Raw genomic sequence first — 56,448 nt, forward strand, 5'->3', positions numbered from 1 at the left:
GCTCACCGACGGGAGCGCGGAACACTGGCTGCGCGCCCCCCGGCACGACAACCGCCACACCCACGGCACCGGCTGCACCCTGGCCTCGGCCATCGCCTCCGGGCTCGCGCTCGGGAAGGACGTGCCGACGGCGGTACGGGAGGCGAAGACGTACGTCACCGGCGCGATCGAGGCCGGCTTCCCGCTCGGCGGCGGCATCGGCCCCGTCGACCACGGCTGGCGGACCCGCCCGGCTGCCGATCCGGCTTCCTGATCAGCCCCTGAGCACAGCAAAAAGCCGGTCCACCGAGGTGGACCGGCTTTTTGGGCAACCGGCAGGCTGCGCTACGACGGGGACGTCAGCGCGCGACCTTGCCGGCCTTGATGCACGAGGTGCAGACGTTGAGCCGCTTCGGCGTCCGACCGACCACGGCACGCACGCGCTGGATGTTGGGATTCCAGCGACGGGACGTACGGCGGTGCGAGTGCGAAATGCTGTTGCCGAAGCTCGGCCCCTTGCCGCAAACGTCGCAGTTGGCAGCCACGGGTCACTCCAAAGACTTCAGATGCACTTACAGTGAAATCCGGCGCGCCGGAATCATTTGACTGAAGTGGCGGTACCGGAGGAATGGCCCGACTCTCATCGGGCAACCGGAGCAGCATACAACGCCTGCTTCGGAGATACGAAACTACCACGGGTCGGCCCCCCGCCCCGCCCCTGTCCGGGCCGGAACCCCGACAGGCGGGCTAACCTGCGGTGCAGTCCGCCGCCACGGCCGATCGAGGAGGACCATCGGTGCCGCAGCCCCCCGACGACCTGAACGCCGTCGCGGTGCGCACGTGGTGCTCACTGGCCCTGGAGGCCCTGGGCCGGGAGCGCGCGGAGATCGACGCGATCAACGTCTATCCCATCGCCGACGGGGACACCGGCACCAACCTCTATCTGACCGTCGAGTCCGCCCACGCGGCCGTCGAAGCGGTGTTCGCCGCGCACGAGACCGGAGCCACCGCGCCCGCCACCGCCGACGCCGTACGCGCCATGGCGCACGGAGCCCTGATCGGCGCCCGCGGGAACTCCGGCACCATCCTGGCCCAGCTGCTGCGCGGCATGGCCGGGGTGCTGGCCGACGGCGGCGACGCGGCTCACCTGCGCCTCGCCCTCACCCGGGCCGCCGACGCCGCCCGCCGGGCCGTCGCCCACCCCGTCGAGGGCACCGTGCTCACCGTCGCCGCCGCTGCCGCCGAGGCGGCTGCGGGGGGCGAGTCCGCCATGGGCGCTGCCGCCGAGGGCGAGGAACGGGACCTGCGCACCGTCGTGCGGGCCGCGTACGACGGCGCACGCGCGGCTCTCGCGAGGACGCCCGAGCAGCTCGCCGTCCTCGGTCGGGCGGGCGTGGTCGACGCCGGGGGCCGGGGGCTGGTCGCGGTTCTGGGCGCGCTGGTGGAGACCGTGACCGGGCAGGCTCCGGCACGGGGGCCCCGCACCGGGCCCGGGAGGACGCCCGCGCCCGTGGACGGCGGCTCCGTGGTGGGCCTGCCGGTGGGGGGCACCCCGGTGGAGGGAGGCGCTCCGTCGGGGGAGGGGCCGCTGGACTGCCCCGAGGACGGGGGCGCCGGGCCCGCGTTCGAGGTGATCTACCTCCTGGAGGCCCGTGACGAGCGGGTGGCCCGGCTGCGCACCCGGCTCGACGCGCTGGGCGACTCCCTGGTCGTGGTGGGCGGCGACGGGCTCTGGCACGTCCACGTCCACGTCGACGACGCCGGGGCGGCCGTGGAGGCGGGCGTCGAGGCGGGGCGGCCGTACCGCATCCGGATCACCCACTTCGCGACCGAGAGCGGCCACGACCTCCGCGTCCAGGCCGAACCCACCCAGCGCGCCGTCGTCGTCGTGGTCCCCGGCGACGGTCTGGCCGGGCTCTGCACCGAGGCCGGTGCCACCACCGTGATCGCCCGCCCCGGCGAACCGCCCGCCAGCGGCGAACTGGTCGACGCCATCCGCCGCGCCCACGCCCGCGAGGTGGTGCTGCTGCCCAACGACGCGACCCTGCGCCACACGGCCGCCGCGGCCGCCGAACAGGCCAGGACCGAGGGGGTCCGGGTCGCGCTCGTCCCCACCCGCGCCGCGGTCCAGGGCATCGCCGCCCTCGCCGTCCACGAGCCCGACCGGGGCTTCGACGAGGACGTCGTCGCCATGACCGCCGCCGCCGGCGCCACCCGCTACGCCGAACTGGCCGTCGCGGAGCGCCAGTCGTGGACCATGGCCGGGATCTGCCAGGCCGGGGACGTCCTCGGCCTGATCGACGGCGACGTGGCCGTGATCGGCGCCGACGTCCCGGCCACGGCCCGCACCGTCCTCGACCGGATGCTGGCGGCGGGCGGCGAGCTGGTCACCCTCGTCCTCGGCGAGGACGTCCCCGACTCGCTGGCCGAAGCGCTGGAGGAGCACGTGCGCGACGGCTACCTCGCCGTGGACACCGTGGTCTACCGCGGCGGGCACCAGCGCGCCCCCCTGCTGATCGGCGTCGAGTAGCCGGGAATCCGCGGCACGGTCGCGCCCGGCGGACAGCTGTCAGTGCCGTGGTGTGCAATGGATCGCGTGCCCTCGTTCGATGAACCTCTCAAGAAGCTGCTCGGCGGAGCCACCGCGAAGGTGATGGCCGAACACCTCGACCTGCACACGGTCGGTGATCTGCTGCACCACTACCCGCGGCGGTACGAGGAGCGCGGCAAGCTGACCGCGCTGGCCGACCTCCCGCTGGACGAGCACGTCACGGTGGTCGCCCAGGTCGCCGACGCCAGGATCCTGACGTTCAACAACGGCCGGGGCAAACGCCTGGAGGTCACCCTGACCGACGGCAGCGGCCGCCTCCAGCTGGTCTTCTTCGGCCACGGAGTCCACAAGCCGCACAAGGAGCTGCTCCCGGGCCGCCAGGCGATGTTCGCGGGCAAGGTCTCCGTCTTCAACCGCAAGATGCAGCTCGCCCACCCCACGTACCAACTGCTCGACGCCTCGGACGCCGACGAGGCGACCGAGGCCGTGGACGCCTTCGCCGGGCGGCTGCTGCCGATCTACCCCGCCTGCAAGCAGCTCGACTCCTGGCGGATCGCCAAGGCCGTCGACGCCGTACTGCCCAGCGCGCGGGACGCGGTGGACCCGCTGCCCGCCTCCCTGCGCGAGGGCCGGGGCTTCACCTCCCTGCCCGAGGCGCTGCTGAAGGCGCACCGCCCGCAGACGAAGGCGGACGTCGAGGACGCCAGGGCCCGGCTCAAGTGGGACGAGGCGTTCGTCCTCCAGGTCGCCCTGGCCCGCCGCCGCTACGCCGACACCCAACTGCCCGCCGTCGCCCGCCGCCCCGTCGCGGACGGCCTGCTGGACGCCTTCGACGCCAAGCTGCCCTTCACGCTCACCGAGGGCCAGGAGAAGGTCAGCAAGGAGATCTTCGACGACCTGGCCACCGAGCACCCGATGCACCGCCTCCTCCAGGGCGAGGTCGGTTCGGGGAAGACGATGGTGGCGCTGCGCGCCATGCTCACCGTGGTCGACGCCGGCGGCCAGGCCGCGATGCTCGCCCCCACAGAAGTTCTCGCCCAGCAGCACCACCGCTCGATCACCGAGATGATGGGCGAGCTGGCCGAGGGCGGCATGCTGGGCGGCTCCGACCGCGGGACGAAAGTCGTCCTGCTCACCGGGTCCATGGGCATGGCGGCCCGCCGTCAGGCCCTGCTCGACCTGGTCACCGGCGAGGCGGGCGTCGTCATCGGCACCCACGCCCTCATCGAGGACAAGGTCCAGTTCCACGACCTCGGCCTGGTCGTGGTCGACGAGCAGCACCGCTTCGGCGTGGAACAGCGCGACGCCCTCCGCTCGAAGGGCAAGCAGCCGCCCCACCTCCTCGTCATGACCGCCACCCCCATCCCCCGTACGGTCGCGATGACCGTCTTCGGCGACCTGGAGACCTCCGTCCTGGACCAGCTCCCGGCCGGCCGCTCCCCGATCGCCAGCCATGTCGTCCCCGCCAAGGACAAGCCGCACTTCCTCAGCCGCGCTTGGGAACGCGTCCGCGAGGAGGTCGAGAACGGCCACCAGGCGTACGTGGTCTGCCCTCGCATCGGGGACGACGCGGAAGAGGCGGAGGGCAAGGGCGGGAAGAAGGCGAAGGCCAGGAAGCAGGCCGCCGACGAGGACCCCGAGAAGCGGCCGCCGCTCGCCGTGCTGGAGATCGCCGACGAGCTGCGCACGGGCGCGCTGGCCGGATTGGGCGTCGAGGTGCTGCACGGGAGGATGCACCCCGACGAGAAGGACGACGTCATGCGCCGCTTCGCCGCCGGGGACGTCGATGTCCTGGTCGCCACCACCGTCATCGAGGTCGGGGTCAACGTCCCCAACGCCACCGCCATGGTGATCATGGACGCCGACCGCTTCGGCGTCTCCCAGCTCCACCAGCTCCGCGGCCGCGTCGGCCGTGGCTCCGCCCCCGGGCTCTGCCTGCTGGTCAGCGAGGCCCACGAGGCGAGCCCCGCCCGGGCCCGGCTCTCCGCCGTCGCCGCCACCCTCGACGGCTTCGAGCTCTCCCGCATCGACCTGGAGCAGCGCCGCGAGGGCGACGTGCTGGGCCAGGCCCAGTCCGGAGTGCGCTCATCGCTGCGGATGCTCACCGTCATCGACGACGAGGAGGTGATCGTCGCCGCCCGCGAGGAGGCCGTCGCGATCGTCGCCGCCGACCCCGAGCTGGAACGCCTGCCGGAGCTGCGCACGGTGCTGGCCGCCCTCCTGGACAAGGACCGTGAGGAGTATCTCGACAAGGGGTGAGGGCCTGGGGACCTGCCGGTCGGGCCGGTGCGGGCCGCACGCCATATCGTGGACGCACGGCCCGCGCACAGCGCGCGATGCCGACCGCCGACGGCCCGTGCGCCGTACGCCCCGACCCCGAGGACCCGACTCCCATGACCCGCGTGATCGCCGGCTCGGCCGGCGGACGCCGCCTGGCCGTCCCGCCCGGCACCGGCACCCGCCCCACCTCCGACCGTGCGCGCGAGGGCCTCTTCTCCACCTGGGGAGCGCTGCTCGGCACCCTGGAGGGGGCCAGGGTCGCCGATCTGTACGCCGGATCCGGCGCCGTCGGCCTCGAAGCCCTCTCCCGCGGCGCGGTCCACGCCCTGCTCGTCGAGGCCGACCCGAAGGCCGTCCGCACCGTCCGCGACAACGTCCGCACCCTCGGTCTCCCCGGCGCCGAAGTCCGCGCCGGCAAAGCCGAGCAGATCGTGACAGGACCGGCGCCCGCCGACCCGTACGACATCGTCTTCCTGGACCCGCCGTACGGCGTCACCGACGACGATCTTCGCGAGATCCTGCTCACACTCCGTGCTCAGGGGTGGCTCAGCGACGATGTGCTCGTCACCGTGGAACGCAGCACCCGGGGCGGAGAATTCGGCTGGCCCGCCGGATTCGAGCCACTGCGGTCCCGTCGCTACGGCGAGGGAACGCTTTGGTACGGTCGCGCCGCCGCTACGTGCGAAGACGCACGATGACCGGACCGGAGAGCGAGGGAATCACAGTGCGCCGCGCCGTCTGCCCGGGGTCGTTCGACCCCATCACCAACGGACATCTCGACATCATCGGCCGAGCCTCGAAGCTGTACGACGTGGTGCACGTGGCGGTGATGATCAACCAGTCCAAGAAGGGGCTGTTCACCGTGGACGAGCGGATCGAGCTGATCCGCGAGGTCACCGCCGACTTCGGGAACGTCGAGGTCGAGTCCTTCCACGGCCTGCTGGTCGACTTCTGCAAGCAGCGGGAGATCCCGGCGATCGTGAAGGGCCTGCGGGCCGTCAGCGACTTCGACTACGAGCTGCAGATGGCCCAGATGAACAACGGCCTCTCCGGCGTCGAGACGCTCTTCGTGCCCACCAATCCGACGTACAGCTTCCTGTCGTCCTCGCTGGTCAAGGAGGTGGCGACCTGGGGCGGCGATGTCTCCCACCTGCTGCCGCCGACCGTGCACGAGGCGCTCGTGAAACGGCTGGGCGAGCGCTGAGCCGCTGACGGCCCGTCACCAGGTGTCGGGCTCCGGCCGACTGGCCTTACAGTCGTCCCGTCCGTCTCCAACGGAGCAGCAGCTTCAACAGAGCAGCAGAGAGTGGCGAGCACACGGTGGACGTGCAGAAGAAGCTCGACGAGATCGTCGAAGCGGTCGGGAGCGCCCGATCCATGCCCATGTCGGCCTCGTGCGTGGTCAACCGCGCCGAGCTGCTCGCCATGCTCGAAGAGGTGCGCCAGGCCCTGCCCGGCTCCCTCGCCCAGGCACAGGAGCTGATCGGCGGCCAGGAGCAGCTCGCCGTGCAGGCCCGGCAGGAGGCCGAGCGGATCATCGAGTCCGCCCACGCCCAGCGCGCCTCGCTCATCTCCGAGACCGAGATCGCCCGCCAGTCGCAGAGCGAGGCCGACCGGATCCTGTCCGAGGCCCGCCGCGAGGCCGAGGAGGTCCGGGCCGAGGCCGACGACTACGTCGACAGCAAACTCGCCAACTTCGAGGTCGTGCTCACCAAGACCATCGGTTCCGTGGACCGGGGCCGCGAGAAGCTCCTCGGTCGCGGCCAGGGCCTGGACGAGCAGGGCTACCAGGACCCCGACTTCGCCGAGGCACCCGAGCGCAGCGCCGACCCGGAGACCCTGCGGCAGCGGGCCGACGCCTATGTCGACGCCAAGTTCGGCGCGTTCGAGGCCGTTCTCGCGAAGACTTTGGAGGCGGTAGGCCGGGGCCGCCAGAAGCTGCACGGCCGGGTCGCCAGCGACGACCTCGGCGCGCACATGGCCGCCCAGGACGCCGCCGGCGGCCAGGGGCACACCAGTGACGCCGACTACCTGGCCGGCCTCGCCGAGCTCGCCCCGGAACCGCGGCAGGCGCCCCAGCCGCCCCACCAGCCCCAGTACCCCGCGCCGCCGCAGAGTGAGCCGAGCTACGCGCAGGCGGCGTACGGCTATCAGGAGCAGCCGCGGCAGCCGCACCAGCAGGGCGTCCAGGACGCGTACGGCTACCAGCAGCCCGATCCGTACGCGGCGTACCAGCAGCAGGGAGGCTACGACCCGAACGGGTACCCGCCCCCGCCGGCGACCCAGCCGGACTACGGCTGGCAGCAGGCCCAGCCGCAGCCCCAGCAGTCCCAGCCCCAGGCGGCCGACCAGCAGGCCGGCGGCGCGTTGGACGAGACCAGCCTCTTCGACACCAGCATGATCGACCTGGAACAGCTGCGCCGGTACGAGCAGGGCCGCTGATCCCGGGCGGGCCGACCCGATTGGGTGCTGAGCGGTCCGTCCAGTATCCTGAATCCTCGGTCGCACATAGGTCCGCGATCTCGGCTGCCCGTTTCGTCCACGGAACGGAGACGGTTCGTCCCCGGACCGTAGACGGCCCTCCCTTCGCAGGACGACACCCATGATTTCGAAAGCAGGAAAAGCCCTGAACGGCCACCTCGACCACCGCAATCCTCTCGTGTTCGATACGCACGAGCTGGGTCGGCGTCCCGGTGCCCTGAAGCGGCTGACCCGCACGGTGGACGCACCCGGTTCACCGGTCCTGGGCATCGACGGCGTCATCGGCGTGCCGGAAGGCGCACCCGTGGAGCTGGACCTCCGCCTCGAATCGGTCATGGAAGGGGTGCTTGTCACAGGCACCGCCCGTGCAACCGCCGAGGGGGAGTGCGTAAGGTGTCTGGAGCCGCTGACCGTAGAGGTCGACGCGGATTTCCAGGAGATGTTCTCGTACCCTGACGCCGATGACCGGGGCCGCAGCAGTGCGGCGGAACCGGCCGACGACGCCGAGGACGACGAGGACAGGTTCTTCCTCGAGGACGGCTTGTTCGACCTCGAGTCAATGCTGCGTGACGCGGTAGTGCTCGCACTGCCCATGCAGCCGGTGTGCAAGGAGACCTGCGCCGGTCTGTGTTCCGAATGCGGAATCAGGCTGGACGAGAATCCGGACCACCACCACGACGCCCTCGACATTCGTTGGGCGGCACTGCAAGGACTCGCCGAGACCGTTCAGGACGGCGAGAAGGACAACATGGGCGGCGCCGAACCGGGCGTCGACGAGAAGCAGGAGAAGTAGCCGTGGCTGTTCCGAAGCGGAAGATGTCGCGCAGCAACACGCGCCACCGCCGGTCGCAGTGGAAGGCTGCGGTCCCCACCCTGGTTTCGTGCGAGCGTTGCCAGGAGCCCAAGCTCCAGCACATTGCGTGCCCGAGCTGCGGCACTTACAACAAGCGCCAGGTCCTCGAGGTCTGAGCGGCTGGTGAGAGGCCCGATGTCTGAGTTGTCCAGCGCCAAGAAGCAGGCAGACAACGTCAACACAGCCTCGTCCCACACGCTTCTGGAAGGGCGGCTCGGGTATCACCTCGAGTCCGCCCTTCTGGTGCGTGCGCTCACCCACCGTTCGTACGCATACGAGAACGGCGGTCTGCCCACCAACGAGCGGCTCGAATTCCTCGGGGATTCGGTGCTCGGCCTGGTGGTCACGGACACGCTGTACCGCACCCACCCCGACCTGCCCGAAGGCCAGCTGGCCAAGTTGCGGGCCGCGGTGGTCAACTCGCGTGCACTTGCGGAAGTGGGCCGCGGCCTCGAACTCGGCTCCTTCATCCGGCTCGGCCGCGGTGAAGAGGGCACGGGGGGCCGGGACAAGGCGTCCATCCTCGCCGACACACTGGAAGCAGTGATCGGCGCGGTCTATCTCGACCAGGGCCTCAGCGCGGCCTCGGAGCTGGTCCACCGGCTCTTCGACCCGCTGATCGACAGGTCCTCGAACCTCGGTGCCGGCCTGGACTGGAAGACCAGCCTCCAGGAGCTCACCGCGAGCGAGAGCCTCGGAGTCCCCGAGTACCTCGTCACGGAGACCGGTCCGGATCACGAGAAGACCTTCACTGCTGCCGCTCGCGTCGGTGGTGTCTCGTACGGCACCGGCACCGGCCGTAGCAAGAAGGAAGCGGAGCAGCAGGCGGCCGAGTCCGCCTGGCGTGAGATCAGCGCCGCCGCAGAGGCACGGCTGGCCGCGGAGAAGTCCGCGGCCGACGGAGGGGTCGCCGACACCCCTGCCGATCCGTTGCCGAACACGGACGCCGCTCCGGCCTGAAGCGAAAAGGGAACCCCTCGGTGCCATGCGCACCGGGGGGTTCTCGCTGTCCCGGGGAGCGGGTTCTCCGGAAGAACCGCTCCCGTACCACCGTCGTCGTGTCTGGAGTACTGCATCGTGCCTGAGCTGCCCGAGGTCGAAGTCGTCCGCCGGGGCCTGGAACGCTGGGTCAGCGGCCGCACCGTCAGCGAGGTCGAGGTCCTGCACCCGCGCGCGGTCCGCCGGCACCTCGCGGGCGGCGTCGATTTCGCCGCCCGGCTGCGCGGCGTCCGCTTCGGGGCGGCGATGCGCCGCGGCAAGTACCTCTGGGTGCCGATCGACGAGGCCTCCGCCTCGCTGCTGGGGCACCTCGGCATGAGCGGACAATTGCTGGTGCGGCCGGCGGACGCGCCCGACGAGAAGCACCTGCGGATCCGGATGCGGTTCGACGACGCGCTCGGCACCGAGCTGCGCTTCGTCGACCAGCGCACCTTCGGCGGGCTCTCGCTGCACGACAACACCCCCGACGGCCTGCCGGACACCATCGCGCACATCGCCCGGGACCCCCTCGACCCGCTCTTCGACGACGCCGCGTTCCACGCCGCGCTGCGGCTGCGCCGTACGACGGTCAAGCGCGCCCTGCTCGACCAGTCGCTGATCAGCGGGGTCGGCAACATCTACGCGGACGAGGCGCTCTGGCGCGCCAGGCTGCACTACGACCGGCCGACCGCCACCCTGACCCGCCCCAGGTCCGCCGAACTGCTCGGTCACGCCCGCGACGTCATGAACGCGGCACTCGCCCAGGGCGGCACCAGCTTCGACAGCCTGTACGTCAACGTGAACGGCGAGTCCGGCTACTTCGACCGGTCGCTCGACGCGTACGGCCGGGAGGGAGAGCCCTGCCACCGGTGCTCCACTCCGATGCGCCGCCGCGCCTGGATGAACCGCTCCAGCTACTACTGCCCGCGCTGTCAGCGTCCGCCGCGCGCCTCGTCGTAACGCGTACGGGAGGCCAGCACGTCGTCCATCCGCCCCTCGACGAACCGGATCAGCCCGAGGAGCTTCTCCGTGACCTCGCGGCCGAACGGGGTGAGCTCGTAGTCCACCCGGGGCGGGTTGACCGGCTGGGCCTCCCGGCGGACGAGCCCGTCCCGCTCCAGCGCGTGGAGGGTCTGGGCGAGCATCTTCTCGCTGACCCCGTCGACCCGGCGGCGCAGCTCGTTGAACCGGAGGCTCCCCTCGTACAGGGCGCCGAGTGTCAGGCTGCCCCAGCGCCCGGTGGCGTGCTCCAGCGTGGAGCGCGAGGGGCACGCCCGGGAGAAGACGTCGAACGCGAGGCGGTCCTTATCGCTGGCCATGACAGCAGCTTACTCCCGCGCAGTGCTCACCCCGAGGGAGCGCTGCGCGGGAGCCAGTGCACCGGAAGTGGGGTCAGAAGCCGAAGTTCTGGACCCACCAGGGGCCGCCGGAGCCCTCGTGGACGCCGATGCCGATGGTCTTGTAGTCGCAGTTGAGCATGTTCGCCCGGTGGCCTTCGCTGTTCATCCAGCCCTCCATCACGGCCTGGGCGTCGGCCTGGCCGCGGGCGATGTTCTCCGCGCCGAGCCCCTGCACGCCGGCCTGGGCGGCCCGGTCCCAGGGAGTGTCGCCGTCCGGGTCCGTGTGGTCGAAGAAGCCGCGGGCGGCCATGTCCTCGCTGAAGCTCTGGGCGAGCGAGGTCAGCGGGGCGCTGGTGGACAGCGGGGAGCAGCCGACCCTGGCGCGCTCCTCGTTCACCAGCGCCAGCACCTCGCTGCGTGCGGAGGCGTCGGTGGGGGAGGAGCTCGGCTTCTTGCTGGGCGGCGGGGCGGAGGAGGTCTTCGGCGGGGCCGGGGCCTTGCTCGCCGGAGCGTGGCTCTTCTCCGGGGCCTTCGGGGCGGCGGGCGCCTCCGCCTTCTCGGACGGGGTGGCCGCAGGCTCCTTCGACGTGGCGGGGGCGGCCGACTTCGACGGCGTCTTCGGGGGCGAGGCCGAGGGCGTCCCGGACGGTGTCTTCGACGGAGCCTTGCCCGGCGCCTCCGGGCGCTCGGAGCCCCGGCTGGTCGGGGAGGCGGACCGGTCGGTCGGCGCGGTGGAGCTGCCGCCCTGTGTCAGCAGGTCCGGAGCGCCGCCGGTGCGCACCTGGTCGGCGGCGGTGGTGTCGCCGGAGGTGTAGGTGTCGCCGCCGGGAATCAGCCCCGAGGCGACGGCGACCGCGCCGACGGCCACGGCCGCCGAGACGCCGAGGAGCCCGGTGCGGATCGGCACGGCGGACTTCTTGCGGCGCGTGCCCCGGCGTCGCGAAGCGCCCCCGGCCGCGGGTTCTTCAGCGGCGGGGCCCGCGGCGGATCGTCGATGGCGTCCCATGCGCTGTGCCCTTCTGGTGCTCCGGACGCCCTGGCGACGTCGCTCGACTCCCCTGTTGATCGAATTCGATGGCACCCGGGGTGAATGTCGCCGCTTGATCGACTTTTCGGTCGACGACCGACACCCATCCGATGCTCACCCGATCGAGTGAGGCTGTTCCGACGGGACTGTAGCCCATGACGGAAAGGGGGCGACGTGCTTCACGATCAATGGGCCGGTTAGCGTTCGGACATGAACGAAGAAGCGCGCCTCGTCGTCTGGGTACGCGGCCGAGTACAGCAAGTAGGCTTCCGCTGGTTCACCAGGGCAAATGCTTTGGAGATCGGCGGTCTCGTCGGGTTCGCCCTCAATCTCGACGATGGCCGGGTGCAGATCGTGGCCGAAGGGCCGCGTGAGAATTGCCACCGCCTGCTGGACTGGCTGCGGTCCGACGACACACCCGGGCGCGTGGACGGAGTCACTGAGATCTGGGACACCCCGCGCGGTGGATACGGCGGATTCGCCATCCGCTGATCCCGTCCCGCGAGGACCGGTCGGACCCGCTCGGTGAATGCCCCGCGCCGAACGGTCCCCGGAACGCCCGCTCGGGCCCCGCACCTGAAATGACCTGCGGCGGGACGGGTGGCGGCCGATGGTTGCCAGATGCGCGATGTCGTGCGAGGCTGCGGAATCGACGAAGATCCGCGCACCCCTCGGGGTCCCGCGGGAGAGCCGCGCCGGATGATCGTCCGGCAGCGCGCCCCCGGGACGCCCGCGTACACAGGGTGTGATCGTGTTGACCGTCAAACTTTTTGGTGAGACGCTGAAAACCCCGCGCACCTTAGCTGTTCGGTAGAGCTGATTAGCAGCAGAACCGCAGTGGTGACAGAGCCCTGCCGAGCACCGCGGGTGCGATCCCCTGACGACCCACACCGCATCGGTCGGTCACTCATTGTGGAGGACCATCCATCATGGCAAAGGCGCTTCTCGGTTACGTCGGCGGTTCCGACCCGCGACTTCTCGCCGAGATGCGACGGCTCCAGCAGCGCGTCCAGGACCTGGAATCCGAGCTCAACCGGATCCAGGACGAGAACGACGCGCTCAACGCCGCCGCCCAGCACCAGGAGTCGCTGCTCGACAGCATCGACATCGACGTACCCCAGGGCGAGCCTGCGCTGACCTGACCACCCTGGCCCCCTCGGGCCGGTCGGGCCGGGCACGCTCAGTAGCCTCGGAACATCTCTGATTCGTTCTGCGTCACGGATCGCCGTCCCCGAACACCGGGGTCCCCGTAGCACCGGGGACGTCGTTGTCCGGTCGTTCTGCGATGCACCGCGTAGGACCGCCAGCTGGTTCGACGCAGACACCAGCAAGATTCACAGGGACGCCTCGGCGTCCCTTTTTCTTTGCTCGACCCCCACCCACGGACGCACCCGCCTTCGCTTACCGTCTGATGTGCCCTGCACCTTCATCAGCGAAACCGAGAGCGAAAGGTAGAGTCCGGCGGCGTGCACCTCAAGGCCCTGACCCTGCGTGGTTTCAAATCGTTCGCGTCCGCCACCACCCTGCGGTTCGAACCGGGGATCACCTGCGTCGTCGGCCCCAATGGATCAGGTAAATCCAATGTGGTGGACGCGCTCTCCTGGGTCATGGGGGAACAGGGCGCCAAATCCCTGCGCGGCGGCAAGATGGAAGACGTGATCTTCGCCGGGACGACCGGGCGGCCCCCGCTCGGCCGCGCCGAAGTGTCGCTGACCATCGACAATTCCGACGGGGCATTGCCCATCGAGTACGCCGAAGTGACGATCACTCGGATCATGTTCCGCAATGGCGGCAGCGAATACCAGATCAATGGCGACACCTGCCGACTGCTCGACATCCAGGAACTCCTCTCGGACTCCGGCATCGGCCGCGAGATGCACGTCATCGTCGGGCAGGGCCAGTTGGACTCCGTGCTGCACGCCGACCCAATGGGCCGCCGGGCCTTCATCGAGGAGGCCGCGGGCGTCCTCAAGCACCGCAAGCGGAAAGAGAAGGCCCTGCGGAAGCTGGACGCGATGGGCGCCAACCTGGCCCGGGTCCAGGACCTCACCGACGAACTGCGCCGCCAGCTCAAGCCGCTCGGCAGGCAGGCCGCCGTCGCCCGTCGGGCCGCCGTCATCCAGGCCGACCTGCGCGACGCCAGGCTCAGGCTCCTCGCGGACGACCTGGTGACCCTTCGGGACGCGCTGCGCGACGAGATCGCCGACGAGGCGGAGCTGAAGAAGCGCAAGGACGCGGCCGAGGCGGAGCTGTCGGCGGCGCTCGCCCGCGAGGCCGAGCTGGAGGGCGAGGTGCGCCGGCTCGCGCCCCGGCTCCAGCGCGCCCAGCAGACCTGGTACGAGCTGTCACAGCTGGCCGAGCGGGTCCGCGGCACGATCTCGCTGGCCGACGCCCGGGTCCGCAGCGCCTCCGAGGCGCCCGCCGAGGAGCGCCGGGGCCGCGACCCCGAGGACCTGGAGCGCGAGGCCGCCCGGATCCGTGAGCAGGAGGCGGAGCTGACGGCGGCCCTGGAGGCGGCCGAACACGCGCTGGAGGACACCGTCGCCCACCGCGCCGACCTGGAACGCGAACTGGCCGCCGAGGAGCGTCGGCTCAAGGACGCGGCCCGTGCCATCGCGGACCGGCGCGAAGGGCTCGCCCGGCTCAACGGCCAGGTCAACGCGGCCCGCGGCCGAGCCGGTTCGGCACAGGCCGAGATCGACAGGCTGGCCGCCTCGCGCGACGAGGCGCGGGACCGCGCGGCGCGTGCCCAGGAGGAGTACGAGCAGCTCAAGGCCGAGGTCGAGGGGCTGGACGGTGCCGACGAGGAGCTGGCCGCCCGCCACGAGGAGGCCCAGCAGGCCCTCGCCGAGGCCAGGGCCGCCCACAGCACGGCGCGCGACGAGGCGACCGCCGCCGAGCGCAGGCGAGCGGCGGTCGCCGCCCGGCACGAGGCGCTGGCCCTGGGGCTGCGCCGCAAGGACGGTACGGGCGCGCTGCTCGGGGCCCGGGACCAGCTGGCCGGACTTCTCGGCCCGGCCGCCGAACTGCTGACCGTCGAGCCCGGTCACGAGATCGCGGTGGCCGCCGCCCTCGGCACGGCGGCGGACGCCGTGGCCGTCTCGGACCCGGCCACGGCCGCCGACGCGATCCGGCTGTTGCGCGAACGGGACGCGGGGCGTGCGGCGATGCTGGTGGGCGCGGACAGCCCGGCGGCCGCGGACAGTGCGGGCCCTGCGGACCGCGTTGCCGCCGCGCCCCGTCCCGTACCGGAGCAGGCACCCGTACGGCAGGCGGTGGAGGAGCCCGCACCCGCCGTGCTGCCCGCGCGGGGGGGCACGGAATCCGGGGCGGCGGCGCGCGGCGGCACGGACGCCGCTGCGCACCCGGCGGGCCGTGCCGGGACGGCCACCGTCCTCGCCGCGCCCGCCGTCGCCGACCTGGTGCGCGGGCCCGCCGCGCTGCTCGGGGCCGTACGCGGCCTCGTACGGGACATGGTGGTCGTCGGGACGCTGGAGGAGGCCGAGGAGCTGGTGGCCGCCCACCCCGGGATCACGGCGGTGACCGCCGAGGGCGACGTGCTCTCCGCCCACTTCGCCCACGGCGGGTCGGCCGGGGCGCCCAGCCTCCTGGAGGTGCGGGCCTCCGTCGACGATGCCGCCGCCGAGCTGGCCGACCTCGCCGTGCGGTGCGAGGAGCTCGCCGAGGCCCAGCGCCTGGCGGGGGAGCGGCGCACGGAGCGGACCGCGCTCGTCGAGGAGCTGGCGGAGCGCCGCCGGGCGGCCGAGCGGGAGAAGTCCGGCTTCGCCCAGCAGCTCGGGCGGCTCGCGGGGCAGGCCCGGGGCGCGGCCGGCGAGGCGGAGCGCATGACCGCGTCCGCCGCCCGCGCCCAGGAGGCCCTGGAGCGGGCGACGGAGGAGGCCGAGGAGCTGGCCGAACGGCTGCTGGTCGCCGAGGAGGCCCCGGCGGATGAGGAGCCCGACACGTCGCGGCGGGACCGGCTCGCCGCCGACGGGGCCAATGCCCGTCAGACCGAGATGGAGGCCCGGCTCCAGGCCCGTACCCACGAGGAGCGGGTCAGGGCGCTGGCCGGCCGCGCCGATTCGTTGGACCGGGCCGCCCGCGTCGAACGGGAGGCGCGCACCCGTGCCGAACAGCGCCGGGCCCGGCTGCGGTACGAGGCCGAGGTCGCCTCCGCCGTGGCCTCGGGCGCCCGGCAGCTGCTGGCGCATGTCGAGGTGTCCCTCGTACGCGCCGACCAGGAGCGGACGGCGGCCGAGGCGGCGAAGGGCGAGCGGGAGCGTGAGCTGGCCGGCGAGCGCGACCGGGGCCGGGGGCTGAAGGGCGAGCTGGACAAGCTCACCGACTCGGTCCACCGGGGCGAGGTGCTGGGCGCGGAGAAGCGGCTGCGGATCGAACAGCTGGAGTCGAAGGCGCTGGAGGAGCTGGGCGTGGAGCCCGCCGGGCTGGTCTCCGAGTACGGGCCGGACCAGCTCGTGCCCCCGTCGCCCGCCGCCGAGGGCGAGGAGCTGCCGGAGGACCCGGAGCATCCCCGTAACCGGCCGAAGGCGTATCTGCGGGCCGAGCAGGAGAAGCGGCTGCGGTCGGCCGAACGGGCGTACCAGCAACTCGGGAAGGTGAATCCGCTTGCTCTTGAGGAGTTCTCGGCGCTGGAGGAACGGCACAAGTTCCTGTCCGAGCAGCTTGAAGACCTGAAGAAGACCCGGGCCGATCTGCTCCAGGTGATCAAGGAGGTCGACGAGCGGGTCGAGCAGGTCTTCACGGAGGCCTACCGGGACACCGCCCGTGAGTTCGAGGGGGTCTTCTCGCGGCTCTTCCCCGGCGGCGAGGGGCGGCTCGTCCTGACCGACCCGGACAACATGCTCGCCACCGGGGTGGACGTGGAGGCGCGTCCGCCCGGCAAGAAGGTGAAGCGGCTCTCGCTGCTGTCGGGCGGCGAGCGGTCGCTGACGGCGGTGGCGCTGCTGGTCGCGATCTTCAAGGCCCGGCCCAGCCCGTTCTATGTGATGGACGAGGTCGAGGCCGCGCTCGACGACACCAACCTGCAACGGCTGATCCGGATCATGGCGGAGCTCCAGGAGAGCTCCCAGCTGATCGTGATCACCCACCAGAAGCGGACGATGGAGGTCGCCGACGCACTGTACGGCGTGTCCATGCAGGGCGACGGGGTCTCGAAGGTCATCAGCCAGCGGCTGCGCTGACTTTTTACCGAATCATCAGAAGTTCAACGCACGTTCTGCGCCCTCCTGGGTACACGCGGATCGAGATCGGATCGACCCATTGTTTGACTTCGCTTCTTGAACACATAACCTCTCCCAAGTTGATTTCCCCTTCAAGTGGTGGTGGACCGGATGTTGTGCCCCACTGGGAAGGCTCACCCCCCACGTCTGACTTGCGGCCAGGCATCAGGAGTTCACGTGACCAGCACTGCGAACGGACCCGCGTCCGGGGCCCGGGCGGCCCATCCGGACCACCTCGGCCATGTCATCTTCATCACCGCGGCCGCGGCGATGGGCGGCTTCCTCTTCGGCTACGACAGTTCCGTCATCAACGGGGCCGTCGAGGCGATCCGCGACCGGTACGACATCGGCTCCGGCACACTCGCCCAGGTCATCGCCATCGCGCTGATCGGCTGTGCGATCGGCGCCGCCACCGCCGGCCGGATCGCGGACCGGATCGGCCGCATCCGCTGCATGCAGATCGCCTCGGTGCTCTTCACGGCCAGCGCGATCGGCTCCGCCCTGCCGTTCGCCCTCTGGGACCTGGCGATGTGGCGCATCATCGGCGGCTTCGCCATCGGCATGGCCTCGGTGATCGGCCCGGCCTACATCGCCGAGGTCTCCCCGCCCGCCTACCGCGGCCGGCTCGGCGCCTTCCAGCAGGCCGCGATCGTCATCGGCATCGCCATCTCCCAGCTGGTGAACTACGCCGTCCTCCAGATCGCCGACGGGGACCAGCGCGGCGAGATCCTCGGCCTGGAGGCCTGGCAGTGGATGCTCGGCGTGATGGTCGTCCCGGCCATCCTGTACGGGCTGCTCTCCTTCGCCATCCCCGAGTCCCCGCGCTTCCTCATCTCGGTCGGCAAGAAGGCCGAAGCCCGCAGGATCCTCGAAGAGGTCGAGGGGAAGAACATCGACCTCGACGCCCGGGTGGCCGAGATCGAGACCGCCATGCACCGCGAGCACAAGTCCTCCTTCAAGGACCTGCTGGGCAACCGCTTCTTCTTCCTGCCCATCGTCTGGGTCGGCATCGGGCTGTCGATGTTCCAGCAGCTCGTCGGCATCAACGTCGCGTTCTACTACTCGGCGACGCTGTGGCAGTCCGTCGGCATCGATCCGACCGACTCGTTCTTCTACTCGTTCACCACGTCGATCATCAACATCATCGGCACGGTGATCGCGATGGTGCTGGTGGACCGGGTGGGCCGCAGGCCGCTCGCCCTCGTCGGCTCGGTCGGCATGGCCCTCGCGCTCGCGGTCGAGGCGTGGGCGTTCTCCGCGGACCTGGTCGACGGCAAACTCCCCGAGACGCAGGGCGTCGTGGCCCTGATCGCCGCCCACGTCTTCGTGCTCTTCTTCGCCCTGTCGTGGGGTGTCGTCGTCTGGGTCTTCCTGGGCGAGATGTTCCCGAACCGTCTGCGCGCGGCCGCCCTCGGTGTCGCCGTCTTCGCGCAGTGGATCGCCAACTGGGCGATCACCGCCAGCTTCCCGAGCCTCTCGGACTGGAACCTCTCGGGGACGTACATCATCTACGCCTGCTTCGCCGTGCTCTCGATCCCCTTCGTGCTGAAATTCGTGAAGGAGACCAAGGGCAAGGCGTTGGAGGAGATGGGCTGAATCCCCCGCTGCCCCTCTCCTCGAACCGCGCGGCCCCGGCTCACCGAGCCGGGGCCGTCGGCTCTCCCGCCGTCCCGCCCGGTGCTGTATCAGGCACTCGCCGCGCAGAACAGCCGCAGGCTGCGCCAGCCCTCCTCCACCGGCATCCCGCCGCACAGCGGGTGCAGCACCAGGCTCTCCGCCTCCAGGGCCCTCAGGCCGTCCGGCGTGATGATCCGGTACACCCCCTCCGCACGCAGCTCCGCCACCGTCGTCGCCGCCGAGCGGACGGCCGAGCGGATGTCCTGGGACTGCCAGGAGGCGTACGTCCGCGCCTCGTGCAGCAGGTGCTCGCCGTACTCCGCCCACGTACGGTCCGGGTCCTCGGACACATGCAGCAGCGGTGTGCGCTTCGCGGGCATCATGCAGAAGCCCTCCGTGCCGTGCTCCGCGCGCCGCTCGTGGTAGTACGCCTCCAGCTCCGGCAGATGCGCGCTCGGGAACAGCGGCAGCCCCAGCCGGGCGGCCCGCCGCGCCGCCGCCCGTGAGCTGCCGCCGACCAGCAGCATCGGGTGCGGGCGGGTGTACGGGCGTGGGGTGACGCGTACCGTACGGCCCCGGTACGCGAACGGCTCTCCGGTCCACGCCGCCAGCAGCGTCTCCAGCAGCTCGTCCTGGAGCCTGCCGCGCCGCCCCCACTCGACCCCGGCCCGCTCGTACTCCTCGGGGCGGTAGCCGATCCCCGCGACCGTCACCAGCCGGCCCGCGCTCAGCAGGTCCAGCACCGCGATGTCCTCCGCGAGACGCAGCGGGTCGTGCAGCGGGCCGATGATCGCCGAGACCGTCACCGCGATCCGGCGGGTGGCGCCGAAGACCGCCCCCGCGAAGGTGAACGGAGAGGGCAGCCAGGAGTTCGCCACCCCGTGGTGCTCCTCGGTCTGCACCGTGTCGACGCCGTGCTCGTCCGCGTACGCCGCCATCTCCAGGGCGGCGCGATAGCGGGCCGAGAGCGATACGGATGCGGCTCCCGGATCGACGAGATTGAACCGGACCACTGTGAAGGCCATCGGAGGCGTCCCTTCGCCGAGGCGGGCGGGCGGTCAGACAGGCATGGGGCGGGCGGCGGCACCGTAGCTGACGTGGCGTCAGAAGTGTAGAGGTCGGTGTTGGCGTTGCCGCCAAAAGGTGCATATGGCCCTGATTGGCCGCCGAGGGGCAGCAGGGGCCGCGCCCGCGCCGCGGTCGTGGCCGATACTGGACGGGTTATGGAACTCGTCGAAATCGTCATCCTCGCTGTAGTCATCGCCCTGGTCGCTGTCGGCCTGGTCGGCGGGCTCGTGGTCGGCAGCCGCAAGAAGAAGCTGCCGCCCCCGCCGCCGAGCGCGCCGACCATCACTCCTCCCGCCGAACCGCAGGTCGGCGAGGAGGCCGAGACGCCGCGCGACGAAGCGCGGCGCACCATCGACGAAGTCGGCCTCCCGGACGCCACCGCGCCCGCGGAGGAGGCCCCGGTCGCCGAGGCCCCCGCGCCGCCCGCGCTGGAGGTCCCCGAGCCCACGGCCGGCCGGCTCGTCCGCCTGCGGGCCCGCCTCGCCCGCTCGCAGAACTCGCTGGGCAAGGGGCTCCTCACCCTGCTCTCCCGCGACAACCTCGACGAGGACACCTGGGAGGAGATCGAGGACACCCTCCTTACCGCCGACGTCGGCGTCGCCCCCACCCAGGAACTGGTCGAGCGGCTCCGCGAGCGCGTGAGGGTGCTCGGCACCCGCACCCCCGAGGACCTGCGCACCCTGCTCCGCGAAGAGCTGATCACGCTGCTCGGCCCGGACTTCGACCGCGAGGTCAGGACCGAGGGCGGTGCCGAGACCCCCGGCGTCGTCATGGTCGTCGGCGTCAACGGCACCGGCAAGACCACCACCACCGGCAAACTGGCCCGGGTGCTCGTCGCCGACGGCCGCAGCGTGGTGCTCGGCGCGGCCGACACCTTCCGCGCCGCCGCCGCCGACCAGCTCCAGACCTGGGGCGAGCGGGTCGGCGCGCGCACGGTCCGCGGGCCCGAGGGCGGCGACCCGGCGTCGATCGCCTACGACGCGGTCAAGGAAGGCATCGCCGAGGGCGCGGACGTCGTCCTCATCGACACCGCGGGCCGCCTGCACACCAAGACCGGCCTCATGGACGAGCTGGGCAAGGTCAAGCGCGTCGTGGAGAAGCACGGTCCGCTGGACGAGATCCTGCTCGTCCTGGACGCCACCACCGGACAGAACGGCCTCGTCCAGGCCCGGGTGTTCGCGGAAGTCGTGGACATCACCGGCATCGTCCTCACCAAGCTCGACGGCACCGCCAAGGGCGGCATCGTCATCGCGGTCCAGCGCGAGCTGGGCGTACCGGTGAAGCTGATCGGCCTCGGTGAAGGGGCGGACGACCTCGCCCCGTTCGAGCCGGGCGCCTTCGTCGACGCCCTGATCGGCGACTGACCCACCTCGCGTCCGGTACGGCGGACGGGCGGCGGCTCCTGTGAGGAGCCTGCCGCCCGTCCGCCGCTCGTAGTGCCCGCCGAGAGCGCTACGAGCGGTGACAGACGTACGCCAGTGTCCCCAGCAGCAGCCGCGCCTGCGGGGGAGCGGCCGCCGTGTCCAGCAGCGGGGGTCGCAGCCAGCGGACCGGGCCGAGGCCGCCGAGGTCGGAGGGCGGGGCGGTGATGTGGGCCCCGGGGCCGAGGGCGCGCAGATCGAGGCCGGCGTCGTCCCAGCCCATCCGGTAGAGCAGCTCGGGCAGCTCGGCGGCGGCTCCGGGGGCGACGAGGAACTGCGCCCGCCCGGTCGGCGTCACCGTGACCGGTCCCGACGGCAGCCCCATCCGCTCCATCCGCACCAGGGCGCGCCGCCCGGCCCCCTCCGCGACCTCCAGGACGTCGAAGGCGCGGCCCACCGGGAGCAGCATCGCCGCTCCCGGCGTCTCGGCCCAGGCGTCCGACGCGCGGTCCAGGCCCGTGCCCGCGGGGACCTCCCGGGCGAAGCCCAGCGGGTGGGCTCCGGGGGCCGGGCAGGCCGGCTCGCCGCATGAGCAGGCGCCGGCCTCGGCCCGTGCTCCGGGCGTCACCGCCCAGCCCCAGAGCCCCGTGTACTCGGCCACCGCCGTGCCCGCGGCGCCGCGGTGGCGTCGCCGCGCACCGGAACGCATCTCCCGGATGCCGCCGATCGTGAAGCCCATGCCCCCTCCAACGGGTCCGGCTCGCCGGTGGTTACGACCCGCGTTGCCCGGGTAACCCTCCGTCGCTGAAACTCGATCGAGTGGCGTGCGCGGTAGTGCGCAAGGGAGTGCGTCACGGAGTGCGCGCCCCCGAGTGTGTCCGTCCGTCCGCCCTCGGTCCTGGTTGCTCAAGTCAAGCGCGCCCAGCGGCAGTCGGGTTCATTCGAAGGGGTGGCGAATGGTGGCGTTTCCTCAATCCCCCTCGCGGGAGGGGTGATCGTAGGATTACCGTCGGTACGCGAACCCTGGGAGTATGTGCGCTCACGGGTATGCCGCGGGCAACCCGATTTCCTGTTCGATGACGTCGGTGATATCGATGGGGCTGCAACTCCCGTACGGACAGCGCCGATGCACGGCATTCTGATAATGGTTCGCGCGATGAGGTTTCGGCGGGATGGGGGCGTTCCAGTGAGTGGCAGCGGCGCAGGCGACACGGATACCGGGAAGCGCCCCAACGGGCAGTTGGGGTCGTGGTTCGTGCGCAGTGGCTGGTCCAAGGGCGAGCTGGCACGCCAGGTGAACCGGCGGGCGCGGCAGATGGGCGCTCTCCACATCAGCACCGACACCTCGCGCGTGCGGCGCTGGCTCGACGGGGAACAGCCGCGCGAGCCGATCCCGCGCATCCTCTCCGAGCTGTTCTCGGAGCGTTTCGGCACCGTGGTCGCCATCGAACAGCTCGGGCTGCGCACCGCCCACCAGTCACCCTCGGTGGCCGGAGTCGACCTGCCCTGGGCCGGCCCCCAGACCGTCGCCCTGCTCAGCGAGTTCTCCCGCAGCGACCTGATGCTGGCCCGGCGCGGCTTCCTCGGCAGCTCGCTGGCGCTGGCCGCGGGGCCCGCCCTCATCGAGCCGATGCAGCGCTGGCTGGTGCCCGTCCCCGCCCGGAGCCCCGGCGAACCGGAGACCCCCGCCGCCGCCCACCGCCCCTCCCGGCTCTCCCGGCCCGAGCTGGACCTGCTGGAGTCGACCACCGCGATGTTCCGGCAGTGGGACGCCCAGTGCGGCGGCGGACTGCGCCGCAAGGCCGTCGTCGGACAGCTGCACGAGGTCACCGACCTGCTCCAGGAGCCCCAGCCGGGCCCCACCGCCCAGCGCCTCTTCCGCTGCGCCGCCGAACTGGCCGAGCTGGCGGGCTGGATGAGCTACGACGTCGGCCTCCAGCCCACCGCCCAGAAGTACTTCGTGCTCGCCCTGCACGCCGCCAAGGAAGCCGGGGACAAGCCGCTCGGCAGCTACATCCTGTCCAGCATGAGCCGCCAGATGATCCACCTGGGCCGCCCCGACGACGCCCTGGAACTGATCCACCTCGCGCAGTACGGCAGCCGCGACTGCGCCACCTCCCGCACGCAGGCGATGCTGTACGCGATGGAGGCCCGCGCCTACGCCAACATGGGCCAGCCCAGCAAGTGCAAGCGCGCCGTCCGGATGGCCGAGGACACCTTCCTGGACGCGGGTCTCGACGGCGAGCCGGAGCCCGACTGGATCCGCTTCTTCTCCGAGGCGGAGCTGAACGGGGAGAACGCCCACTCCTACCGGGACCTGGCCTACGTCGCCGGCCGCAGCCCCACGTACGCCTCGCTCGCCCAGCCCGTCATGGACAAGGCCGTCGAGCTGTTCGGCGAGGACGACGAGCACCAGCGCTCCTACGCGCTCAACCTCATCGGCATGGCCACCGTCCATCTCCTCCAGCGGGAGCCCGAGCAGTCCACCGTGCTCGCCGCCCGAGCCCTGAAGATCGCCAAGAAGGTCCGCTCCGAGCGGGTGAACACCCGCCTGCGCAAGACCGTCGACACCGCTGCCAGGGACTTCGGCGACGTCGCCGAAGTCGCCCGGCTCACCGAGCTGCTCCACGAACAGCTGCCGGAGACCGTCGAAGCGGTCTGACCGGCGCTCCTCGGCCCCGGCCGCGGCGCCCCTTCCGTACAGCCCGACCCGGCTCCCCCGCTGCCTGGTCACCCGGAGGGCCGCCGTGGCCGGTTTCGTGTTTTCCACCCCTTGGGCGTTTCAACCGCTCCGTATGCGGCGTGCGCGGCAGGGTAGGCAGCGCACCGGACGCGCCACCCCGGATTCATGGGGCCGTAACACGCGATCCCTCTTCGTCACGCTCGCGAAACATCGTGCGGCATCCCCGGAAACGGCCCTCCGTCAACCTCGTGGCTCATAACCGGCCCGCACCCGACCCATCAGCCGGCCCGCACCTTCCCAGTGGTCCCGCAGCATTCCCCCGCACGCCGCGGCCGCACCGACGACGAGGAGACGCCGATGCCCCCAGGCATCACGACGCTTGCCGCAGACGCCCCCGAGCTGTCTGCCGCCAACACCGGGTTCATGCTCATCTGCTCGGCCCTGGTGATGCTCATGACCCCCGGCCTCGCCTTCTTCTACGGAGGCATGGTCCGCGTCAAGAGCACCCTCAACATGCTGATGATGAGCTTCATCAGCCTCGGGATCGTCACGATCCTGTGGGTGCTCTACGGATTCAGCCTCGCCTTCGGCACCGACGTCGGCTCGGTCATCGGCTGGAGCTCCGACTACGTCGGCCTCAGCGACATCGGCGTCACCGAACTCTGGGACGGCTACACCATCCCGGTCTACGTCTTCGCCGTCTTCCAGCTGATGTTCGCCGTCCTCACCCCCGCCCTGATCAGCGGCGCCCTCGCCGACCGGGTGAAGTTCACGGCCTGGGCGGTGTTCATCGTCCTGTGGGTCACCGTCGTCTACTTCCCCGTCGCCCACTGGGTCTGGGGCGCCGGCGGCTGGCTCTTCGAGATGGGCGTCATCGACTTCGCCGGCGGGACGGCCGTCCACATCAACGCCGGCGCCGCCGCCCTCGGCGTCATCCTCGTCATCGGCAAGCGCGTCGGCTTCAAGAAGGACCCGATGCGGCCGCACAGCCTGCCGCTCGTCATGCTCGGCGCGGCTCTCCTGTGGTTCGGCTGGTTCGGCTTCAACGCCGGATCCTGGCTCGGCAACGACGACGGCGTCGGCGCGGTCATGTTCCTGAACACCCAGGTCGCCACCGCCGCGGCCGTCCTCGGCTGGCTCGTCTACGAGAAACTGCGCCACGGTTCCTTCACCACCCTGGGCGCCGCCTCCGGCGCGGTCGCCGGACTGGTCGCCATCACCCCGGCGGGCGGCTCCGTCAGCCCGCTCGGCGCCATCGCCATCGGCGTCATCGCCGGTGTCCTGTGCGCCATGGCGGTCGGCCTGAAGTACCGGTTCGGCTACGACGACTCCCTCGACGTCATCGGTGTCCACCTCGTCGGCGGCATCATCGGCTCCCTCCTGGTCGGCTTCTTCGCCACCGGCGGCGTCCAGTCCGACGCCAAGGGCCTCTTCTACGGCGGCGGCCTCGAACAGCTCGGCAAGCAGGCCATCGGCGTCGTCGCCGTCCTCGCGTACTCTCTGGTCGTCTCCGCCCTCATCGCCCTCCTGCTCGACAGGACGATCGGGATGCGGATCTCCGAGGACGACGAGATCTCCGGCATCGACCAGGTCGAGCACGCCGAGACGGCGTACGACTTCAGCGGCGCCGGCGGCGGCACAATCTCCCGCACCACCGCCCCCGCGACCGACCCGACGGCAGCACCGAAGGCACAGAAGGTGGACGTATGAAGCTCATCACCGCGGTCGTGAAGCCCCACCGGCTGGACGAGATCAAGGAGGCCCTCCAGGCCTTCGGCGTCCACGGGCTCACCGTCACCGAAGCGAGCGGCTACGGGCGGCAGCGCGGCCACACCGAGGTCTACCGGGGCGCCGAGTACACCGTCGACCTGGTCCCCAAGGTCCGCATCGAGGTCCTCGTCGAGGACGAGGACTCCGAACAGCTCATCGAGGTCGTCGTCAAGGCCGCCCGTACCGGCAAGATCGGTGACGGGAAGGTCTGGAGCGTCCCGGTCGAGACCGCCGTCCGCGTACGGACCGGCGAGCGCGGCCCGGACGCCCTCTGACCACGGCCCGCACACGAAAGGCAGCTGGGTGACGCGCACCGAAGTGACCACCGCGACCGAAGGCCCGGGACCCAGCGGCTACGCGGCGGCCCGGCTGCGCCTCCTCCAGCAGGAGGCGCGGTCCGGGCCGCCGCGCCGTGCGGCCCTCGCCCGCCTCACCGACGACTGGCTCACCGCCCTCTTCACCACCGCCGCTCCACGCGCCGGGGTACGGGGCGTCGCCCTCGTCGCCGTCGGCGGCTACGGCCGCGGCGAGCTCTCCCCGCGCAGCGACCTCGACCTGCTCCTCCTGCACGACGGCAGCGCCGACGCGGCGGCCCTCGCCGCCCTCGCCGACTCCGTCTGGTACCCGGTCTGGGACCTGGGCCTGGCCCTCGACCACTCCGTACGCACCCCCGGCGAGGCCAGGAGGACCGCGGGCGAGGACCTCAAGGTCCAGCTCGGCCTGCTGGACGCCCGCCCCGTCGCCGGCGACCTCGGCCTCGTCGCCTCCCTGCGCACCGCGATCCTCGCCGACTGGCGCAACCAGGCCCCCAAGCGCCTCCCCGCCCTCCACGAGCTCTGCCAGGAGCGCGCCGAGCGGATGGGCGAGCTCCAGTTCCTCCTGGAACCCGACCTCAAGGAGGCCCGCGGCGGCCTCCGCGACGCCACCGCCCTGCGCGCCGTGGCCGCCTCCTGGGTCGCCGACGCCCCCCGCGAAGGCCTCACCGAGGCCCGCCGCACCCTTCTGGACGCCCGCGACGCCCTCCACCTCACCACCGGGCGCGCCACCGACCGCCTCGCCCTCCAGGAACAGGACCAGGTCGCCCAGGCACTCGGCCTCCTCGACGCCGACGCCCTGCTCCGCAAGGTCTACGAGGCCGCCCGCACCGTCTCGTACGCCACCGACGTCACCTGGCGCGAGGTCAACCGGGTCCTGCGCGCCCGCTCCGCCCGCCCGAGGCTCCGCGCCCTCCTCAGCGGCGGGCTCGGCTCCAAGGCCGCCCCCGAGCGCACCCCGCTCGCCGACGGCGTGGTGGACGCGGACGGCGAAGTGGTCCTCGCCCGCGCCGCCCGCCCCGAACGCGACCCGGTCCTGACCCTGCGCGCCGCCGCGGCCGCCGCCGAGGCCGGGCTCCCGCTCTCCCGGCACCTCGTACGCCACCTGGCGGCCACCGCCCAGCCGCTGCCGGTCCCCTGGCCCTCCGAGGCCCGCGAGGAACTCGTCACCCTGCTCGGCGCGGGGGAGGCCACCGTCGGCGTCTGGGAGGCGCTCGAAGCGGAAGGGATCATCACCCGGCTGCTGCCCGACTGGGAACGCGTCCACTGCCGCCCCCAGCGCAACGCCGTCCACACCTGGACCGTCGACCGGCACCTCGTGGAGACCGCCGTCCGCGCCTCCTTCCTCACCCGCCGCGTCCACCGCCCCGACCTCCTCCTGGTCGCGGCCCTCCTGCACGACATCGGCAAGGGCCGGCCCGGCGACCACTCCGTGGCCGGCGAGGTCATCGCCCGGGACATGGCCACCCGCGTCGGCTTCGACCCCCACGACGTGGGCGTCATCGCCACCCTCGTACGCCACCATCTGCTGCTCGTCGAGACCGCCACCCGGCGCGACCTCGACGACCCCGCCACCGTGCGGTCGGTCGCCGAAGCCGTCTCCAGCGCCTCCACGCTGGAACTGCTGCACGCCCTCACCGAGGCCGACGCGCTCGCCACCGGGCCCGCCGCCTGGAGCTCCTGGCGCGCCTCCCTCGTCACCGACCTCGTCACACGCGTCGCCGCCGTCCTCGCCGGGGAGTCCCCCGACGAGTCGCCGGAGGCCGCGCCCGGCGCCGAGCACGAACGCCTCGCCATCGAGGCCCTGCGCACCGGCGAACCCGTCCTCACCCTGCACACCCGGCCCGAGGAGCCGGCCGGGGACGGCGAAGTGGAACCCGTCGGCGTCGAGCTCCTCATCGCCCTGCCCGACCGCCCCGGCGTGCTGCCCGCCGCCGCCGGAGTCCTCGCCCTGAACCGCCTCACCGTGCGCGCCGCCGACCTGCGTGCGGTGGAGCTCCCCGACGAGCTGGGGAAACGGGCGGACCTGCTCCTGCTCAGCTGGCGGGTCGCCGCCGAGTACGGGGCCCTCCCGCAGGCCGCCCGCCTCCGCGCCGACCTCGTACGCGCCCTCGACGGCTCCCTGGACATCCGCGCCCGCCTCGCCGAGCGCGAGGCCGCCTACCCGCGCCGGCGCGGCGTGAAGGCCCCGCCGCCCCGGGTGACCGTGGCCGCCGCAGGCTCCCGGCGCGCCACCGTCATCGAGGTCCGCGCCCAGGACGCCCCGGGTCTGCTCCACCGGATCGGCACCGCCCTGGAAGGCAGCGCGGTACGCGTGCGCAGCGCCCATGTCTCCACCCTCGGCGCCAACGCCGTGGACGCCTTCTACGTCACCGGGACCGACGACGAACCCCTGCCCCCGGCCCGGGCCGCCGAGGTCGCCAGGGAGGTCGAGAAGGCCCTCGGCCGACCGGCGCGACCCTGACATCGAACCCTCGCCGGGCCTCCGATCCGGCCGAGGGCTTGGCGTTCCCCGGGGGACGGATACCCTGGAGGGCGACTGACCTGCCCCGCCCCCGACCCTGAGGACCGACGAGCGCCGTGTTCGATACTCTCTCCGACCGCCTTAGCGCGACTTTCAAGAACCTCAGGGGCAAGGGCCGCTTGTCCGAGGCGGACATCGACGCCACGGCACGCGAGATCCGTATCGCCCTGCTGGAAGCCGACGTCGCCCTGCCCGTGGTCCGGGCCTTCATCGCCAACGTGAAGGAGCGGGCGCGCGGCGTCGAGGTCTCCCAGGCGCTGAACCCCGCCCAGCAGGTCGTCAAGATCGTCAACGAGGAGCTCGTCTCCATCCTCGGCGGCGAGACCCGGCGGCTGCGGTTCGCCAAGACCGCGCCCACCGTGATCATGCTCGCCGGTCTCCAGGGCGCCGGTAAGACGACGCTGGCCGGAAAGCTCGGCCTCTGGCTCAAGGGCCAGGGCCACTCCCCGCTGCTCGTCGCCTGCGACCTCCAGCGCCCCAACGCCGTCAACCAGCTGAGCGTCGTCGCCGAGCGCGCCGGCGTCGCGGTGTACGCCCCCGAGCCGGGCAACGGCGTCGGCGACCCGGTCCAGGTCGCCAAGGACTCCATCGAGTTCGCCAAGGCCAAGGTCCACGACATCGTCATCGTCGACACCGCCGGCCGCCTCGGCATCGACCAGGAGCTGATGCGGCAGGCCGCGGACATCCGCGACGCCGTCAGCCCCGACGAGATCCTCTTCGTCGTCGACGCGATGATCGGTCAGGACGCGGTCAACACCGCCGAGGCCTTCCGCGACGGCGTCGGCTTCGACGGCGTGGTGCTCTCCAAGCTCGACGGCGACGCCCGCGGTGGCGCGGCCCTGTCGATCGCCCACGTCACGGGCAAGCAGGTCATGTTCGCGTCGAACGGCGAGAAGCTGGAGGACTTCGACGCGTTCCACCCGGACCGGATGGCCTCCCGCATCCTCGACATGGGCGACCTGCTCACCCTGATCGAGCAGGCGGAGAAGACGTTCAGCCAGGAAGAGGCCGCCAAAATGGCCTCGAAGCTCCAGTCGAGCAAGGGTGGCAAGGACTTCACCCTCGACGACTTCCTGGCCCAGATGGAGCAGGTCCGCAAGATGGGCTCCATCTCCAAGCTGCTCGGGATGCTGCCCGGCATGGGGCAGATCAAGGACCAGATCAACAACATCGACGAGCGCGACATCGACCGCACCGCCGCGATCATCAAGTCGATGACCCCGAAGGAGCGCGCCGAGCCGACGCTCATCAACGGTTCGCGCCGTGCCCGTATCGCCAAGGGTTCGGGCGTCGAGGTCTCCGCGGTCAAGAGCCTGGTGGAGCGCTTCTTCGAGGCCCGCAAGATGATGTCGAAGATGGCCCAGGGCGGCGGCATGCCCGGGATGCCGGGCATGCCCGGCATGGGCGGCGGCCCCGGCCGTCAGAAGAAGCAGGTCAAGCAGGCCAAGGGCAAGCGCAAGAGCGGCAACCCCATGAAGCGCAAGGCCGAGGAGGCCGCCGCCGCCGAGCGCCGCGAGCAGGCGGCCCAGGGCGGCGCGTTCGGTCTGCCCGCCCAGGAGGACAAGAACTTCGAGCTGCCGGACGAGTTCAAGAAGTTCATGTAACGCGAACAGAGCACCACGCGTAAGGGGCGCCCTTTCTCAAGGGCGCCCCTTACGCGTGTCGTGCTCCCGTTGGCTCAGGTCGCGCAGACCAGATAGCGGAAGACGTTCGGCATCCACACCGTGCCGTCCTGCCGCCGGTGCGGATGGAGGGCCTCCGCGACCTCCTTCTCCACCTGGGAGCGGTCCGTGGCCCGTACGGCGGCGTCGAAGAGCCCGGTGGACAGCAGCCCGCGCACCGCGCTGTTCACGTCCGCGTAGCCGAACGGGCAGGACACCCGCCCCGAACCGTCCGGCTTCAGCCCGGCCCGCGCCGCCACGTCCTCCAGATCGTCCCGGAGTGTGGGCCGCCACCTGCCGGGGTCGGTACGCGGCGTACGCGCGGACTCCGCCAGCCGTGCGGCCACCCGCAGCACCGCGGCCGTCGCGCAGCGCTCCGGCGGCCCCCACCCGGTCAGCACCACCGAGGCGCCCCGGACCGCCAGCGGCACGGCCGACCGCAGCGCCGGCACCAGCCCCTCGGAGTCCCCGGCCGCACAGCCGATCGGCTCGAAGACCGTGATCAGGTTGTACGGAGCGCCGTCCGCGCCGACGGGCGCGGGCTGCCCGTCCTCCAGCAGCCGGGCCCGACGGCGGGCCGGATGCGGGGAGTGCGCGGGCGCGGCGTCCCAGTCGGCGTCGGGCAGCAGCCTGGCCCGGGCCAGCGCCAGGCGCTCCCGGTCGGAGTCCACACCCGTGACGTGCGCCCCCCGGGTCGCCGCGACGAGCATCGCCAGGCCCGAGCCGCAGCCGAGAGACAGCATCCGGGTGGCGGCCCCGACCTCCATCCGGTCGTACACCGCCTCGTACAGCGGCGCGAGCATGCGTTCCTGGATCTCGGCCCAGTCGCGTGCGCGGGTACCGGCGTCCGCCGGCGCGGAGGCGTCCGCGGCCGGCTGGTTCCGGACGAGCGTTGGTGTCATGGAAAGTGCCCCAATCCGCCAAGAGGTCGGTCGTGCCCGAGTGGACGTCCCCCGTGTGCGTGTGTTCCGCACCCCGTAGCCAGAGAACTGCGCATCCGCCGTTCCGTCCAGGGGTGTGGAGCAGTGCTTGCGTGCCCCGTTCGTGCGCCCCGTGCCACGTCTGCTCTCCGACCAGTCTGACCCGACACCCCGCGCCGGGCACGTCGAGCGCGGCGACGGGTAGGCTCTCGGGCGGATTCGTCAGGAGCGCGGGCGGCCCACGCTCCTCACCTCCGGGGCCCGGGCGTACCGCGCGCTGTGCACCACCTTGGTGTGAGCTGTGCGTCTTCTCCGCAGTTCTGCGCACCCGCCCTCGTCCGGACGCATCAAGGGCAACTGACTGGTACGTGCAAATTATTTGGGATGCCCCGGAATAGGAACACCGGGGCCCTCGGGCTCGTTGTCACGACGTGAGCACGACACCACCTGTACTTGCCGCAGAGCTGGCACAGGCGTGGGCCGACATTCAGCGGTACCACCCCGAGCTGCCCGATCTTGCCGCGCCCGAGTCCCTGATCGGAGAGTCCTCGTCCGCCTGTGGCGCCGAGCTCTCCTTCGAGCGACTGCTCCATGAGGCAGTCCACGGCATCGCCGCCTCGAGAGGAGTCCGAGACACCTCCCGCGCCGGCCGCTACCACAACCGACGTTTCCTCGCGATCGCCGAGGAGCTGGGCCTCGATCATGCCGAGGAACCCCACCCCAGCAGCGGATTCTCGCTGGTCACGCTGAATCCGGAAGCCAAGCGCCGGTACCGCCCGACCACCGAACGGCTGCAGCGCGCCCTCAAGGCGCACACCGTCGCCACCGCCGCCGACACCAAGCGCTCCTTCCGCGGACCTGCCGCCCGGCACGGTTCCTCCGGGGGCGGTGTGCGGGTCAAGGCCGTCTGCGACTGCGGACGCAACGTCCGCGTCGTCCCGTCGGTCCTGGCGCAGGCGCCGATCGTCTGCGGCGGCTGCGGCAAGCCGTTCCGGATCCCGGAAGCGGCGGTCGCGGTGGGGTGAGCCGATGTGGTGTGGCACAATGGCTAGCTGTACTCGACAGTCGCACAGGACCCCTCTCTCCTCCGGCTGACGCGTCCATCGGGCACTCCGAGTACCGCAACCCCACGTGGCATCTAGTTGTGCCCAACCACGTCATAGACCAGGAGACACCACTTCCGTGGCAGTCAAGATCAAGCTGAAGCGTCTGGGCAAGATCCGTTCGCCTCACTACCGCATCGTCGTCGCCGACTCCCGTACCCGCCGTGACGGCCGGGCCATCGAGGAGATCGGCCTGTACCACCCGGTGCAGAACCCCTCGCGCATCGAGGTCAACGCAGAGCGCGCGCAGTACTGGCTGTCCGTCGGCGCCCAGCCGACCGAGCCGGTCCTCGCGATCCTGAAGCTCACCGGTGACTGGCAGGCCCACAAGGGCCTCCCGGCCCCCGCGCCGCTGCTGCAGCCGGAGCCCAAGGCTGACAAGCGCGCGCTGTTCGAGGCGCTGACCTCGGACGGCGACGAGGCCAAGGGTGAGGCCATCACCCCCAAGGCCAAGAAGTCCGACAAGAAGGCGGACGAGGCGGCTGAGGCCCCCGCGTCCACCGAGTCGACCGAGGCCTGAGCATGCTCGAGGAGGCTCTCGAGCACCTCGTGAAGGGCATCGTCGACAACCCCGACGACGTACAGGTTGCCGAGCGCACCCTGCGTCGCGGGCGCGTGCTGGAGGTCCGGGTCCACCCCGACGACCTCGGCAAGGTGATCGGCCGTAATGGCCGCACCGCTCGCGCCCTGCGCACGGTCGTGGGTGCCATCGGCGGCCGTGGGATCCGCGTCGACCTCGTCGATGTGGACCAGGTTCGCTGATAAGCGAGTTGAACACCGGCCAGGGCCGGGGAGGGCCTTCGGGCCGTCCCCGGCCTTTGTCGTCGGCCACCCGGACGTTTCCGACAGGTCGTCGACGTCCCCACCCCACCAATCGGAGAACAGCGTGCAGTTGGTAGTCGCGCGGATCGGCCGCGCCCACGGCATCAAGGGCGAGGTCACCGTCGAGGTACGAACGGACGAGCCGGAGCTGCGGCTCGGACCCGGCGCCGTCCTGGCCACCGAACCGGCGGCGACCGGTCCGCTGACCATCGAGACGGGTCGGGTCCACAGTGGCAGGCTCCTGCTGCGCTTCGAAGGCGTGCGCGACCGCACCGGCGCCGAGGCGCTGCGCAACACCCTGTTGATCGCCGAGGTGGACCCGGAGGAGCTCCCCGAGGACGAGGACGAGTTCTACGACCACCAGCTGATCGACCTCGACGTGGTGCTCGCCGACGGCACCGGGATCGGCCGGATCACCGAGATCTCCCACCTGCCCTCGCAGGATCTGTTCATCGTGGAGCGCCCCGACGGCAGCGAGGTGATGATTCCCTTCGTGGAGGAGATCGTCTCCGAGATCGACCTGGAGGAGCAGCGCGCGGTGATCACCCCGCCGCCCGGCCTGATCGACGAGAGCGAGGCCGTGGTCGCCTCCTCGCGCGAAGAAGAGGAAGAGGCCGCCGGGGACGCGGACGAGGCGCCGAAGGGCGACGCCTGATGCGGCTCGACGTCGTCACGATCTTCCCGGAGTACCTGGAACCGCTGAACGTCTCCCTCGTCGGCAAGGCCCGCGCCCGCGGCGTGCTGGACGTCCACGTCCACGACCTGCGGGAGTGGACGTACGACCGGCACAACACGGTCGACGACACCCCCTACGGCGGCGGCCCCGGCATGGTCATGAAGACCGAGCCCTGGGGCGAGGCGCTCGACGAGGCCCTGGCCGACGGCTACGAGGCCGGGGCACACTCCCCGGTGCTCGTCGTGCCCACGCCCAGCGGCCGGCCCTTCACCCAGGAACTGGCCGTCGAACTCTCCGCCGAGCCCTGGCTCGTCTTCACTCCGGCCCGGTACGAGGGCATCGACCGCCGGGTGATCGACGAGTACGCCACCCGGCTGCGCGTCGTCGAGGTCTCCATCGGGGACTATGTCCTGGCCGGCGGGGAAGCGGCCGTCCTGGTGATCACGGAGGCCGTGGCCCGACTGCTGCCGGGCGTCCTCGGCAACGCCGAGTCCCACCGGGACGACTCCTTCGCCCCGGGCGCGATGGCCAACCTCCTGGAGGGACCGGTCTTCACCAAGCCGCCCGAGTGGCGCGGCCGCTCCATCCCGGACGTCCTGCTCAGCGGCCACCACGGCAAGATCGCCCGCTGGCGGCGGGACCAGGCCTTCGCCCGCACGGCACTCAACCGGCCCGACCTGATCGAGCGGTGCGAGGCAAGCGCCTTCGACAAGAAGGACCGCGAGATCCTCTCCATCCTCGGCTTCGCACCGGAGCCCGGCGGCCGATTTTGGCGCAGGCCCACCGCCGTGGAAGAATAGGCCGCTGCTGTACGTCCGGTGTGCGCCCCTGCCACAGGGGGAAAGACGCCCGCCCGACGCGATCAGCACTCCGAACTCCTCAACGACATTCCGTCGATGACCTGTGGCATCGGCGAAGAAAGCAGCAACCAATGACTTCCCTGCTCGATGGCGTCAACGCCGCCACCCTCCGTTCGGACCTCCCGGCGTTCCGCCCCGGCGACACCGTCAACGTCCACGTGCGCGTGATCGAGGGCAACCGCTCCCGTATCCAGCAGTTCAAGGGCATCGTCATCCGCCGCCAGGGCTCGGGCGTCAGCGAGACCTTCACGGTCCGCAAGGTCTCCTTCAGCGTCGGCGTCGAGCGCACCTTCCCGGTGCACAGCCCGATCTTCGAGAAGATCGAGCTCGTCACCCGCGGTGACGTCCGCCGTGCCAAGCTGTACTTCCTCCGTGAGCTGCGCGGCAAGGCCGCGAAGATCAAGGAGAAGCGCGACCGCTGAGCCGCCGGGTCATCCCCCTGGGGGTGACCCGTCCACAGCATGGCCGGATAAGCTTCGGCCGCGATGGACACGCAAGCACAGCACTCGGAGCGCGACCGCTCCCCGGAACCCGACGCGGGGTCCGGGGAGAGGTCGCGCTTCTCGCGCGTACGGGGCCGTGTCGTCTCCGTCCTGTCCTGGCGCCGGGTGCTCACCGGAGTGGTCCTGGCCGCTGTCGTCCTGCTGCTGTTCAGCTCCTACGTGATCCAGCCGTTCCTGATTCCCAGCCGCTCGATGGAGCCCACGCTGCGGGTCGGTGACCGGGTTCTCGTCAACAAGCTGGCCTACCGATTCGGCACCGAGCCCGAACGCGGCGACGTGGTGGTCTTCGACGGCACCGGCTCGTTCGTACGGGAGGATCCCGACGCGAACCCGCTGACCGGGCTGGTGCGCGGGGCGGCCTCCTCCCTGGGGCTCACGGAGCCCGCCGACACCGACTTCGTGAAGCGCGTGGTGGGCGTGGGCGGTGACCGTGTCGTCTGCTGCGACGCGCGGGGAAGGCTCGCGGTCAACGACGTGACGGTGGACGAGCCGTATGTGTACCCCGGTGACACCGCCTCCCGGGTCCCCTTCGACATCGTGGTCCCCGCCGGCACCCTGTGGATGATGGGCGACCATCGCAGCCGCTCCAGCGACTCCCGGGATCATCTCGGATCGCCCGGGGGCGGGATGGTCCCCGTCGAGCGGGTGACCGGGCGGGTGGACTGGCTGGGCTGGCCGCCCGCACGGACGGGTTCGCTGGTGGGGACCGGCGCCTTCGACGGTGTACGGGCGCCCGGCGCGGCGCATGGGTAACCGCGGGCGTCCGCGCGGCGCACCCGGCCCCGACGCGGCCCTGCCGACCGGGGCCGGGCCCACCGGGCCCCGCTCCCTGCCCACCCGGGCGGAGCGCCGTCGGCTGGCAAAGAAGGTCCGGCGCAAGCGGCGTGGGTCCGCGGTGCGGGAGATACCCGTCCTCGTCGTCGTGGCGCTCCTGATCGCGCTCGTCCTGAAGACGTTCCTGGTGCAGGCGTTCGTCATTCCGTCCGGGTCGATGGAGCAGACCATCCGGATCGGCGACCGGGTGCTCGTGGACAAGCTGACCCCGTGGTTCGGATCGAAGCCGCAGCGCGGCGACGTCGTGGTGTTCAAGGACCCCGGCGGCTGGCTCCGGCAGGAGAACCCCGCGGAGAAGAAGGACCCGCCGATCGGCGTCAAGCAGGTCACCGAGGTGCTGACCTTCATCGGGCTGCTGCCGTCCGACGACGAACAGGACCTGATCAAGCGGGTCGTCGCGGTCGGCGGCGACACCGTGAAGTGCTGTGGCGAGGACGGCCGGGTCACCGTCAACGGCGTACCGCTGGCCGAGACGTACCTCCACCCCGACGACCGGCCCTCGACCATCTCGTTCGAGGTGAAGGTTCCCCGGGGTCGACTGTTCATGATGGGGGACCACCGGTCCGACTCGGCCGACTCACGCTTCCACCTCGACGAACCCGACCGGGGCACGGTCTCCGAGGAGGAGGTCGTGGGGCGGGCCGTCGTGATCGCCTGGCCGTTGGGCCACTGGAGCACCCTGGAACAGCGCGACGCGTTCAGCGCGGTCCCGGACGCGCGCGCACCGGAGGCGGCGGCTTTGGCCCCGTCGAATAGTGTGGCACCTCCGGATCCCCATGGAATGGTCCGGCTCCCGACCCCTGCGGAACTCCCGCTCGTTATGGGAGTGGTGGGCCTGCACCGGATCGGGCGCGGGCAGTGGCACGTATTGAGGAGTGGATGTGGGGGATTTGGCGGTCGGCGCACGATCCGGACACGACGAACCCGAGGACCGGCCGGAGCGCGACGAGTCTCCCGCGGGCGGGGCGGCGGTCCCGCCGGAGGGTGAGGGCGACCCCCCGGGCGGCGACGGCGGCAGGCCGGCCAGGAGGCAACGTTCTTTCTGGCTGGAGCTTCCGCTACTCGTCGGTATCGCGCTGGTTCTGGCGCTGCTGATCAAGACGTTCCTGGTCCAGGCGTTCTCGATCCCCTCGGACTCCATGCAGAACACTCTGCAGCGGGGTGACCGGGTGCTGGTCGACAAGCTGACCCCGTGGTTCGGCTCGGAGCCGGAGCGCGGCGAGGTCGTGGTCTTCCACGACCCGGGCGGCTGGCTCGAGGACACCGTGACCCCGGAGCCCAACGCGGTGCAGAAGTTCCTGAGCTTCATCGGCCTGATGCCGTCCTCCGAGGAGAAAGACCTGATCAAGCGGGTCGTCGCGGTCGGCGGTGACACCGTGGAGTGCAAGGAGAACGGCCCGGTCACGGTCAACGGGAAGAGCCTGGACGAGAAGTCGTTCATCTTCCCGGGGAACACCCCGTGCAACGACAAGCCCTTCGGCCCGATCAAGGTGCCGGACGGCCGGATCTTCGTCATGGGGGACCACCGGCAGAACTCCCTGGACTCGCGCTACCACCAGGAGCTTCCGGGACAGGGCACGGTCTCCACGGACGAGGTCGTCGGCCGCGCCGTCGTCATCGCCTGGCCGCTGGGCCGCTGGGCGACCCTCCCGGTGCCCGACACCTTCGACCAGCCCGGCCTCAACGCGGCCGCCGCGATGGCGCCGGCGGCGCTGGGGGCAGCCGGAGCGGTGCCCCTCGTGTTGTGGCGCCGCCGGAGGCTGACCGCAGGGCGTACCGCCGGGTAGGGTGCCGACTCGGATCAGCGATTGTCGATCTCCGACGGGGGGCGCTGGGATGAGCGGTACACGACGCGAGGAAGACGGCCGCGGTCGGCTCGGCGCCATGGTGTCGGGCTTGGCCGTGGCCGTCGGCTGTGTGCTCTTCCTCGGCGGTTTCGTCTGGGCTGCGGTGGTCTACCAGCCGTACACGGTCCCGACCGACTCGATGTCGCCCACGGTGAGGCCCGGTGACCGGGTACTCGCCGAACGGATAGACGGCGCCGATGTCCGGCGCGGTGACGTGGTGGTCTTCACCGACGAGGTCTGGGGCGCCACACCGATGGTGAAGCGTGTCGTCGGGATCGGCGGCGACAAGGTGGCCTGCTGCGACCGGGAGGGCAGGCTCACCGTCAACGGAACCCCCCTCGACGAGCCCTACCTCGACCGGGGCCCGGCGGCCCCGGGCACGAAGGCTCCGGCCTCGCCCCAGGACTTCTCCGCCACCGTGCCCCGGGGCCAGATCTTCCTGCTCGGCGACGAACGGGCCACCTCCCTGGACTCCCGGGTCCACCTCCAGGACGCCGGCAAGGGCTCCGTGCCCCTGAGCGCGGTACGGGCCCGGGTGGACGCGGTGGCGTGGCCGATGGACGGCATGATCGACCGGCCCTCCTCGTTCGCCGCGCTGCCCGGCGGGGTGTCCGCCGCCGGGCCGCTGCGGTTCCAGCTGGGCGCGATCGTGGTGGGAGCGGTACTGATCCTCCTCGGAGCGGTGTACGGGCCCGTGGCGGCGCGTCTCGCCCGCCGGAGGACCCCCGCCGGAGCGGCCCGATGACCTCCTGGGCCCGCAGGGTCGCCCGGGTGGTCCTCCTGGACCCCGACGACCGCGTCCTGCTGCTGCACGGCCATGAGCCGGACGACCCGGACGACACCTGGTGGTTCACCCCGGGCGGGGGCCTGGAGGGCGACGAGACCCGGGAGGCGGCGGCCCGCCGCGAGCTGGAGGAGGAGACCGGGATCACGGACATCGAGCTGGGCCCGCTGCTCTGGACCCGGATCTGTTCCTTCCCGTTCGACGGGCGACGCTGGGACCAGGACGAGTGGTACTACCTGGCCCGTACGACGCAGACCGCGACGGCTCCGCGGGGCCTCACCGACCTGGAACTGCGCAGCGTCGCCGGTCTGAGGTGGTGGACTTCCGCCGAACTGCTCGCGACGCGTGAGACGGTGTACCCGACCAGACTCGCCGAGCTGCTGCGCACGCTCCTCGACGAGGGCCCCCCGTGCGATCCGCTGGTTCTGGCCCCCGAAATCGTCTAATCGTCCAGGGGCGCCGGAGGCTGACGCACAATGGGGGCACGCACGGCTGAAGGGGAAACATGCCATGAGCGCCGAGGACCTCGAGAAGTACGAGACCGAGATGGAGCTGAAGCTCTACCGGGAGTACCGCGATGTCGTCGGTCTGTTCAAATATGTGATCGAGACCGAACGGCGCTTCTACCTCACCAACGACTACGAGATGCAGGTGCACTCCGTCCAGGGTGAGGTTTTCTTCGAGGTGTCCATGGCGGACGCCTGGGTCTGGGACATGTACCGGCCCGCGAGGTTCGTCAAGCAGGTCCGCGTGCTGACCTTCAAGGACGTCAACATCGAAGAGCTCAACAAGAGCGATCTGGAGCTTCCGGGAGGCTGACCCCGCGCTGTCCGGTGCCGGGCTCCTGATACGCGCGTCGCGGATACGACCCGGTCACCCTTGTGGGTGGCCGGGTTTTCCACATCCGCGGAGTTGTCCACCAAGATCCACATCTTGGGGCGGGCCGGGTCACAGTCGGTGCCGGAGGTGGTGCCGACATGAACGCACGGGGGGCACTCGGGCGGTACGGCGAGGATCTGGCGGCGCGGCTGCTGGACGAAGCCGGAATGGCGGTGGTCGAGCGCAACTGGCGCTGCCACGCCGGAGAGATCGACATCGTGGCCAGGGACGGCGACGCCCTGGTCTTCTGCGAGGTGAAGACGCGCAGGTCACACGGGTTCGAACACCCCATGGCGGCGGTCGGTCCGGTCAAGGCGGACCGGCTGCGACGGCTCGCCGAGATCTGGCTCGACCGGCACGGCGGGCCACCGCCCGGCGGGGTCCGCATCGATCTGATCGGGGTGATCGTGCCCCGGCGCGGAGCCCCGGTCGCGGAGCACGCCCGGGGGGTGTCCTGATGGGCTTCGCGCGAGCGTGTTCCGTGGCGCTGGTCGGCGTCGAGGGCGTGGTGGTGGAGGTCCAGGCGGACCTGGAGCCGGGCGTGGCGGCCTTCACCCTGGTCGGACTGCCGGACAAGAGCCTGGTCGAGAGCCGGGACCGGGTGCGGGCCGCCGTGGTCAACTCCGGTGCCGAGTGGCCGCAGAAGAAGCTCACGGTCGGCCTCTCCCCGGCCTCCGTGCCGAAGAGCGGTTCGGGTTTCGACCTCGCCGTCGCGTGTGCGGTCCTCGGCGCGGCGGAGCGGATCGACCCCGCCGCGATCGCCGACGTGGTGATGATCGGCGAGCTGGGTCTGGACGGCCGGGTCCGTCCGGTACGGGGCGTGCTGCCCGCCGTCCTCGCGGCGGCCGAAGCGGGGTACGAGCAGGTCGTCGTTCCCGAGCAGACGGCCGGGGAGGCGGCCCTGGTGCCGGGAGTCTCCGTCCTCGGCGTCCGGAGCCTGCGCCAGCTCATCGCCGTCCTGTGCGACGAACCGGTGCCGCAGGAGCCGGTCGACGGCCAGGGACGCCCCGACGCCATGCTGGCCGGGCTCATGATCCCGGGCACGGGCCTCGGTGCGGGGCTCGTCCCGGCCGCCGGGCGGGACGACGGGCACCGGCCCGACCTGGCGGACGTCGCGGGGCAGCCGCGCCCGCGACAGGCCCTGGAGGTGGCGGCGGCCGGGGGACACCATCTGCTGTTCTCGGGCCCGCCGGGCGCCGGCAAGACCATGCTGGCCGAGCGGCTGTCGTCGGTCCTGCCGCCGCTGACCCGGCAGGAATCCCTCGAAGTGACGGCGGTCCACTCCGTGGCGGGCATCCTCCCCCCGGGTGAACCGCTCGTCTCCCGGGCGCCCTACTGCGCCCCGCACCACTCGGCGACGATGCAGTCCCTGGTCGGCGGGGGCAACGGGATGCCGAGGCCCGGGGCGGTGTCCCTGGCCCACCGCGGGGTGCTCTTCCTGGACGAGGCCCCCGAGTTCTCGGGCAAGGCCCTCGACGCGCTGCGGCAGCCGCTGGAGTCGGGGCATGTGGTGGTCGCGCGGTCCGCGGGGGTGGTGCGGCTGCCGGCCCGATTCCTGATGGTGCTGGCCGCCAATCCGTGCCCCTGCGGCCGGCACTCGCTCACCGGCGCGGGCTGCGAGTGCCCGCCCTCGGTCGTCCGCCGCTATCAGGCGCGGCTGTCCGGGCCCCTCCTCGACCGGGTGGACCTGCGGGTCGAGGTGGAGCCGGTCGACCGCGTGGACCTCCTGGGGCAGGGCGGCCGTGGCGAGTCGACGGCCGTCGTCGCCGCACGGGTGCGGGACGCCAGGGCGCGGGCGGCCGAGCGGCTGGCCGGCACCCCGTGGACCACGAACAGCGAGGTGCCGGGCCACGAGCTGCGGACCCGGCTGCTCGCGGCCCCGGGAGCGCTGGCGGCCGCGGAGCGGGATCTGGAGCGCGGGATCCTCACGGCCCGGGGGCTGGACCGGGTGCTGAGGGTGGCGTGGACCGTGGCGGACCTGCGGGGAGCCGCCCGCCCGGACGCTTCCGACGTGGCGGCCGCCCTGGAGCTGCGTACGGGCATCCAGCGCGGGGTGCCGATGGGGGTGGGGGAGCGGTGACCGGGGTGACGGGGGAAGGGCTGCCGGGGCCGGGGCGCCCGCCGGGGGCCGGCCGGGAGTCGGCCCGGGACGGTGGCCCGGGCGAGAGCCGAGGGCGCGGGCCGGACCGGGAGCGCGGGGCGGGGGCGGGCCGGGAGGGTGGCGTGGAGTCGGATCAGGAGTACGGGGCGGAGCCGGACCGGGAGTGCGTCGCGCGGTCCGGCGGCCGGGGTCGCGGGCCGGAGCCGGCCCGGGATGGTGACCGGGAGCGCGGGCCGGAGCCGGGCCGGGACGGTGGCCGGGATGCCGTGCGGCACAGGGAGGCGGAGCGGCTGGCCAGGGCCGCGCTGACCCGGGTGCTGGAGCCGGGGGACGAGCGCGCGGGGCGCTGGCTCCGGCAGACCGGCCCCGTCGAGTTGATGCGGAGGCTCACCGTCGAGGACGGCTCCGCCGAGAGGCTGCCGGGGATGACGGCCGCACGGCTCGGGGGCTACCGGCTGCGGGCCGCCGGAGCGGAGCCGGGGCGGGACCTGGCCGAGGTCGCCGCGGTGGGCGGGCGCTTCGTCTGCCCGGGGGACCGGGAATGGCCGAGCCAACTGAACGACCTGGGCGACGCGCGGCCCGTCGGGCTCTGGGTGCGGGGGCGGTCCGATCTGCGGCTGTGGTCCCTGCGCTCGGTCGCGGTGGTCGGCGCGCGGGCCTGCACCCCGTACGGGGCGCACATGGCGGCGGCCCTCGCCTCCGGGCTCGCCGAGCGGGGCTGGGTGGTGGTGTCGGGCGCGGCGTTCGGGGTGGACGGGGCCGCCCACCGCGGCGCGCTGGCCGCGGGCGGGGCGACGACGGCGGTGCTGGCCTGCGGGGTCGATGTCGCCTACCCGCGCGGGCACGCCGAGTTGCTCGGGCGGCTGGCACAACAGGGCCTCATCGTCGCCGAGTTGCCCCCGTCGTCCCACCCCACCCGCAGCCGATTCGTCATGCGCAACCGTGTCATCGCAGCGCTGACCAGGGGGACGGTCGTGGTGGAGGCCGAATACCGCAGCGGCTCGCTGGTCACCGCCCGCCAGGCACAACGGCTCGGCCGCGTCGCGATGGGGGTCCCCGGCCCCGCCACCAGCGGACTGTCGGCAGGGGTCCACGAGCTCTTGCGCGGTGAGGGCCTGCTCGTCACCGACGCGGACGAAGTCGTCGAGCTGGTCGGGGACATCGGCGACCTCCCGCCGGTCCGCCGCGGACCGGTGCTGCCCAGGGACCACCTGGACGCGGTCACCGCGCGGGTCCTCGACGCGCTCCCCTACCACGGTGTCACCCACCCTCGTGACCTCGCCCGCGCCGCGGGGACGTCCGCCGACGAAACGCTCGGTCGACTGTACGAACTGCACTCACTGGGGTTCGTCGAACGCGAAGGCGACGGCTGGCGATTGACGCTTCCGTCGGCACGCAACGACGACGCGCGGCGAGGCGGTACTTGACCTGGAGCATTCGGGTGAAAAGGTAAGGCCGATGACCTCGCACGATCGATCGGTGACCTGCTCAGGGCCCGTGCCCACGGCGGCGGCCCCGGCCTCCGGCGGGCGCGGACGGCGTGAACGGCGCAACGCGATCAGGCGGCAGGGATCTCCCGGCCTGCGCGGACTGCGACGTCGCAGTCACGCTACGCTCACAAGGATTCCGCCCCAGACAAAAGTCCCCCAGCACTTCACGGCAGAACGGCTCAAGGCACCACATGCCCCAGCACACCTCCGGGTCTGACCGCGCGGCAGTACCACCGGTTGCGCGTGGCACTGTGCGCCCTCCCGCCCCCTCCTCCCTCGACGAGTTGTGGCGCTCGTACAAGACCACGGGCGACGAGCGACTGCGGGAGCAGCTGATCCTGCACTACTCGCCGCTCGTGAAGTACGTCGCGGGCCGGGTGAGCGTAGGGCTGCCGTCCAACGTCGAGCAGGCCGACTTCGTCTCCTCCGGGGTCTTCGGGCTGATCGACGCCATCGAGAAGTTCGACATCGAACGGGCCATCAAGTTCGAGACGTACGCGATCACCAGGATCCGCGGCGCGATGATCGACGAACTCCGGGCCTTGGACTGGATCCCGCGGTCCGTCCGCCAGAAGGCGCGGAACGTGGAGCGCGCGTACGCCACGCTGGAGGCGCAGTTCCGGCGTACGCCGTCGGAGGCCGAGGTCGCCTCGGAGATGGGCATCGCCCTGGAGGAACTGCACGCCGTTTTCAGCCAGTTGTCGCTGGCCAACGTGGTCGCCCTGGAGGAGCTGCTGCACGTCGGCGGCGAAGGCGGCGACCGGCTGAGTCTGATGGACACGCTGGAGGACACCGCCGCCGACAACCCGGTGGAGGTCGCCGAGGACCGCGAGCTGAGAAGACTGCTCGCGCGGGCCATCAACACTCTCCCCGACCGGGAGAAGACCGTGGTGACCCTCTACTACTACGAGGGCCTCACCCTCGCGGAGATCGGCAACGTCCTCGGGGTGACCGAGAGCAGGGTCAGCCAGATCCACACCAAGTCCGTGCTCCAGCTCCGGGCGAAGCTGGCCGACGCGGGCCGCTGACGCCCCTTTCCGGCACTCTCCGGCCATCCGATCGGCGGTCGTGCCCTCCCCCCGCATCCCTGCCGCCGTAGAGTGGAGGCGTGCCCAGGATTCGAGCGGCCTCGGTGGCCGAGCACCGGACCATGCAGCGCGGCGCCCTCCTGGACGCCGCGCGCTCCCTGCTGTCCGAGGGCGGTACGGAGGCGCTGACCTTCCCCGCGCTCGCCGAGCGCACGGGCCTCGCGCGCTCCTCCGTGTACGAGTACTTCCGCTCCCGTGCCGCCGTCGTCGAGGAGCTGTGTGCCGTCGACTTCCCCGTCTGGGCGGCCGAGGTCGAGAACGCCATGCAGGGCGCCGAGACGCCCGAGGCGAAGATCGAGGCGTATGTGCGCCGGCAGCTCGACCTCGTCGGGGACCGTCGCCACCGCGCGGTCGTCGCGATCTCGGCGAGCGAGCTGGACGCGGGCGCCCGGGAGAAGATCCGGGCCGCGCACGGCGGGCTGATCGCCATGATCGTCGAAGCGCTGGGCGACCTCGGCCACACACAGCCGAGACTGGCCGCCATGCTCATGCAGGGTTCGGTCGACGCCGCCGTGCGCCGTATCGAACTGGGTGTCGCGGAGGAGCCGGGCGTCATCGCGGACACCGTCGTCGCGATGGTCCTGCGCGGCGTGAGCGGCTGACCCGGACGGCGTCCGGCTCCGGCACCCCGAACACCGGCAGCAGCCGCGAGGGGCCCTTCCGCAGCAGTGCGGGCGGCAGCAGCGAGAGCGGGTCCAGATAGGCGTCCCCGCGCCGTAGCCCCCAGTGCAGACAGCCTTCGTCGCAGTGGAACGGCCCTTCCTCCAGCACCCCGACCGGCTGCCCGGCCCGGGCGCTCGCGCCCTCCTCGACCAGCGCCCTCACCGGCTCGTACGTGGTGCGCAGCGGCGGCGAACCGCTGCCGGCCACCTCGACGGCGACCACCCCGCGCCCCGCCACCCGGCCCGCGAACGACACCCGGCCGTCGGCGGCCGCCAGCACCCGGGCACCCGGCTCCGCCGCCAGGTCCACGCCGCGATGGCCGGGCCCGTAAGGACCGGCGGGCGGCTCCCACCCCCGTAGCACCGTGGGCCTCCCCGGCAGCGGCCAGCTCCGGGGGCCGCTGCCGGTGCCACCCTCCGTGCCGCCTTCCGTGCGGACGCCCGCGCGGCCCGCACGGAAGGGCTCGTCGGTGCGCGCGCCCGACGAGAACGCCAGGGCTCCGGCCGGGACGACGGACCCACCCGGGGCCGAGGGGCCGGCCGGGAGCAGCACGCGCAGCGGGAGCACAAGGAGCACAAGGAGCACCAGGAGCGGCAGGAACGCGGTGCGGCGGGCGGGGGAGCGGCGTGGGCCGGACTGAAGGCGCATGACGCCACGATGGCCCGGAGGCCTGGATTCCGGGGATCGAGGACCGCCCCTGTGGACTACTCGCCGGTTGTGGATATCGCGGCCACCCGGCCGTGGACGTCACCGTCGCCCGGTTGTGGACATCGCCGTCATCAGGCACCCGACCGGTCCCGTACACTTCTTACGGCGATCCGGGTCACCGGGTCGACTTCGCACGCCCCGCCACCTCCCTCTTCTCGGAGGTGGCCGCGCTCCTCGGTCCTTCGTGGCACGGCGCGTCGGGGCGTCAGGCGCGAGCGCAAACCTGCGGTCGCGGTAACCGAGCACCTCAAGGAGTACGGCCATGGCCGTCGTCACGATGCGGGAGCTGCTGGAAAGCGGCGTCCACTTCGGTCACCAGACCCGTCGCTGGAACCCGAAGATGAAGCGCTTCATCTTCACCGAGCGCAACGGCATTTACATCATCGACCTGCTCCAGTCGCTGTCGTACATCGACCGCGCCTACGAGTTCGTCAAGGAGACCGTCGCCCACGGCGGCTCCATCATGTTCGTGGGTACGAAGAAGCAGGCCCAGGAGGCCATCGCCGAGCAGGCGACGCGCGTCGGCATGCCGTACGTCAACCAGCGTTGGCTCGGTGGCATGCTCACCAACTTCTCCACCGTCTACAAGCGCCTTCAGCGTCTGAAGGAGCTCGAGCTCATCGACTTCGAGGACGTGGCCGCCTCCGGCCTCACCAAGAAGGAGCTCCTGGTCCTCTCGCGCGAGAAGGCCAAGCTGGAGAAGACCCTCGGTGGTATCCGCGAGATGCAGAAGGTGCCCAGCGCCGTCTGGATCGTCGACACCAAGAAGGAGCACATCGCCGTCGGTGAGGCGCGCAAGCTCCACATCCCGGTCGTCGCGATCCTCGACACCAACTGCGACCCCGACGAGGTCGACTACAAGATTCCGGGCAACGACGACGCGATCCGCTCCGTCACCCTGCTCACCCGCGTGATCGCCGACGCGGTCGCCGAGGGCCTCATCGCCCGCTCCGGTGCCGCCACCGGTGACTCGAAGCCGGGCGAGAAGGCCGCCGGCGAGCCCCTCGCCGAGTGGGAGCGCGACCTGCTCGAGGGCGACAAGAAGGACGAGACCGCGGCTGCCGCCGAGGTCCAGACCTCTGTCGAGACCGAGAAGGACGCCGCAGCCGACGTCGAGACGCCGGCCGAGGCCGCTGTCGAGGCTCCGGCCGCCGCCGAGGCCCCGGCCGCCGACGCGGACGCCGAGCAGGCCTGACACCCGTCACGGCTGCTGACGGCGGGGGCCGACGCCACAAGCGTCGCCCCCGCCGTTCACCCGTAGATCTTTCAGACTTCGAGAGAGACATACAGACTCATGGCGAACTACACCGCCGCTGACGTCAAGAAGCTCCGCGAGCTCACCGGCGCCGGCATGATGGACTGCAAGAAGGCGCTCGACGAGGCTGACGGCAACGTCGACAAGGCCGTCGAGGCGCTCCGTATCAAGGGCCAGAAGGGCGTCGCCAAGCGCGAGGGCCGCTCTGCCGAGAACGGTGCCGTCGTCTCCCTCATCTCCGAGGACCAGACGTCCGGCGTCCTCCTCGAGCTGAAGTGCGAGACGGACTTCGTCGCCAAGGGCGAGAAGTTCCAGGCCGTCGCCAACACCCTCGCCGCTCACGTCGCCGCGACCTCCCCGGCCGACATCGAGGCGCTCCTCGCCTCCGAGATCGAGGCCGGCAAGACCGTCCAGGCGTACGTCGACGAGGCCAACGCCAACCTCGGCGAGAAGATCGTCCTGGACCGCTTCGCGCAGTTCACCGGTGCCTACGTCGGTGTGTACATGCACCGCACCATGCCCGACCTGCCCCCGCAGATCGGTGTTCTGGTCGAGCTGGACAAGGCCGACGCCGAGCTGGCCAAGGGCATCGCGCAGCACATCGCCGCCTTCGCCCCGAAGTACCTGTCCCGCGAGGACGTCCCGGCCGAGGTCGTCGAGGCCGAGCGTCGCGTCGCCGAGGAGACCACGCGCGCCGAGGGCAAGCCCGAGGCCGCGCTCCCGAAGATCGTCGAGGGTCGCGTCAACGGCTTCTTCAAGGAGGCCACCCTCCTCGGCCAGCCGTACGCGCTGGACGCCAAGAAGTCCGTTCAGAAGGTCCTGGACGAGGCCGGTGTCACCCTGAAGCGCTTCTCGCGCATCAAGGTCGGCATCTGAGTCCGTCCGGGCGTACAGCGCCGGACCCGATAGGGTCTGGTGCAGTCGACGGCCGCACCCACGCCGGACGACCGCAGATCTGACGAGGAGGCCATTGCCGCTGTAGGGACACCAGACCCACCGGCAATGGCCTTCTTCGTATGTGCACGAGGAGAATTTCCATGGACAAGGGCGCGGACGCCATGCAGGCCGACGACCAGCGCGACGACGACAAGGGGTCCGGGCGCTTCATGCTGAAGCTCTCCGGTGAGGCATTCGCCGGTGGCGGCGGTCTCGGCGTCGACCCCGACGTCGTGCACACCATCGCCCGCGAGATCGCCGCCGTCGTACGCGACGGCGCCCAGATCGCGGTGGTCATCGGGGGAGGTAACTTCTTCCGCGGCGCCGAGCTCCAGCAGCGCGGCATGGACCGGGCCCGGTCCGACTACATGGGCATGCTCGGCACCGTCATGAACTGCCTGGCACTCCAGGACTTCCTGGAGAAGGAGGGCATCGACTCGCGCGTCCAGACCGCCATCACCATGGGTCAGGTCGCCGAGCCGTACATCCCGCTCCGCGCCGTACGGCACCTGGAGAAGGGGCGCGTGGTGATCTTCGGCGCCGGTATGGGCATGCCGTACTTCTCCACCGACACCACCGCCGCCCAGCGTGCCCTGGAGATCGACGCCGAGGCGCTGCTCATGGGGAAGAACGGCGTGGACGGGGTCTACGACTCCGACCCGAAGGCCAACCCCGACGCGGTGAAGTTCGACGCACTGGAGTACGGCGAGGTGATCACCCGCAATCTGAAGATCGCCGACGCCACCGCCATCACGCTCTGCCGTGACAACCAGCTCCCGATCCTCGTCTTCGAGCTGACCACCGAGGGCAATATCGCTCGCGCGGTCAAGGGTGAGAAGATCGGCACGCTCGTGAGCGACGAGAGCACCCGGGCCTGACGGCCCCCCAGGATGGACAACGGCCTGCCGGTCGGACACCGTGCAGGTGAGGACGCGACGCAGGACCCGCAGGGCCAGGCGATGACGACGCCGGGCCCACCCAAGACACGCAGGAGCACGTGGTGATCGAAGAAATCCTCCTCGAGGCCGAGGAGAAGATGGAGAAGGCCGTTGTCGTCGCGAAAGAGGACTTCGCCGCGATCCGTACCGGCCGCGCGCACCCGGCGATGTTCAACAAGATCGTCGCCGACTACTACGGCGCGCTGACCCCGATCAACCAGCTGGCCTCGTTCTCGGTTCCCGAGGCGCGGATGGCCGTCGTGACGCCGTTCGACAAGACCGCGCTGCGCAACATCGAGCAGGCGATCCGCGACTCCGACCTCGGCGTCAACCCGAGCAACGACGGCAATATCATCCGGGTGACGTTCCCCGAGCTCACCCAGGACCGCCGCAAGGAGTACATCAAGGTCGCCAAGACCAAGGCCGAGGACTCCAAGATCTCGATCCGCTCCATCCGCCGCAAGGCCAAGGAGACCCTCGACAAGCTCGTCAAGGACAAGGAGTCCGGCGAGGACGAGGTGCGCCGCGCCGAGAAGGAGCTCGACGACACCACCGCGAAGTACGTCGCGCAGGTGGACGAGCTGCTCAAGCACAAGGAAGCCGAGCTGCTCGAAGTCTGATGAACGACTCTTCCCGGGGTGCCCCGCAAGGAGCCGGTTACTGGGGCACGCCCGAGATGAGGGCTGCCCCGGCGGGTCCTGCCCACGATGTGCATGGCGCCCAGCAGACTCGGCCCATGCCCAACGTGCCGGACGTTCCCGACGCAGGTAGAGACGCGCTGAGCCGCGACGGCCGGGACAGGGAAGCCGCTCACGTCAGCGGCCCCCTGTTCCGAGACGAGAAGCCGCAGGAGCCCATGTCCACCCCGCTGCCGCCCCCGCCGCAGAAGAAGCGCGCGGGGCGTGATCTGCGCGCCGCCATAGGGGTGGGCGTGGGTCTCGGCGCCGTCATCGGCGTCTCGCTGTTCATCGTGAAGGCCGCTTTCATCGGCGTGATAGTGGCCGCGGTCGTCGTCGGCCTCTGGGAGCTGACCTCCCGCCTCCAGGAACGCAAGGACATCAAGGCGCCCCTGGTGCCGTTGGCCGTCGGCGGAGCCGCGATGGTCGTCGCGGGTTACGCGCGAGGACCCGAGGGCGCCTGGATCGCCATGGCCCTGACCGCCCTGGCGGTGCTGGTCTGGCGGATGACCGAGCCGCCGGACGGGTATCTCAAGGACGTCACGGCCGGAGTCTTCGCGGCGTTCTACGTGCCCTTCCTGGCCACCTTCGTCGCCCTGATGCTGACGGCGGACGACGGGTCGTGGCGGGTCCTGACCTTCCTGGTCCTCACCGTGGTCAGCGACACGGGCGCGTACGCGGTCGGCTGGCGCTTCGGCACGCACAAGCTCGCCCCGCGCATCAGCCCCGGGAAGACCCGCGAGGGCCTGCTCGGAGCGGTCGCCTTCGCGATGGTCGCCGGCGCGCTGTGCATGGAGTTCCTGATCGACGGCGGCGCCTGGTGGCAGGGACTGCTGCTCGGCCTCGCGGTCGCGGCCAGTGCGACCCTCGGCGACCTGGGCGAGTCCATGATCAAGCGGGACCTCGGGATCAAGGACATGGGCACCCTGCTCCCGGGCCACGGCGGCATCATGGACCGGCTGGACTCGCTCCTGCCGACCGCGCCGGTCGTCTGGCTGTTGCTGGTGCTGTTCGTCGGCTCCGGCTGACCGTCCGGCTCCCCGGCACCCTGTTTCACCTGCACGTTTCGCGAGTGAGGGCCCGTCGTCCACAGGGCGGCGGGCCCTCGCCCGTCTGTCTGCGACACTGGATGAACCATGCCTAAGCCCGGAGAACTCACTTTCGTCGCGCCCCGCGGATCCAAGAAGCCGCCGCGGCACATCGCCGACCTCACGCCCGCCGAGCGCAAGGAAGCGGTCGCCGCGACCGGTGAGAAGCCGTTCCGCGCCCAGCAGCTCTCGCAGCACTACTTCGCGCGGTACGCGGCCGATCCGGCCGAGTGGACCAACATTCCGGCCGGATCACGGGAGAAGCTCGCCGAGGCGCTGTTCCCCGATCTGATGTCCGTGATGCGGCACATCAGCTGCGACGACGACACCACGCGCAAGACCCTGTGGAAGCTGCACGACGGGACGCTCGTCGAGTCCGTCCTGATGCGCTATCCCGACCGCGTCACGATGTGCATCTCCTCGCAGGCCGGCTGCGGAATGAACTGCCCGTTCTGCGCCACCGGGCAGGCCGGCCTCGACCGCAACCTGTCGACCGCCGAGATCGTGCACCAGATCGTCGACGGCATGCGTGCCCTGCGCGACGGCGAGGTGCCCGGCGGGCCCGCGCGGCTGTCCAACATCGTCTTCATGGGCATGGGCGAGCCGCTTGCCAACTACAACCGCGTGGTCGGCGCGATCCGCCGTCTCACCGACCCGGAGCCGGACGGCCTCGGCCTGTCGCAGCGCGGGATCACCGTCTCCACCGTGGGACTCGTCCCGGCCATGCTGCGCTTCGCCGACGAGGGCTTCAAGTGCCGCCTCGCCGTCTCGCTGCACGCCCCGGACGACGAGCTGCGCGACACCCTGGTCCCCGTCAACACCCGGTGGAACGTCCGCGAGGTGCTGGACGCCGCCTGGGAGTACGCGGAGAAGTCCGGCCGCCGGATCTCCATCGAGTACGCCCTGATCCGGGACATCAACGACCAGGCCTGGCGGGGCGACCGGCTCGGCCGGCTGCTCAAGGGCAAGCGGGTGCACGTCAACCTGATCCCGCTGAACCCCACGCCCGGCTCGAAGTGGACCGCCTCGCGGCCCGAGGACGAGAAGGCCTTCGTCGAGGCCATCGCCGCCCACGGCGTGCCCGTCACCGTCCGGGACACCCGCGGTCAGGAGATCGACGGGGCCTGCGGGCAGCTGGCGGCCTCCGAGCGCTGAGGGCTGTTCCGTAGCCCTTGGCCTCTCCCGCCCGGGCGGCCGAAATCCGCCGGTGTAGCCTGGGCCCGAAATCAACTTCATATTCCGACAGGGGAGCGCCACAGCGCTGAGAGTGCGGCACCAAGGACAGGTTGGCCGCAGACCCTCTGAACCTCGCCCGGGTCATTCCGGGTAGGAAGTTCGGACCTTACTCAAGCTGTTGCGCCCTGCCCGCTTCCGGTTCGCCGGACGGCGGGCGGGGCCGCGTCTCTTCCTGGTCATCTCCAGGAGGAATCACATGAACACCACCACGAAGTACGCGGCGACCGCACTCGCCGCCGCTCTCGGCGTCACCGTGCTCGCGGGCTGCGGAGACGACGGCTCCGCGGGCTCCGGGGCGTCCAAGGGCACCGGCTCCAAGACCGTCACCCTGGTCAGCCACGACTCCTTCAACGTCTCGGACAAGGTGCTGAAGGCGTTCACGAAGGAGACCGGCTACAAGGTCGAGATCCTCAAGAGCGGCGACGCCGGGGCCGCGCTCAACCAGGAGATCCTGACCAAGGGCTCCCCGCGCGGCGACGTCTTCTTCGGCGTCGACAACACCCTGCTCTCCCGCGCCCTCGACAACGGCCTGTTCACCGCGTACGAGGCCAAGGGCCTGGACACGGTCGCGGCGGACACACAGATGGACGAGAAGAAGCGGGTCACGCCCGTCGACACCGGCGACATCTGCGTCAACTACGACAAGAAGTACTTCGCCGACAAGAAGCTCGCCCCGCCGAAGACCTTCGACGACCTGCTGAAGCCCGCGTACAAGAACCTCCTCGTCACCGAGAACGCCGCGAGTTCCTCGCCCGGCCTCGGCTTCCTGCTCGGCACCATCGCCGCCCAGGGCGAGGACGGCTACGAGGCGTACTGGAAGAAGCTGAAGGCCAACGGTGTCAAGGTCGTCGACGGCTGGGAGCAGGCGTACAACGAGGAGTTCTCCGGCTCGGCGGGCGGCAAGAAGGCCAACGCCGACCGGCCGCTCGTCGTCAGCTACGCCTCCAGCCCGCCCGTCGAGGTGCTCTACGCCGACCCGCAGCCGAAGGAGGCCCCCACCGGGGTCGCCACCGGTACCTGCTTCCGGCAGACCGAGTACGCGGGGCTGCTGACCGGGGCGAAGAACGAGGCGGGCGGCAAGGCACTGCTGGACTTCATGATCAGCAAGACGTTCCAGGAGGACATGCCGCTGAACATGTTCGTGAACCCGGTCGTGGAGGACGCGGCCCTCCCCGAGCTGTTCACGAAGTTCGGCGAGAAGATCGACACGCCTCCCACCGTCGCGCCCGAGAAGATCACCGCCAACCGTGAGCAGTGGATCCAGTCGTGGCAGTCGCTGGTCCTGAAGTAGAGCCCGGGGCGAAGACCGCCGAGGCCGCCCGGGCCCGCCGTGGGCCCGGGCGGCGCGGGGCCGCGCTGCGGCTCGGCCTGATGGCCGTGCCCGTGGCGTTCTTCGGGCTGTTCTTCGCCTATCCCGTGACCGCGATCGTCGGCCGCGGGCTCAAGGCGGGGGGCGACTGGCAGTTCGGGCGGATCGGCGACGTGCTCGCCCGGCCCGACATCCTCGACGTCCTCTGGTTCACCACCTGGCAGGCCCTCGCCTCGACCGCGCTCACCCTGCTGATCGCCCTGCCCGGGGCGTATGCCTTCGCCCGGCTCGACTTCCCCGGCAAGCAACTGCTGCGGGCGGTCGTCACGGTGCCGTTCGTGCTGCCCACCGTCGTCGTCGGCACCGCGTTCCTGGCGCTGCTGGGCCGGGGCGGGCTCCTCGACGAACTGTGGGGCGTCCGCCTGGACACCACCGTGTGGGCGATCCTCCTGGCCCACGTCTTCTTCAACTACGCCGTGGTCGTACGGACGGTGGGCGGTCTCTGGTCCCAGCTGGACCCCCGGCAGGAGGAGGCCGCCCGGGTGCTCGGCGCCGGACGGTTCGCCGCCTTCCGCCGGGTGACGCTGCCCGCGCTCGCCCCGGCCGTCGCCGCCGCCGCGCTGATGGTCTTCCTCTTCACCCTCACCTCCTTCGGCGTCGTACAGATCCTCGGCGGACCCGCCTACTCCACCCTGGAGGTGGAGATCTACCGGCAGACCGCACAACTGCTGGACCTGCCGACGGCCGCCGTGCTGAGCCTGGTCCAGTTCGCCGCGGTCGGCGCGATCCTCGCCGTGCACGCCGCGACCGTACGCCGCCGGGAGCGGGCGCTGAAGCTCGTCGACCCGGGCCAGACGTCTCGTCGGCCGCGCGGTCCCGGACAGTGGGCACTGCTCGGCGGTGTCCTCCTCACCGCGCTGCTGCTGATCCTGCTGCCGCTGGGGGTGCTGGTGGAGCGCTCCTTCGACGGATCCGGCGGGTATGGCCTCGGCTACTACCGGGCCCTCCAGTCGGCCGGGTCCGGCGGCTCCTCCACCTTCCTGGTCCCGCCGCTGGAGGCCGTCGGCAACTCCCTGCGGTACGCGCTCGTCGCGACGCTCATCGCGCTCGTCGTCGGCGGGCTCGCGGCGGCGGCCCTGACCCGGCGGGCCGGGCCGCTGGTCCGCGGCTTCGACGCGCTGCTGATGCTGCCGCTCGGGGTGTCCGCCGTCACCGTCGGCTTCGGCTTCCTGATCACTCTCGACGAGCCGCCGCTCGACCTGCGCACCTCCTGGATCCTGGTCCCGCTGGCCCAGGCGCTGGTCGGCGTCCCCTTCGTCGTACGGACCATGCTGCCCGTGCTGCGCGCGGTCGACGACCGGCTGCGGGAGGCCGCCGCCGTGCTGGGGGCCTCCCCGCTGCGGGCCTGGCGGGAGGTCGATCTGCCGCTGGTGCGGCGGGCTGTGCTGGTCGCGGCGGGCTTCGCCTTCGCCGTCTCCCTCGGGGAGTTCGGCGCGACGGTCTTCATCGCGCGGCCGGACAACCCGACCCTGCCGGTCGCCGTGGCCCGGCTGCTGGGCCGGTCGGGGGAGCTCAACTACGGGCAGGCGATGGCCCTCAGCACGATCCTGATGCTGGTGTGCGCGGTGTCGCTGCTGCTCCTCGAACGTATCCGCACCGACCGATCCGGGGAGTTCTGAACGACATGCTGAGCTTGCGGGAAGCCACCGTGCGGTTCGGGAAGCGGACGGCGCTGGACGCGGTCGACCTGGAGGTCGCCGACCACCGGATCGTCTGCCTGCTCGGTCCCAGCGGCAGCGGGAAGTCCACCCTGCTCCGGGCCGTCGCCGGGCTCCAGCCCATGGACGGCGGCCGGGTCCTGCTGGCCGGACAGGACCAGAGAGGCGTCCCGGTGCACCGGCGCGGCCTCGGCCTGATGTTCCAGGACCACCAGCTCTTCCCGCACCGGGACGTCGGCGCCAACGTCGCCTTCGGGCTCCGGATGCACGGCGTCGGGCGGGCCGAGGCCGAGCACCGGGTGCGTGAGCTGCTGGAGCTGGTCGGTCTGCCCGGCGCCGAACGCCGCGCGGTCGCCGCGCTGTCCGGCGGTGAGCAGCAGCGCGTCGCCCTGGCCCGCGCGCTCGCCCCGCGCCCGAAGCTCCTGATGCTGGACGAGCCGCTCGGCCAGCTCGACCGCAGCCTCCGCGAACGCCTTGTCGTCGAACTGCGCACCCTGTTCCAGGACTTGGGCACCACCGTGCTGGCCGTCACGCATGACCAGGGCGAGGCGTTCGCGCTCGCCGACCGGGTCGTCGTGATGCGGGACGGCCGGATCGCTCAGGAGGGCGGCCCGCTGGACGTCTGGCAGCGTCCCGCCTCGGCGTTCGTCGCTCGCTTCCTCGGCTTCGACAACGTCACTCCGGCGACCGTGACCGGCCCGGCCGCCGCCACCGCCTGGGGCAAGGTGCCGGTGCCCGAGGGCTCCCCGCAGGGTGAGATGGATCTGCTGGTCCGGCCCGCCGGCGTCCTGATCGGCGCTCCCGAGGACGGTCTGCGCTGCACGGTCGGCGTCCGCACCTTCCGGGGCAACCACGTGACCGTACGGCTGATACCTGAGAACGCGCCGGTGCTGGAGGCCGAGTGCGCCCTGCGGGACACCCCGGACGAGGGTGCGGTCGTGGGCGTCCGCTTCGACGCGGCGGAGACGGTGGTGCTGGCGGCGGAGTGACAGGGCGAGCGGTCGCCGGCAGGGGGGGGGAGCGGTCGCCGCCATGGGGTGAGCCGTCGCCGCCGCCCCGCTTCCGCCGCCCGTCCTGGTTGTCGGGGCCCGGCCGACCGCTACGGCCCTCGCCCGGCGTCCGCCCGCACGCCCGGGGCCCCGGCCCCGAAGCGGCGTGCGAAGCAGTACGGCAGGAGGGGCGGGACGCCGTACGGTCCCGGGCAGGGGACGGCATACACCCTCCGGCGCGCTGCGCCCGCGTGGCGTGGTGGAGGAAGAAGGACTCACGACACCCTCGCGGGACTGCCGCCCCCTCACCGACGCGTGGCAGGGGGGCGGCGGGCCGGGCAAGCTGGAGGCGGACAATCCCGCGGCCGGCGATCCGGCCCCGCGGGACGGCCGGATCGGACAAGGACCGTGATCATGACCGGTGGCACCCGCGAGGGCATCGACCTCACCCGCGTCCTGCACGCCCCGCAGCAGCGCGTCTTCGCCGCCTGGACCTCACCGGAGGACTTCGCCGCCTGGTACGGGGGAGAGGCGGACGTCCCCCTGGACCGGGTGGCGATGAACGTACGGCCCGGCGGCGCGTGGAGCCTGGTCATCGTGATGCCGGGAGTGGAGATGCCCTTCCACGGGATCTACCGCGAGGTGAGCGAGCCCGACGGTCTCGTCCTCACGCTCAAGGACGCCTCGGCGCCCGAGGACGCCGAGGGCGAGATCGTCACCGTCACCTTCAGCGACCTCGGCGACGGGACCACCGAGTTGGCCTTCCAGCAGCGCGGCGGCAACCTCACGCCGGAGCAGTACGCGGCGGCGGAGGACGGTTGGGAGGCCTTCTTCGATGCCCTGGCCGCCCGGCTCGCCACCCATCCCTGAGCCCGCCGGATCCCCGTCCCAAGACCTCCGGAAGGGAGCCGCCGGCGGTTCACTTCGTCAGCGGAAGCGCCGCCAACTGCGCGATCACCCACGTCAGCGGGGCGAACAGGACCAGCAGCGCGCCCGCCCGCAGCGCCGTCGCCCGGCGCAGCGTGGCGGCCGGAGCGCCCATCCTGAGCAGCACCTCGACCGTGTGGGCGCGGGCGTGCTTGGCCTCCAGCGCCGAGGTCAGCAGCGTCGCCGCCGTACAGCCGAGGACCAGGACCGCGCCGAGCGCGGTGAGCGGGCCGTACGGGCGCTCGTCGCCCCCGTACAGTGCCGAAGCGGCGATCACGGCGGACAGTACCGCGCAGACGACCCCGAGCGGGCGGCCGATCCGGCGCGCCTCGTCCATCAGGACCCGCCCCGCCAGCAGCCGTACGGCGCC

55 protein-coding genes and 1 riboswitch (2 of these 56 running past the window's edge) are annotated in these 56,448 nt (G+C 71.7%); of the genes, 47 read left to right on the forward strand and 8 right to left on the reverse strand.

What is annotated here, in order from left to right; all coding sequences use genetic code 11:
* Positions 1–253, forward strand: partial view of a bifunctional hydroxymethylpyrimidine kinase/phosphomethylpyrimidine kinase gene (gene thiD, locus ACH4RG_RS10220; RefSeq protein WP_397928750.1) — the final stretch only. It extends 569 nt beyond the left edge of the window; the window shows 253 of its 822 coding nt (coding positions 570–822); its start codon lies beyond the left edge, outside the window; the stop codon is at positions 251–253.
* 85 nt (positions 254–338) lie between these two features.
* Here the strand turns inward: thiD and rpmB are convergent, their stop codons facing one another.
* Positions 339–524, reverse strand: a complete 186-nt coding sequence (gene rpmB, locus ACH4RG_RS10225) for a 50S ribosomal protein L28 (protein ID WP_003965989.1) — start codon at positions 522–524, stop codon at positions 339–341.
* A gap of 251 nt (positions 525–775) precedes the next feature.
* Here rpmB and ACH4RG_RS10230 point away from each other — a divergent pair, with 251 nt between their 5' ends.
* The 9 genes from ACH4RG_RS10230 (at position 776) to mutM (ending at position 10,082) form a co-directional block, all read left to right on the forward strand.
* Complete coding sequence (locus ACH4RG_RS10230; RefSeq protein ID WP_397928747.1) at positions 776–2,509, forward strand: DAK2 domain-containing protein; 1,734 nt, start codon at positions 776–778, stop codon at positions 2,507–2,509.
* Between the two features lie 57 nt (positions 2,510–2,566).
* Positions 2,567–4,789 (forward strand): ATP-dependent DNA helicase RecG, encoded by a 2,223-nt coding sequence (gene recG, locus ACH4RG_RS10235; protein ID WP_397928745.1) that lies wholly within the window; start codon positions 2,567–2,569, stop codon positions 4,787–4,789.
* 134 nt (positions 4,790–4,923) lie between these two features.
* Positions 4,924–5,508 carry a 16S rRNA (guanine(966)-N(2))-methyltransferase RsmD gene (rsmD, locus tag ACH4RG_RS10240; protein WP_398539349.1) on the forward strand — a complete coding sequence of 195 codons (585 nt, stop codon included), beginning with the start codon at positions 4,924–4,926 and terminating at the stop codon, positions 5,506–5,508.
* A gap of 26 nt (positions 5,509–5,534) precedes the next feature.
* Positions 5,535–6,014, forward strand: coding sequence for a pantetheine-phosphate adenylyltransferase (gene coaD / locus ACH4RG_RS10245; protein WP_007448181.1), 480 nt, complete (start codon positions 5,535–5,537; stop codon positions 6,012–6,014).
* Positions 6,015–6,130: 116 nt separating this feature from the next.
* A complete protein-coding gene (locus ACH4RG_RS10250) occupies positions 6,131–7,252 on the forward strand; it encodes an ATP synthase F0 subunit B (protein WP_397923995.1) in 1,122 nt (373 codons plus the stop codon).
* 160 nt (positions 7,253–7,412) lie between these two features.
* On the forward strand, positions 7,413–8,084 hold the full coding sequence (locus tag ACH4RG_RS10255) for a DUF177 domain-containing protein (protein ID WP_050358610.1): 672 nt from the start codon (positions 7,413–7,415) through the stop codon (positions 8,082–8,084).
* Between the two features lie 2 nt (positions 8,085–8,086).
* Positions 8,087–8,260 (forward strand): 50S ribosomal protein L32, encoded by a 174-nt coding sequence (gene rpmF / locus ACH4RG_RS10260; RefSeq protein ID WP_003965982.1) that lies wholly within the window; start codon positions 8,087–8,089, stop codon positions 8,258–8,260.
* Positions 8,261–8,279: 19 nt separating this feature from the next.
* Positions 8,280–9,104: a ribonuclease III gene (gene rnc, locus ACH4RG_RS10265; RefSeq protein ID WP_265599073.1), complete on the forward strand. Its 825-nt coding sequence runs from the start codon at positions 8,280–8,282 to the stop codon at positions 9,102–9,104.
* A 117-nt stretch (positions 9,105–9,221) separates the two neighbouring features.
* On the forward strand, positions 9,222–10,082 hold the full coding sequence (gene mutM, locus ACH4RG_RS10270) for a bifunctional DNA-formamidopyrimidine glycosylase/DNA-(apurinic or apyrimidinic site) lyase (RefSeq protein ID WP_397923993.1): 861 nt from the start codon (positions 9,222–9,224) through the stop codon (positions 10,080–10,082).
* Here mutM and ACH4RG_RS10275 read toward each other — a convergent pair.
* Both ACH4RG_RS10275 and ACH4RG_RS10280 read right to left on the reverse strand, forming a co-directional pair.
* A complete protein-coding gene (locus ACH4RG_RS10275) occupies positions 10,055–10,441 on the reverse strand; it encodes a winged helix-turn-helix transcriptional regulator (protein WP_397928742.1) in 387 nt (128 codons plus the stop codon). The genes mutM and ACH4RG_RS10275 overlap by 28 nt on opposite strands.
* A 73-nt stretch (positions 10,442–10,514) precedes the next feature.
* Complete coding sequence (locus ACH4RG_RS10280) at positions 10,515–11,468, reverse strand: CAP domain-containing protein (protein ID WP_397923989.1); 954 nt, start codon at positions 11,466–11,468, stop codon at positions 10,515–10,517.
* Between the two features lie 231 nt (positions 11,469–11,699).
* On the opposite strand from ACH4RG_RS10280, the gene ACH4RG_RS10285 reads away from it, so the two are divergent.
* The 4 genes from ACH4RG_RS10285 (at position 11,700) to ACH4RG_RS10300 (ending at position 18,325) form a co-directional block, all read left to right on the forward strand.
* A complete protein-coding gene (locus ACH4RG_RS10285) occupies positions 11,700–11,981 on the forward strand; it encodes an acylphosphatase (RefSeq protein ID WP_397923987.1) in 282 nt (93 codons plus the stop codon).
* Positions 11,982–12,418: 437 nt separating this feature from the next.
* On the forward strand, positions 12,419–12,631 hold the full coding sequence (locus ACH4RG_RS10290) for a hypothetical protein (RefSeq protein WP_003965973.1): 213 nt from the start codon (positions 12,419–12,421) through the stop codon (positions 12,629–12,631).
* A 324-nt stretch (positions 12,632–12,955) separates the two neighbouring features.
* A complete protein-coding gene (locus tag ACH4RG_RS10295) occupies positions 12,956–16,690 on the forward strand; it encodes an AAA family ATPase (protein ID WP_398539350.1) in 3,735 nt (1,244 codons plus the stop codon).
* A gap of 216 nt (positions 16,691–16,906) precedes the next feature.
* A complete protein-coding gene (locus ACH4RG_RS10300; RefSeq protein WP_397928733.1) occupies positions 16,907–18,325 on the forward strand; it encodes a sugar porter family MFS transporter in 1,419 nt (472 codons plus the stop codon).
* Positions 18,326–18,414: 89 nt separating this feature from the next.
* Here the strand turns inward: ACH4RG_RS10300 and ACH4RG_RS10305 are convergent, their stop codons facing one another.
* Positions 18,415–19,371, reverse strand: a complete 957-nt coding sequence (locus ACH4RG_RS10305; protein WP_397923981.1) for an LLM class flavin-dependent oxidoreductase — start codon at positions 19,369–19,371, stop codon at positions 18,415–18,417.
* Between the two features lie 198 nt (positions 19,372–19,569).
* Between ACH4RG_RS10305 and ftsY the strand changes: the two genes are divergently transcribed.
* Complete coding sequence (gene ftsY, locus ACH4RG_RS10310) at positions 19,570–20,778, forward strand: signal recognition particle-docking protein FtsY (protein ID WP_397923979.1); 1,209 nt, start codon at positions 19,570–19,572, stop codon at positions 20,776–20,778.
* Between the two features lie 88 nt (positions 20,779–20,866).
* Here the strand turns inward: ftsY and ACH4RG_RS10315 are convergent, their stop codons facing one another.
* Positions 20,867–21,514: a bifunctional DNA primase/polymerase gene (locus ACH4RG_RS10315; RefSeq protein WP_397923977.1), complete on the reverse strand. Its 648-nt coding sequence runs from the start codon at positions 21,512–21,514 to the stop codon at positions 20,867–20,869.
* 447 nt (positions 21,515–21,961) lie between these two features.
* Between ACH4RG_RS10315 and ACH4RG_RS10320 the strand changes: the two genes are divergently transcribed.
* The 5 genes from ACH4RG_RS10320 (at position 21,962) to ffh (ending at position 29,670) form a co-directional block, all read left to right on the forward strand.
* The gene (locus tag ACH4RG_RS10320; RefSeq protein ID WP_397923975.1) at positions 21,962–23,437 is read left to right on the forward strand and encodes a hypothetical protein; all 1,476 of its coding nucleotides are present in this window, start codon (positions 21,962–21,964) and stop codon (positions 23,435–23,437) included.
* Between the two features lie 378 nt (positions 23,438–23,815).
* Positions 23,816–25,168 (forward strand): ammonium transporter, encoded by a 1,353-nt coding sequence (locus ACH4RG_RS10325; RefSeq protein ID WP_397923974.1) that lies wholly within the window; start codon positions 23,816–23,818, stop codon positions 25,166–25,168.
* Positions 25,165–25,503, forward strand: coding sequence for a P-II family nitrogen regulator (locus tag ACH4RG_RS10330; RefSeq protein WP_397923972.1), 339 nt, complete (start codon positions 25,165–25,167; stop codon positions 25,501–25,503). The genes ACH4RG_RS10325 and ACH4RG_RS10330 overlap by 4 nt, the downstream gene beginning before the upstream one ends.
* A gap of 28 nt (positions 25,504–25,531) precedes the next feature.
* Positions 25,532–28,006: a [protein-PII] uridylyltransferase gene (locus ACH4RG_RS10335; RefSeq protein WP_398539351.1), complete on the forward strand. Its 2,475-nt coding sequence runs from the start codon at positions 25,532–25,534 to the stop codon at positions 28,004–28,006.
* Between the two features lie 116 nt (positions 28,007–28,122).
* Positions 28,123–29,670: a signal recognition particle protein gene (gene ffh / locus ACH4RG_RS10340; RefSeq protein WP_397923968.1), complete on the forward strand. Its 1,548-nt coding sequence runs from the start codon at positions 28,123–28,125 to the stop codon at positions 29,668–29,670.
* 74 nt (positions 29,671–29,744) lie between these two features.
* Here the strand turns inward: ffh and ACH4RG_RS10345 are convergent, their stop codons facing one another.
* Entirely contained in the window at positions 29,745–30,629 is an 885-nt protein-coding gene (locus ACH4RG_RS10345) for a methyltransferase domain-containing protein (protein WP_397923966.1), read from the reverse strand.
* Between the two features lie 449 nt (positions 30,630–31,078).
* Here ACH4RG_RS10345 and ACH4RG_RS10350 point away from each other — a divergent pair, with 449 nt between their 5' ends.
* The 17 genes from ACH4RG_RS10350 (at position 31,079) to ACH4RG_RS10430 (ending at position 44,236) form a co-directional block, all read left to right on the forward strand.
* Entirely contained in the window at positions 31,079–31,672 is a 594-nt protein-coding gene (locus tag ACH4RG_RS10350; RefSeq protein ID WP_397923964.1) for a hypothetical protein, read from the forward strand.
* Between the two features lie 157 nt (positions 31,673–31,829).
* Positions 31,830–32,270: a 30S ribosomal protein S16 gene (rpsP, locus tag ACH4RG_RS10355; protein ID WP_018960735.1), complete on the forward strand. Its 441-nt coding sequence runs from the start codon at positions 31,830–31,832 to the stop codon at positions 32,268–32,270.
* 2 nt (positions 32,271–32,272) lie between these two features.
* Positions 32,273–32,512, forward strand: a complete 240-nt coding sequence (locus ACH4RG_RS10360) for an RNA-binding protein (protein WP_003965959.1) — start codon at positions 32,273–32,275, stop codon at positions 32,510–32,512.
* A gap of 124 nt (positions 32,513–32,636) precedes the next feature.
* Complete coding sequence (gene rimM / locus ACH4RG_RS10365) at positions 32,637–33,227, forward strand: ribosome maturation factor RimM (RefSeq protein WP_397923962.1); 591 nt, start codon at positions 32,637–32,639, stop codon at positions 33,225–33,227.
* Positions 33,227–34,048, forward strand: a complete 822-nt coding sequence (trmD, locus tag ACH4RG_RS10370; RefSeq protein WP_397923960.1) for a tRNA (guanosine(37)-N1)-methyltransferase TrmD — start codon at positions 33,227–33,229, stop codon at positions 34,046–34,048. The genes rimM and trmD overlap by 1 nt, the downstream gene beginning before the upstream one ends.
* Positions 34,049–34,179: 131 nt before the next feature.
* Positions 34,180–34,530, forward strand: a complete 351-nt coding sequence (gene rplS / locus ACH4RG_RS10375; protein ID WP_018960732.1) for a 50S ribosomal protein L19 — start codon at positions 34,180–34,182, stop codon at positions 34,528–34,530.
* Between the two features lie 63 nt (positions 34,531–34,593).
* Positions 34,594–35,364, forward strand: a complete 771-nt coding sequence (lepB, locus tag ACH4RG_RS10380; protein WP_397923958.1) for a signal peptidase I — start codon at positions 34,594–34,596, stop codon at positions 35,362–35,364.
* Positions 35,357–36,433, forward strand: coding sequence for a signal peptidase I (gene lepB / locus ACH4RG_RS10385; RefSeq protein WP_398163131.1), 1,077 nt, complete (start codon positions 35,357–35,359; stop codon positions 36,431–36,433). Before lepB (ACH4RG_RS10380) ends, lepB (ACH4RG_RS10385) begins: the two co-directional genes overlap by 8 nt.
* A complete protein-coding gene (gene lepB, locus ACH4RG_RS10390; RefSeq protein WP_397924307.1) occupies positions 36,336–37,232 on the forward strand; it encodes a signal peptidase I in 897 nt (298 codons plus the stop codon). Before lepB (ACH4RG_RS10385) ends, lepB (ACH4RG_RS10390) begins: the two co-directional genes overlap by 98 nt.
* Before the next feature lie 49 nt (positions 37,233–37,281).
* Positions 37,282–38,037, forward strand: a complete 756-nt coding sequence (gene lepB, locus ACH4RG_RS10395; RefSeq protein WP_397923954.1) for a signal peptidase I — start codon at positions 37,282–37,284, stop codon at positions 38,035–38,037.
* Positions 38,034–38,522 carry an NUDIX hydrolase gene (locus ACH4RG_RS10400; RefSeq protein ID WP_397923952.1) on the forward strand — a complete coding sequence of 163 codons (489 nt, stop codon included), beginning with the start codon at positions 38,034–38,036 and terminating at the stop codon, positions 38,520–38,522. Before lepB (ACH4RG_RS10395) ends, ACH4RG_RS10400 begins: the two co-directional genes overlap by 4 nt.
* A gap of 64 nt (positions 38,523–38,586) precedes the next feature.
* Entirely contained in the window at positions 38,587–38,895 is a 309-nt protein-coding gene (locus ACH4RG_RS10405; protein WP_003965949.1) for a DUF2469 domain-containing protein, read from the forward strand.
* Between the two features lie 158 nt (positions 38,896–39,053).
* A complete protein-coding gene (locus tag ACH4RG_RS10410) occupies positions 39,054–39,413 on the forward strand; it encodes a YraN family protein (protein WP_397923950.1) in 360 nt (119 codons plus the stop codon).
* The gene (locus ACH4RG_RS10415; protein ID WP_397923948.1) at positions 39,413–41,035 is read left to right on the forward strand and encodes a YifB family Mg chelatase-like AAA ATPase; all 1,623 of its coding nucleotides are present in this window, start codon (positions 39,413–39,415) and stop codon (positions 41,033–41,035) included. The genes ACH4RG_RS10410 and ACH4RG_RS10415 overlap by 1 nt, the downstream gene beginning before the upstream one ends.
* 335 nt (positions 41,036–41,370) lie before the next feature.
* Positions 41,371–42,483, forward strand: coding sequence for a DNA-processing protein DprA (gene dprA / locus ACH4RG_RS10420; protein ID WP_397924305.1), 1,113 nt, complete (start codon positions 41,371–41,373; stop codon positions 42,481–42,483).
* Positions 42,484–42,737: 254 nt separating this feature from the next.
* Positions 42,738–43,574 (forward strand): RNA polymerase sigma factor WhiG, encoded by an 837-nt coding sequence (gene whiG, locus ACH4RG_RS10425; protein WP_003965944.1) that lies wholly within the window; start codon positions 42,738–42,740, stop codon positions 43,572–43,574.
* 104 nt (positions 43,575–43,678) lie between these two features.
* A complete protein-coding gene (locus ACH4RG_RS10430; RefSeq protein WP_018960723.1) occupies positions 43,679–44,236 on the forward strand; it encodes a TetR/AcrR family transcriptional regulator in 558 nt (185 codons plus the stop codon).
* Here ACH4RG_RS10430 and ACH4RG_RS10435 read toward each other — a convergent pair.
* A complete protein-coding gene (locus ACH4RG_RS10435) occupies positions 44,187–44,945 on the reverse strand; it encodes a murein hydrolase activator EnvC family protein (protein WP_397928720.1) in 759 nt (252 codons plus the stop codon). The genes ACH4RG_RS10430 and ACH4RG_RS10435 overlap by 50 nt on opposite strands.
* 322 nt (positions 44,946–45,267) lie before the next feature.
* Here ACH4RG_RS10435 and rpsB point away from each other — a divergent pair, with 322 nt between their 5' ends.
* The 10 genes from rpsB (at position 45,268) to ACH4RG_RS10485 (ending at position 56,021) form a co-directional block, all read left to right on the forward strand.
* Positions 45,268–46,200, forward strand: a complete 933-nt coding sequence (rpsB, locus tag ACH4RG_RS10440; RefSeq protein ID WP_397923944.1) for a 30S ribosomal protein S2 — start codon at positions 45,268–45,270, stop codon at positions 46,198–46,200.
* A 99-nt stretch (positions 46,201–46,299) separates the two neighbouring features.
* Positions 46,300–47,136 carry a translation elongation factor Ts gene (gene tsf / locus ACH4RG_RS10445; RefSeq protein ID WP_018960720.1) on the forward strand — a complete coding sequence of 279 codons (837 nt, stop codon included), beginning with the start codon at positions 46,300–46,302 and terminating at the stop codon, positions 47,134–47,136.
* A gap of 161 nt (positions 47,137–47,297) precedes the next feature.
* Positions 47,298–48,074: a UMP kinase gene (gene pyrH, locus ACH4RG_RS10450; RefSeq protein WP_397923942.1), complete on the forward strand. Its 777-nt coding sequence runs from the start codon at positions 47,298–47,300 to the stop codon at positions 48,072–48,074.
* A 122-nt stretch (positions 48,075–48,196) separates the two neighbouring features.
* Positions 48,197–48,754, forward strand: a complete 558-nt coding sequence (frr, locus tag ACH4RG_RS10455; RefSeq protein WP_018960718.1) for a ribosome recycling factor — start codon at positions 48,197–48,199, stop codon at positions 48,752–48,754.
* On the forward strand, positions 48,754–49,839 hold the full coding sequence (locus ACH4RG_RS10460) for a phosphatidate cytidylyltransferase (RefSeq protein ID WP_397923940.1): 1,086 nt from the start codon (positions 48,754–48,756) through the stop codon (positions 49,837–49,839). Before frr ends, ACH4RG_RS10460 begins: the two co-directional genes overlap by 1 nt.
* A 108-nt stretch (positions 49,840–49,947) precedes the next feature.
* Positions 49,948–51,054: a 23S rRNA (adenine(2503)-C(2))-methyltransferase RlmN gene (gene rlmN, locus ACH4RG_RS10465; protein WP_018960715.1), complete on the forward strand. Its 1,107-nt coding sequence runs from the start codon at positions 49,948–49,950 to the stop codon at positions 51,052–51,054.
* A gap of 79 nt (positions 51,055–51,133) precedes the next feature.
* A riboswitch (TPP riboswitch) is annotated at positions 51,134–51,250 on the forward strand.
* Between the two features lie 81 nt (positions 51,251–51,331).
* Positions 51,332–52,426 carry a thiamine ABC transporter substrate binding subunit gene (locus ACH4RG_RS10470; protein WP_397923938.1) on the forward strand — a complete coding sequence of 365 codons (1,095 nt, stop codon included), beginning with the start codon at positions 51,332–51,334 and terminating at the stop codon, positions 52,424–52,426.
* An 80-nt stretch (positions 52,427–52,506) separates the two neighbouring features.
* Entirely contained in the window at positions 52,507–54,123 is a 1,617-nt protein-coding gene (locus tag ACH4RG_RS10475) for an ABC transporter permease (protein ID WP_398163158.1), read from the forward strand.
* Between the two features lie 5 nt (positions 54,124–54,128).
* Complete coding sequence (locus ACH4RG_RS10480) at positions 54,129–55,151, forward strand: ABC transporter ATP-binding protein (protein WP_397923936.1); 1,023 nt, start codon at positions 54,129–54,131, stop codon at positions 55,149–55,151.
* A gap of 414 nt (positions 55,152–55,565) precedes the next feature.
* Positions 55,566–56,021, forward strand: coding sequence for an SRPBCC domain-containing protein (locus tag ACH4RG_RS10485; protein ID WP_398163132.1), 456 nt, complete (start codon positions 55,566–55,568; stop codon positions 56,019–56,021).
* A gap of 49 nt (positions 56,022–56,070) precedes the next feature.
* Here the strand turns inward: ACH4RG_RS10485 and ACH4RG_RS10490 are convergent, their stop codons facing one another.
* A protein-coding gene (locus ACH4RG_RS10490) for a hypothetical protein (RefSeq protein ID WP_397923934.1) crosses the window boundary here: on the reverse strand, positions 56,071–56,448 show its final stretch. 783 nt of this gene lie beyond the right edge of the window; only the last 378 of its 1,161 coding nucleotides appear in the window; its start codon lies beyond the right edge, outside the window; the stop codon is at positions 56,071–56,073.

Origin of the sequence: Streptomyces sp. NPDC021019 (genome assembly GCF_044333295.1) — a bacterium.
Classification (GTDB): domain Bacteria; phylum Actinomycetota; class Actinomycetes; order Streptomycetales; family Streptomycetaceae; genus Streptomyces.

Coding starts and splice junctions, on each gene's coding strand:
- rnc (WP_265599073.1), top strand. CDS start 8,280: ATGTCTGAGTTGTCCAGCGCCAAGAAGCAGGCAGACAACGTCAACACA.
- tsf (WP_018960720.1), top strand. CDS start 46,300: ATGGCGAACTACACCGCCGCTGACGTCAAGAAGCTCCGCGAGCTCACC.
- ACH4RG_RS10325 (WP_397923974.1), top strand. CDS start 23,816: ATGCCCCCAGGCATCACGACGCTTGCCGCAGACGCCCCCGAGCTGTCT.
- pyrH (WP_397923942.1), top strand. CDS start 47,298: ATGGACAAGGGCGCGGACGCCATGCAGGCCGACGACCAGCGCGACGAC.
- ACH4RG_RS10330 (WP_397923972.1), top strand. CDS start 25,165: ATGAAGCTCATCACCGCGGTCGTGAAGCCCCACCGGCTGGACGAGATC.
- ACH4RG_RS10280 (WP_397923989.1), bottom strand. CDS start 11,468: ATGGGACGCCATCGACGATCCGCCGCGGGCCCCGCCGCTGAAGAACCC.
- lepB (WP_397923958.1), top strand. CDS start 34,594: ATGGACACGCAAGCACAGCACTCGGAGCGCGACCGCTCCCCGGAACCC.
- recG (WP_397928745.1), top strand. CDS start 2,567: ATGGATCGCGTGCCCTCGTTCGATGAACCTCTCAAGAAGCTGCTCGGC.
- ACH4RG_RS10345 (WP_397923966.1), bottom strand. CDS start 30,629: ATGACACCAACGCTCGTCCGGAACCAGCCGGCCGCGGACGCCTCCGCG.
- ACH4RG_RS10305 (WP_397923981.1), bottom strand. CDS start 19,371: ATGGCCTTCACAGTGGTCCGGTTCAATCTCGTCGATCCGGGAGCCGCA.
- rsmD (WP_398539349.1), top strand. CDS start 4,924: ATGACCCGCGTGATCGCCGGCTCGGCCGGCGGACGCCGCCTGGCCGTC.
- ACH4RG_RS10255 (WP_050358610.1), top strand. CDS start 7,413: ATGATTTCGAAAGCAGGAAAAGCCCTGAACGGCCACCTCGACCACCGC.
- lepB (WP_397923954.1), top strand. CDS start 37,282: ATGAGCGGTACACGACGCGAGGAAGACGGCCGCGGTCGGCTCGGCGCC.
- ACH4RG_RS10315 (WP_397923977.1), bottom strand. CDS start 21,514: ATGGGCTTCACGATCGGCGGCATCCGGGAGATGCGTTCCGGTGCGCGG.
- ACH4RG_RS10475 (WP_398163158.1), top strand. CDS start 52,507: ATGGCCGTGCCCGTGGCGTTCTTCGGGCTGTTCTTCGCCTATCCCGTG.
- ACH4RG_RS10485 (WP_398163132.1), top strand. CDS start 55,566: ATGACCGGTGGCACCCGCGAGGGCATCGACCTCACCCGCGTCCTGCAC.
- rpsB (WP_397923944.1), top strand. CDS start 45,268: ATGGCCGTCGTCACGATGCGGGAGCTGCTGGAAAGCGGCGTCCACTTC.
- rlmN (WP_018960715.1), top strand. CDS start 49,948: ATGCCTAAGCCCGGAGAACTCACTTTCGTCGCGCCCCGCGGATCCAAG.
- ACH4RG_RS10290 (WP_003965973.1), top strand. CDS start 12,419: ATGGCAAAGGCGCTTCTCGGTTACGTCGGCGGTTCCGACCCGCGACTT.
- ACH4RG_RS10405 (WP_003965949.1), top strand. CDS start 38,587: ATGAGCGCCGAGGACCTCGAGAAGTACGAGACCGAGATGGAGCTGAAG.
- ACH4RG_RS10285 (WP_397923987.1), top strand. CDS start 11,700: ATGAACGAAGAAGCGCGCCTCGTCGTCTGGGTACGCGGCCGAGTACAG.
- ACH4RG_RS10480 (WP_397923936.1), top strand. CDS start 54,129: ATGCTGAGCTTGCGGGAAGCCACCGTGCGGTTCGGGAAGCGGACGGCG.
- ACH4RG_RS10435 (WP_397928720.1), bottom strand. CDS start 44,945: ATGCGCCTTCAGTCCGGCCCACGCCGCTCCCCCGCCCGCCGCACCGCG.
- whiG (WP_003965944.1), top strand. CDS start 42,738: ATGCCCCAGCACACCTCCGGGTCTGACCGCGCGGCAGTACCACCGGTT.
- ACH4RG_RS10410 (WP_397923950.1), top strand. CDS start 39,054: ATGAACGCACGGGGGGCACTCGGGCGGTACGGCGAGGATCTGGCGGCG.
- ACH4RG_RS10415 (WP_397923948.1), top strand. CDS start 39,413: ATGGGCTTCGCGCGAGCGTGTTCCGTGGCGCTGGTCGGCGTCGAGGGC.
- ACH4RG_RS10470 (WP_397923938.1), top strand. CDS start 51,332: ATGAACACCACCACGAAGTACGCGGCGACCGCACTCGCCGCCGCTCTC.
- ACH4RG_RS10460 (WP_397923940.1), top strand. CDS start 48,754: ATGAACGACTCTTCCCGGGGTGCCCCGCAAGGAGCCGGTTACTGGGGC.
- trmD (WP_397923960.1), top strand. CDS start 33,227: ATGCGGCTCGACGTCGTCACGATCTTCCCGGAGTACCTGGAACCGCTG.
- rplS (WP_018960732.1), top strand. CDS start 34,180: ATGACTTCCCTGCTCGATGGCGTCAACGCCGCCACCCTCCGTTCGGAC.
- ACH4RG_RS10400 (WP_397923952.1), top strand. CDS start 38,034: ATGACCTCCTGGGCCCGCAGGGTCGCCCGGGTGGTCCTCCTGGACCCC.
- ACH4RG_RS10360 (WP_003965959.1), top strand. CDS start 32,273: ATGCTCGAGGAGGCTCTCGAGCACCTCGTGAAGGGCATCGTCGACAAC.
- lepB (WP_398163131.1), top strand. CDS start 35,357: ATGGGTAACCGCGGGCGTCCGCGCGGCGCACCCGGCCCCGACGCGGCC.
- ACH4RG_RS10275 (WP_397928742.1), bottom strand. CDS start 10,441: ATGGCCAGCGATAAGGACCGCCTCGCGTTCGACGTCTTCTCCCGGGCG.
- ftsY (WP_397923979.1), top strand. CDS start 19,570: ATGGAACTCGTCGAAATCGTCATCCTCGCTGTAGTCATCGCCCTGGTC.